This is a genomic window from Arthrobacter sp. GAS37 (genome assembly GCF_044908325.1).
GTDB lineage: Bacteria > Actinomycetota > Actinomycetes > Actinomycetales > Micrococcaceae > Arthrobacter > Arthrobacter ramosus.
This window is the reverse complement of sequence record NZ_JBIYDB010000026.1, coordinates 1-54,741: the sequence shown is the minus strand read 5'-3', so window position 1 is coordinate 54,741 and position 54,741 is coordinate 1. Positions and strand designations below refer to the sequence as shown.

At 62.4% G+C, this 54,741-nt stretch carries 47 protein-coding genes and 1 pseudogene; 23 read left to right on the top strand and 25 right to left on the bottom strand.

What is annotated here, in order from left to right; translation table 11 throughout:
* Positions 1-328 (bottom strand): acetyl-coenzyme A synthetase N-terminal domain-containing protein (locus ABH924_RS17945; protein ID WP_404500975.1); only part of this gene is annotated, 328 nt, incomplete at its 3' end.
* A gap of 425 nt (positions 329-753) precedes the next feature.
* Between ABH924_RS17945 and ABH924_RS17940 the strand changes: the two genes are divergently transcribed.
* Genes ABH924_RS17940 through ABH924_RS17930 form a run of 3 tightly spaced genes read left to right on the top strand, consistent with a single transcriptional unit; the run spans position 754 to position 3,385 of the window.
* Positions 754-1,905 carry a hypothetical protein gene (locus tag ABH924_RS17940; RefSeq protein WP_404500973.1) on the top strand — a complete coding sequence of 384 codons (1,152 nt, stop codon included), beginning with the start codon at positions 754-756 and terminating at the stop codon, positions 1,903-1,905.
* Positions 1,906-1,916: 11 nt separating this feature from the next.
* Positions 1,917-2,708 (top strand): endonuclease III, encoded by a 792-nt coding sequence (nth, locus tag ABH924_RS17935; protein ID WP_404500971.1) that lies wholly within the window; start codon positions 1,917-1,919, stop codon positions 2,706-2,708.
* Positions 2,705-3,385, top strand: coding sequence for an NUDIX hydrolase (locus ABH924_RS17930; protein WP_404500968.1), 681 nt, complete (start codon positions 2,705-2,707; stop codon positions 3,383-3,385). The genes nth and ABH924_RS17930 overlap by 4 nt, the downstream gene beginning before the upstream one ends.
* A gap of 41 nt (positions 3,386-3,426) precedes the next feature.
* Here the strand turns inward: ABH924_RS17930 and ABH924_RS17925 are convergent, their stop codons facing one another.
* The 3 genes from ABH924_RS17925 to ABH924_RS17915 all read right to left on the bottom strand — a co-directional run bounded on the left by ABH924_RS17925 (position 3,427) and on the right by ABH924_RS17915 (position 6,452).
* On the bottom strand, positions 3,427-3,627 hold the full coding sequence (locus ABH924_RS17925; protein ID WP_404500966.1) for a YegP family protein: 201 nt from the start codon (positions 3,625-3,627) through the stop codon (positions 3,427-3,429).
* 222 nt (positions 3,628-3,849) lie between these two features.
* The gene (locus tag ABH924_RS17920) at positions 3,850-4,713 is read right to left on the bottom strand and encodes a CHAD domain-containing protein (protein WP_404500964.1); all 864 of its coding nucleotides are present in this window, start codon (positions 4,711-4,713) and stop codon (positions 3,850-3,852) included.
* A 44-nt stretch (positions 4,714-4,757) separates the two neighbouring features.
* Positions 4,758-6,452 carry a bifunctional 3'-5' exonuclease/DNA polymerase gene (locus ABH924_RS17915; protein ID WP_404500962.1) on the bottom strand — a complete coding sequence of 565 codons (1,695 nt, stop codon included), beginning with the start codon at positions 6,450-6,452 and terminating at the stop codon, positions 4,758-4,760.
* Positions 6,453-6,863: 411 nt separating this feature from the next.
* Here ABH924_RS17915 and ssd point away from each other — a divergent pair, with 411 nt between their 5' ends.
* The 5 genes from ssd to ABH924_RS17890 all read left to right on the top strand — a co-directional run bounded on the left by ssd (position 6,864) and on the right by ABH924_RS17890 (position 10,988).
* Complete coding sequence (gene ssd / locus ABH924_RS17910) at positions 6,864-7,883, top strand: septum site-determining protein Ssd (protein ID WP_404500960.1); 1,020 nt, start codon at positions 6,864-6,866, stop codon at positions 7,881-7,883.
* A complete protein-coding gene (locus ABH924_RS17905) occupies positions 7,880-9,133 on the top strand; it encodes a TadA family conjugal transfer-associated ATPase (RefSeq protein WP_404500958.1) in 1,254 nt (417 codons plus the stop codon). The genes ssd and ABH924_RS17905 overlap by 4 nt, the downstream gene beginning before the upstream one ends.
* A gap of 278 nt (positions 9,134-9,411) precedes the next feature.
* Positions 9,412-9,963, top strand: coding sequence for a type II secretion system F family protein (locus ABH924_RS17900; protein ID WP_404500956.1), 552 nt, complete (start codon positions 9,412-9,414; stop codon positions 9,961-9,963).
* Positions 9,963-10,595, top strand: coding sequence for a type II secretion system F family protein (locus ABH924_RS17895; protein WP_234748731.1), 633 nt, complete (start codon positions 9,963-9,965; stop codon positions 10,593-10,595). The genes ABH924_RS17900 and ABH924_RS17895 overlap by 1 nt, the downstream gene beginning before the upstream one ends.
* 147 nt (positions 10,596-10,742) lie before the next feature.
* Complete coding sequence (locus ABH924_RS17890) at positions 10,743-10,988, top strand: hypothetical protein (protein ID WP_404500954.1); 246 nt, start codon at positions 10,743-10,745, stop codon at positions 10,986-10,988.
* A 249-nt stretch (positions 10,989-11,237) separates the two neighbouring features.
* On the opposite strand, the gene ABH924_RS17885 is transcribed toward ABH924_RS17890, so the two are convergent.
* A complete protein-coding gene (locus tag ABH924_RS17885; protein ID WP_404500952.1) occupies positions 11,238-11,660 on the bottom strand; it encodes a hypothetical protein in 423 nt (140 codons plus the stop codon).
* A 962-nt stretch (positions 11,661-12,622) separates the two neighbouring features.
* Here ABH924_RS17885 and ABH924_RS17880 point away from each other — a divergent pair.
* From ABH924_RS17880 to ABH924_RS17870, 3 genes are all read left to right on the top strand, one after another.
* Positions 12,623-13,306 (top strand): tyrosine-type recombinase/integrase, encoded by a 684-nt coding sequence (locus tag ABH924_RS17880; RefSeq protein WP_404500950.1) that lies wholly within the window; start codon positions 12,623-12,625, stop codon positions 13,304-13,306.
* 1,077 nt (positions 13,307-14,383) lie between these two features.
* Positions 14,384-15,136 (top strand): sce7726 family protein, encoded by a 753-nt coding sequence (locus tag ABH924_RS17875; RefSeq protein WP_404500948.1) that lies wholly within the window; start codon positions 14,384-14,386, stop codon positions 15,134-15,136.
* Between the two features lie 55 nt (positions 15,137-15,191).
* The gene (locus ABH924_RS17870) at positions 15,192-16,151 is read left to right on the top strand and encodes a sce7725 family protein (RefSeq protein ID WP_404500946.1); all 960 of its coding nucleotides are present in this window, start codon (positions 15,192-15,194) and stop codon (positions 16,149-16,151) included.
* Between the two features lie 515 nt (positions 16,152-16,666).
* Here ABH924_RS17870 and ABH924_RS17865 read toward each other — a convergent pair.
* The 5 genes from ABH924_RS17865 to ABH924_RS17845 all read right to left on the bottom strand — a co-directional run bounded on the left by ABH924_RS17865 (position 16,667) and on the right by ABH924_RS17845 (position 22,328).
* Positions 16,667-18,667, bottom strand: a complete 2,001-nt coding sequence (locus ABH924_RS17865) for an ATP-binding protein (RefSeq protein WP_404500944.1) — start codon at positions 18,665-18,667, stop codon at positions 16,667-16,669.
* Positions 18,654-19,967: an SIR2 family protein gene (locus ABH924_RS17860; RefSeq protein WP_404500942.1), complete on the bottom strand. Its 1,314-nt coding sequence runs from the start codon at positions 19,965-19,967 to the stop codon at positions 18,654-18,656. The genes ABH924_RS17865 and ABH924_RS17860 overlap by 14 nt, the downstream gene beginning before the upstream one ends.
* Positions 19,968-20,727: 760 nt before the next feature.
* Entirely contained in the window at positions 20,728-20,913 is a 186-nt protein-coding gene (locus ABH924_RS17855; RefSeq protein WP_404500940.1) for a hypothetical protein, read from the bottom strand.
* 124 nt (positions 20,914-21,037) lie between these two features.
* On the bottom strand, positions 21,038-21,241 hold the full coding sequence (locus ABH924_RS17850; protein WP_404500938.1) for a hypothetical protein: 204 nt from the start codon (positions 21,239-21,241) through the stop codon (positions 21,038-21,040).
* 313 nt (positions 21,242-21,554) lie between these two features.
* Positions 21,555-22,328 (bottom strand): metallophosphoesterase, encoded by a 774-nt coding sequence (locus ABH924_RS17845; protein ID WP_404500936.1) that lies wholly within the window; start codon positions 22,326-22,328, stop codon positions 21,555-21,557.
* Between the two features lie 152 nt (positions 22,329-22,480).
* Between ABH924_RS17845 and ABH924_RS17840 the strand changes: the two genes are divergently transcribed.
* Complete coding sequence (locus tag ABH924_RS17840; RefSeq protein ID WP_404500934.1) at positions 22,481-22,870, top strand: type II toxin-antitoxin system prevent-host-death family antitoxin; 390 nt, start codon at positions 22,481-22,483, stop codon at positions 22,868-22,870.
* 750 nt (positions 22,871-23,620) lie between these two features.
* Here the strand turns inward: ABH924_RS17840 and ABH924_RS17835 are convergent.
* Positions 23,621-24,028, bottom strand: a complete 408-nt coding sequence (locus ABH924_RS17835; RefSeq protein WP_404500932.1) for a hypothetical protein — start codon at positions 24,026-24,028, stop codon at positions 23,621-23,623.
* Positions 24,029-24,708: 680 nt separating this feature from the next.
* On the opposite strand from ABH924_RS17835, the gene ABH924_RS17830 reads away from it, so the two are divergent.
* Entirely contained in the window at positions 24,709-25,371 is a 663-nt protein-coding gene (locus ABH924_RS17830) for a DUF3841 domain-containing protein (protein ID WP_404500930.1), read from the top strand.
* Between the two features lie 627 nt (positions 25,372-25,998).
* Here the strand turns inward: ABH924_RS17830 and ABH924_RS17825 are convergent.
* The gene (locus ABH924_RS17825) at positions 25,999-26,898 is read right to left on the bottom strand and encodes a hypothetical protein (RefSeq protein ID WP_404500928.1); all 900 of its coding nucleotides are present in this window, start codon (positions 26,896-26,898) and stop codon (positions 25,999-26,001) included.
* A gap of 10 nt (positions 26,899-26,908) precedes the next feature.
* Positions 26,909-27,979 carry an SPFH domain-containing protein gene (locus ABH924_RS17820; RefSeq protein WP_404500926.1) on the bottom strand — a complete coding sequence of 357 codons (1,071 nt, stop codon included), beginning with the start codon at positions 27,977-27,979 and terminating at the stop codon, positions 26,909-26,911.
* A 105-nt stretch (positions 27,980-28,084) separates the two neighbouring features.
* Here ABH924_RS17820 and ABH924_RS17815 point away from each other — a divergent pair, with 105 nt between their 5' ends.
* Positions 28,085-28,819: an NUDIX hydrolase gene (locus tag ABH924_RS17815; RefSeq protein ID WP_404500924.1), complete on the top strand. Its 735-nt coding sequence runs from the start codon at positions 28,085-28,087 to the stop codon at positions 28,817-28,819.
* Between the two features lie 787 nt (positions 28,820-29,606).
* On the opposite strand, the gene ABH924_RS17810 is transcribed toward ABH924_RS17815, so the two are convergent.
* The 3 genes from ABH924_RS17810 to ABH924_RS17800 form a co-directional block, all read right to left on the bottom strand.
* Positions 29,607-30,059: a Panacea domain-containing protein gene (locus ABH924_RS17810; RefSeq protein WP_404500922.1), complete on the bottom strand. Its 453-nt coding sequence runs from the start codon at positions 30,057-30,059 to the stop codon at positions 29,607-29,609.
* Positions 30,060-30,093: 34 nt separating this feature from the next.
* Entirely contained in the window at positions 30,094-30,933 is an 840-nt protein-coding gene (locus ABH924_RS17805; RefSeq protein WP_404500920.1) for a GAF domain-containing protein, read from the bottom strand.
* Between the two features lie 307 nt (positions 30,934-31,240).
* Positions 31,241-31,588 (bottom strand): hypothetical protein, encoded by a 348-nt coding sequence (locus ABH924_RS17800; protein ID WP_404500918.1) that lies wholly within the window; start codon positions 31,586-31,588, stop codon positions 31,241-31,243.
* Positions 31,589-32,135: 547 nt separating this feature from the next.
* Between ABH924_RS17800 and ABH924_RS17795 the strand changes: the two genes are divergently transcribed.
* A complete protein-coding gene (locus tag ABH924_RS17795) occupies positions 32,136-32,705 on the top strand; it encodes a hypothetical protein (protein ID WP_404500916.1) in 570 nt (189 codons plus the stop codon).
* Positions 32,706-32,839: 134 nt separating this feature from the next.
* Here the strand turns inward: ABH924_RS17795 and ABH924_RS17790 are convergent, their stop codons facing one another.
* The 3 genes from ABH924_RS17790 to ABH924_RS17780 all read right to left on the bottom strand — a co-directional run bounded on the left by ABH924_RS17790 (position 32,840) and on the right by ABH924_RS17780 (position 35,659).
* Positions 32,840-33,454, bottom strand: a complete 615-nt coding sequence (locus ABH924_RS17790; RefSeq protein ID WP_404500914.1) for a recombinase family protein — start codon at positions 33,452-33,454, stop codon at positions 32,840-32,842.
* A gap of 178 nt (positions 33,455-33,632) precedes the next feature.
* Entirely contained in the window at positions 33,633-34,214 is a 582-nt protein-coding gene (locus ABH924_RS17785) for a hypothetical protein (RefSeq protein ID WP_404500912.1), read from the bottom strand.
* A gap of 521 nt (positions 34,215-34,735) precedes the next feature.
* Entirely contained in the window at positions 34,736-35,659 is a 924-nt protein-coding gene (locus tag ABH924_RS17780; protein WP_404500910.1) for a hypothetical protein, read from the bottom strand.
* 292 nt (positions 35,660-35,951) lie between these two features.
* Here ABH924_RS17780 and ABH924_RS17775 point away from each other — a divergent pair, with 292 nt between their 5' ends.
* Positions 35,952-36,623 (top strand): hypothetical protein, encoded by a 672-nt coding sequence (locus tag ABH924_RS17775; protein ID WP_404500908.1) that lies wholly within the window; start codon positions 35,952-35,954, stop codon positions 36,621-36,623.
* 519 nt (positions 36,624-37,142) lie between these two features.
* Positions 37,143-37,772 carry a hypothetical protein gene (locus ABH924_RS17770; RefSeq protein WP_404500906.1) on the top strand — a complete coding sequence of 210 codons (630 nt, stop codon included), beginning with the start codon at positions 37,143-37,145 and terminating at the stop codon, positions 37,770-37,772.
* A gap of 207 nt (positions 37,773-37,979) precedes the next feature.
* On the opposite strand, the gene ABH924_RS17765 is transcribed toward ABH924_RS17770, so the two are convergent.
* From ABH924_RS17765 to ABH924_RS17740, 6 genes and pseudogenes are all read right to left on the bottom strand, one after another.
* A complete protein-coding gene (locus ABH924_RS17765; RefSeq protein ID WP_404500904.1) occupies positions 37,980-39,302 on the bottom strand; it encodes a hypothetical protein in 1,323 nt (440 codons plus the stop codon).
* A 291-nt stretch (positions 39,303-39,593) separates the two neighbouring features.
* A complete protein-coding gene (locus ABH924_RS17760; protein WP_404500902.1) occupies positions 39,594-39,806 on the bottom strand; it encodes a hypothetical protein in 213 nt (70 codons plus the stop codon).
* Between the two features lie 1,022 nt (positions 39,807-40,828).
* The gene (locus ABH924_RS17755) at positions 40,829-45,403 is read right to left on the bottom strand and encodes an RHS repeat-associated core domain-containing protein (RefSeq protein WP_404500900.1); all 4,575 of its coding nucleotides are present in this window, start codon (positions 45,401-45,403) and stop codon (positions 40,829-40,831) included.
* A 119-nt stretch (positions 45,404-45,522) separates the two neighbouring features.
* Positions 45,523-45,954: pseudogene (locus tag ABH924_RS17750) on the bottom strand (DUF6531 domain-containing protein); the annotation flags it as partial.
* Positions 45,955-47,381: 1,427 nt separating this feature from the next.
* Positions 47,382-48,434: an LPXTG cell wall anchor domain-containing protein gene (locus ABH924_RS17745; protein WP_404500898.1), complete on the bottom strand. Its 1,053-nt coding sequence runs from the start codon at positions 48,432-48,434 to the stop codon at positions 47,382-47,384.
* Positions 48,435-49,223: 789 nt separating this feature from the next.
* On the bottom strand, positions 49,224-49,793 hold the full coding sequence (locus ABH924_RS17740; protein ID WP_404500896.1) for a hypothetical protein: 570 nt from the start codon (positions 49,791-49,793) through the stop codon (positions 49,224-49,226).
* Between the two features lie 539 nt (positions 49,794-50,332).
* On the opposite strand from ABH924_RS17740, the gene ABH924_RS17735 reads away from it, so the two are divergent.
* The 6 genes from ABH924_RS17735 (at position 50,333) to ABH924_RS17710 (ending at position 54,523) form a co-directional block, all read left to right on the top strand.
* Positions 50,333-51,274, top strand: a complete 942-nt coding sequence (locus tag ABH924_RS17735; RefSeq protein WP_404500894.1) for a hypothetical protein — start codon at positions 50,333-50,335, stop codon at positions 51,272-51,274.
* Positions 51,274-52,152, top strand: coding sequence for a ricin-type beta-trefoil lectin domain protein (locus tag ABH924_RS17730; RefSeq protein WP_404500892.1), 879 nt, complete (start codon positions 51,274-51,276; stop codon positions 52,150-52,152). Before ABH924_RS17735 ends, ABH924_RS17730 begins: the two co-directional genes overlap by 1 nt.
* 855 nt (positions 52,153-53,007) lie before the next feature.
* A complete protein-coding gene (locus ABH924_RS17725) occupies positions 53,008-53,322 on the top strand; it encodes a hypothetical protein (RefSeq protein WP_404500890.1) in 315 nt (104 codons plus the stop codon).
* A gap of 198 nt (positions 53,323-53,520) precedes the next feature.
* Positions 53,521-53,841 carry a hypothetical protein gene (locus ABH924_RS17720; protein ID WP_404500888.1) on the top strand — a complete coding sequence of 107 codons (321 nt, stop codon included), beginning with the start codon at positions 53,521-53,523 and terminating at the stop codon, positions 53,839-53,841.
* Entirely contained in the window at positions 53,838-54,263 is a 426-nt protein-coding gene (locus tag ABH924_RS17715; protein WP_404500886.1) for a hypothetical protein, read from the top strand. Before ABH924_RS17720 ends, ABH924_RS17715 begins: the two co-directional genes overlap by 4 nt.
* On the top strand, positions 54,260-54,523 hold the full coding sequence (locus ABH924_RS17710; protein ID WP_404500884.1) for a hypothetical protein: 264 nt from the start codon (positions 54,260-54,262) through the stop codon (positions 54,521-54,523). Before ABH924_RS17715 ends, ABH924_RS17710 begins: the two co-directional genes overlap by 4 nt.
* Positions 54,524-54,741 lie beyond the last annotated feature (218 nt).

Below are 54,741 nucleotides of genomic sequence, written 5' to 3'. Positions count from 1 at the left end.
TCTCGACGTGCCGGTCCAGGGCGTTGTACGCGGCGTTGACCCGCCCGCCGACGAACCACTTCGCGAACGGCGGCTCGGACCAGTCCAGGGCCTGGTCGAAGTCCGTGTCCCAGTCCAGCAGTTCCCGGGCCTGCCTGGCCCAGAACGCCGGACGGTCCGCATCAGCTTCCTTGTAGACGCCGGCGCCGACGACCGCGTTCGCGGCGAACTCCGGGGTCGGCGCGAACTTCCGGTTCTCATGGAGAAGATTTTCGAGGGCATCACCGTTGCCTACCCCGTCGGATCCGGTTGCAGCGGTGGTCGTCGATCCATTGGCGTCCTGGGACATGTGAACCTCATCATTCATCGATCTCTGCCGCGCGGGTGTCCCGTGAGCGGGGCCGCCCCAACCGAGCCGATCGTGCACGGCGTTGGGCTGCGGCGCCTCACGGGATTCCGCAAAGAGCTTTTCCGGAACCCACCTTAGCGTTTTGAGCCGACAACAAGTGTCTGCGGTCACAATCTGGACCGTGAGCGGCCGGTGATTCGCGCCGAACGGCGCCGAAGGCTCCCGGGCTGGCTCCCGACGCGGGGAATATTACGGTGCGGTATCCCGGCGTCCGCGCCCGCGCCAACTAGTGGACTGTCAGACGCGTGGCATAGGCTGAGAACGTCTCGAGACGCGAAAACTTGCCGCCTGACCTGGCCCGAAAACACGGAGTGCAGCCTTGGGCGGCAGCGTACCGGGCACCGCCGTACAAAGGAGATTTGCACATGAACCAGACGAGCCAAGGTCCGAAATACGGTGCACTCGCGCCCGGATCGGCCCCCGAAGCAGCAGCTGGATCCGGGGCGCCAGAGCCCGGCAGCGTGACCTCCCCGAAGTACCAGGCCGTGCTGGGTCCGTTCACTATCCGGGACCTGACCGTTTTCGGCTCCACCTTGCTGATGTTTGTGGGGTCCCTCCTGCCGATGTTTGGCGGGCGCTACAACCTGTGGAACCTTGACAACCTTTTCTTCCTGGCACTGGGCATCATTCTTCCCCTCGTAGTTGCCGCTTTGTTCGTTGCCCGTCGCCTGCAGCCGGGGAACATTGTGAGAATCGGTTCCCTCTCGACTGACCAGTTCGCTTCCGTTGTGGCGTCGTTCGCCTTGACCCTGTTCTTCCTGTCCGCAGCAGGCGCGTTTACCGTTTTCGTGCTCGTCGGTCTCATTGGCGCGATAGGTCTTCTGGCCGCGACGGTCCTGGCTCCCCACTTGCCGCTTCTCCGGGACGATTTCAAGGACCGGGCCGAACAGCCCGCTCACGTTGTGGCCCGTGAATCGGCCATTCCAACGCGCAAGCCTGCGGTGCCGAAGCCAGCGAAGCCTATGCCGGCGCCTGCCAGCCCGGCACCCGTAGAGGCCGATGCCCCAGCGCCAGCCGGGGAAGCCCCCGAACCCGCACCCGCCGTCGTCGCTCCCGCCGGGCCCGCCGCCGTCGTACCTGCCGAGTCGGCAGAGGATCCAGCAGCAGGCGGTGTCCGGGACGCGCATGCGCACACGCCTACGCCCGAGGAGCCCAAGCACCTGCCTACTGCCACCATGGCTACGCCGATCGTCGGCGGCCCGGATATGGTGGCCGGGGCCGCCACCCAGCACATCGGCACGGTCGATCAGCCCCGGATGTACGAGCCCATCGGCGCCACCGTGGATCCGGCCACGCGAAAGGACGAATCCGACCACCAGTCGGGGTACGAGGCATTCTGGTTCGCCGTGGCCCATCCCCGCGTCGTTGTCGACGAGCACACAGGAATGCCCGCCTTCACCATCGAACCGGGCGCGTGGGTCCTGGCCCTCGAAGACCGCGGCGAGGAATTCCTCGTGCAGGATACTGACGGCAAGGTGGGCGTCCTGCGCGATCTCAGCCACATCGAACGCGGCTGACCAGGCCGGCTGTGGACACCGTCGTCGAAACCCCGCTGGCTCTGAAGCGGCGTGCGCGCAAAATCAACAAGGCGCTTGCTGAGCTCTATCCCTACGCCCACGCTGAGCTTGATTTCCGGAACCCGTTCGAGCTGGTAGTGGCCACGGTGCTGTCCGCCCAGACCACAGATGTGCTGGTCAACCAGGTCACCAAGATCCTGTTCGCACGCTATCCGGATGCCAGGAGCATGGCCGAGGCAGAGATTGCCGAGGTGGAGACGATCCTGCAGCCCACCGGTTTCTTCCGTGCGAAGGCGAAGAACGTCCTGGCGTTGAGCACGCGCCTGGTGGACGAGTTCGACGGCGAGGTTCCCGGCCGGCTGGAAGATCTGGTGACGCTTCCCGGCGTCGGGCGTAAAACGGCAAATGTGGTGCTGGGCAACGCGTTCGGCGTCCCGGGAATCACTGTGGACACGCATTTTGGCAGGCTGGCGCGCAGGTTTGGCTGGACGTCGTCCGAGGACCCGGTGAAGATCGAGTTCGACGTCGCCGAGCTGTTCGAGCCCAAGGACTGGACCATGCTGTCCCACCGCGTGGTTTTCCACGGACGCAGAGTTTGCCATTCGCGCCGGCCGGCGTGTGGAGCATGTGCGGTGGCCAACTGGTGCCCGAGCTATGGCGAAGGCGAAAAGGATCCCGTCAAAGCGGCCAAGTTGCTCAAATACGAACTGGCGCCGGGCAACGAAGCGCTTCTCGCAAAGCTGCTTGCCGAAACCCATCGCGCGGCCGAGATTCGGATGGAATCACAAAGGAGACCGGCATGACCGCGCTCGAGGATCTCGTCAGTCTCATCACAAGGATTGATTCCGGGCTGCACCCCGGCCCTGATCCGCGGATTGCCGCTGCAACCGTAGATCCGGACAAGGCGCGAAAAGCGGCCGTGCTCATGCTCTTCGGCATCTTGGACGACGTCCCCGCCCAATCCGGGAAACCGGTGGCCCCGGCTGATTTGGACGTGTTGCTCCTCGAACGCGCCCACACCCTGGACGACCATCCGGGACAGGTGGCGTTCCCCGGCGGCAGTATCGATCCCGGGGATGAGTCAGCAGTAGCGGCGGCCCTCAGGGAAGCGGTGGAGGAGACCGGCCTGGACAGCGGTGGCGTGCAGGTGCTGGGTGTCATGCCGGAGCTCGGCCTGATCCGCAGCAATTTTGTGGTCACACCGGTGTTGGCGTGGTGGGCGTCACCGTCGCCAGTGATGGTGGTGGACTACGCCGAGTCCGCGCAAGTGTTCCGTGTTCCGGTGCGTGACCTCTTGGATCCCGACAACCGATACACCGGGACGCTCACGCGGCTCGGCCGGACGTTCTCAAGCCCGGTCTTCCAAGTCAACGGACTAGTGGTCTGGGGTTTCACCGGGATGGTGCTCAGCGGCCTGTTCGACGCTTTGGGGTGGACTGTTCCGTGGGACACGGAGCGCGTGCTCGAAATAGAGATTTAGCCTCGCGCTATAGGCGCGTCGCCGGCTGCTGCGCCCTCCCGCTACGCTGCGTGCGGGGTTGTTTTTGAGTGATCCACCACGATGCCCGTGGCGGCATTTTCCCGCACGGCGGTGATGCCGGCCGCCACGGCCTTCAGGTGTTTGAACCGCGGCGATTCCGCCACCAGGGTTCCATCGGCAGTCGTCAGCCGAAACCGGTAACCATCTTCGCCGTCTTTGAGAATTTCGAATCGTCCAGCCATCGTTGCTGTTCCCCCTTGGATACTGCCTCGCATACCGACTCGCACAGTTCGTGCGTCCTTGCACTGTGGCATTCCTCACTTCGGAAGCCATAACCCGAGACTATCGAGAAGAACCGGGAGGGCTGAAGTTACTTTGGGGTACATTACTTGCCTGAGTCATGCCAGGTTCGTTTCCGCCTTATGACTCGCATTCGGCCCGGTTGGGGGCTATGGTTCCGGACTTCAAAAGATCAGTGCGCGCCTCGGCGCCGGCACCGGGTATTCGGCGATCGCCGTCCGGAACTCTTCCTCCGCGTTGAGTCGCCGCCGGACCTCCATCGATTCCAGCCTCTGGGCATCTTCCGCGTCAATGCCGGGGTTTTTCGCCAGTTCCTTGATCCATTCGCCGGCCACGACGGCGTCATGTTGCTCGCCCAACAAACGCTGCAGGCCGATCGCCGGCTGGATCACCCCGGAAGCGTGATGGCTGAAGGCATCCGCGACTGCCTCCACTGAGTAGCGGAGGCACTTGACGTCTTTGCGTGCCTGGTGGAGCGCAGCGTTGCGCACCTCCGGGTCGCTGCTGCCCGCCTGCTCCGCGAGGCTGTGCTGCAACCGCTCCCACCGCGCCTGGAGACGCTCGGCAAGGTCCGCCGTCGGGTGCTTGTATTCCCTTGCGGCGGGCACTTCCAATAGCGCGGCTCTTGCAGCCCGCACCGTGTGTTTGCTGCGCTTGTGCCCGCCAAGGTCAGCAGCCAGCCGGGCGCTGGACGCTTCCAGTTCCTCCACGGCCAGGCGCACGGCTTCGGGGCTTTTCCAGGAATCCTTTGTGTCGAGGGATAGCCGGATCCTCTGCGCCAGGACGTAGGCATCCCTCGACTCGCCGAGTGAAGTTGCGAGCCAACTGACTTCCTCGCGGGCCGGCCGTGGGAGTTTCGGGATCATGCCGCGATAGCAGCTGAGCACTGAACGGAGCCGACGAAGCGCAAGCCTGGCGTTGTGTACGGCTTCCGGATCTGCCGCTGCGATCAGCGGCAATTGTCCCTCCAACTCTGTCAGTTGGAAGGCAATGTATGCAGCCAGTGGTGCCTGGCCTTTGTTTCCCACGGGGCAATCGTCCTCTGCTGTTGCGCCCGGGGCAATAGCGCCCCTTACTTCGCTTTGTCGTAGGAGTCGACGACGGCGACGCTCACCGGAAATTCCACCGGAACCCGCCCGAACAACAGTTCCTTGGCGGCGGCCGCGGCCTCTTCGATGGCGTTGATGCACGCTTCTACCGACTCGGTAGGCGCGTGGACCATGACTTCGTCGTGCAGGAAGAACACGAGTTCTCCCGCAGGCAGGCCGTCGGCTCGCGCGGTGCGCAGCCGCCGTCGAAGTTCGGCAAGCCAGCACGACGCCCAGTCCGCAGCGGAACCTTGCACCACAAAGTTCCGCGTGAAACGGCCCCGCGAGCGGGCGATGCTGTCCGCGCGCCGCTGTTCTTCCGCCGTCGTGGATTGCTGGCTGCGGATCCAGCGTTCCGACGGCGGTGGGCTGCTGCGGCCCAACCTCGAGGTCACGGTGCGGCCGCCTTCGCCGTCGCGGGCTGCCTGTTCGACGTAGCCGACCGCCCGGGGATAAGTGCGGGTCAGCTGAGGCATAAGGCGCCCGGATTCGCCCGTGGTGGCACCGTAAATTGCGCCGAGCAGGGCGATCTTGGCCTTCGAACGGTCGCCACCGAAGCCCTGTGCGGCGATGCCGGCGTACAAGTCCTTGTCGCGCGCAGCCTCGGCCATCTTCGAGTCCTGCGCCAGCGCCACCAGAACCCGGGGCTCGAGCTGGGAGGCGTCTGCGACGATCAATTTGTGCCCCGGGTCGGCATGCACCGCGCCGCGGATCTGGCGGGGGATCTGCAACGCCCCGCCGCCCCTGGACGCCCAACGGCCGGAAACCACGCCCCCCACCACGTACTCGGGACGGAAACGCCCTTCGCTGACCCACGCGTCCAGCCACGACCAGCCGTTGGCGGCGAACAAGCGGGAGAGCTTCTTGTACTCCAGTAGTGGCTCGATGGCCGGATGCTTGGATTCCTTGAGTTCCCACTGGCGGGTGGTTTTTACTTCGATCCCGTTCCGGTGCAGGGCACGCATGAGGTCCTGGGGTGAATCCGGATTCAGTTTCGGAGACTGGAGAATCCCGCGAAGCTCGTTGCAGAGAGCCTCCAGCCTGGCAGGCCGGTGGCCGGCGGGAGGCCGGGGACCCAGGTGGCCTTCCAGGATTTCTTCGTGCAACGTCTCCTGCCACGGCACGCCCGTGAACTGCATTTCGGCGGCGATCATGGCACCGGCGGATTCCGCAGCGAGCAGCAGTTTCAGGCGGTGCTGCCGGCCTTCTTCCCTGGAGGCCTGGCCGAGCGCGTGTTGCTGGGCCGCGAACTCGGCCCGGATCTCGTTCAGGCTTGGCTGGGTGCTGCGCGGGACCAGGTCGTCGAAAAGCGCGTCCTGCTCGGCGGGCGGCGGGGGAGGCTGGAGGACCCGCGGCGGAACCGGCATTGCGTCGTCTTGCGTGAGCTTTTCCGCGCTGCGGGCATAGTCCGTGTGGGCCGTGAACTCGGAATGGACCAGGATGGCGCGGCAGAGCGTGAGGTCATGGCAACGCTCCAGTTCCACCCCGGCCTGGAGCATCGCCGGGTACCAATCCTGCGTCCGGTTCCAGACCCAGCGCGGACGACTCTTCTCCAACACGCTTACGACGCCGGCCAGCTCGGCCTTTCGTACGAGGCGCGGCTCCGCCACGGCTACTCCGGCAGCATCGCTTTCCTGAATAGCTGCGCCGTCTGGATGGGCGGCGAGCAGCAGGTACATGCTGACAATTCTGCCCTGTGAATCCGTGGAACCTTGCACTTTGCGGACAGCTGCCGTCCGCGATGCTTCTGGCGCTTCCGTCCGGGGTGCTTCCGTCCGGAACGCGGACTCGTCCCCCACAGGGGTTGTTGTGGTTGCTTTTCCACATACGCCGATACGGGCCTTCAACGATCGTGGCGAAACGAAGAGAGTGGCTTCATGAGCGGGCAACATCTCGAGCGGATCCACAACAGCGGTGCAAGCGGGGTCGGCCCCAATGGCGCGGGCGGCTCGACGGCGCTTCAACGTGGCCGCCCTCGGCCCGGAAGGCCCGGTCCACGGCCCGGAAGGTCCGGTCCACGGTCCGGACCGGAGCCAGACCCGGTGTCCGGAGAGCCCTGGCTTCCTCCAAGTTCCGGGGAAGTCCTTTTGGTGACAGGAAACGTCAGGTTACAAGCCGAAGCAGAAAGGATCGCGGCCGCTGTCGGTGTCGGTCTCCGGACAGTCGTCGATTCATCCGCTGCCTTGCCCATGTGGGACACCGCAGGGATAGTGCTTCTTGGCAGCGATGTCCGCGACCTTCCGCCCCGTCGTCGTGCACCTTCCGTCTTGCTGGGCCTCAGCGGTGAAGGGGACTCTTTGTGGCAATTGGGAGCGGCGCTGGGGGCCGAACGCGTGGCTGTATTGCCGGAAGCTGCAGCCTGGCTGGCTGAGCACCTCGGTAGGTCCCGCGATCCGGACCCCGGAGGATTGCTGGTCGGCGTGACGGGAGGATGCGGCGGTGCTGGCGCGTCCACGGCTGCGGTCTGGCTGGCCCAGGAAGCGGCCGTCCACGGAGTCCGGACACTGCTGGTTGATGGGGATTCCCGGGGAGGGGGTCTTGAGCTTTGCCTGGCCGCTGAAGATGCGCCAGGGCTGCGCTGGCCCGATCTTGCGGGTGCCAGCGGCAGCATCGGCACCGGGCAGCTCAGCGACTCACTTCCCGTAGCCGGAGGATTCTCCTTCTTGTCTTGGCCGGGCAGTCGCGACCGTTCCCCGGACGTGGAGCCCGGGGCCGTCGCGGCTGTCCTTGATGCGGCGCGGCGGGGATTTGAGCTGATCATTGTCGATATCGGCCGCGGAACAGAATCGCTTGGCAGCTTCGCCTGGGACTGCGACAGGATCCTTCTTGTGGCACCGGCCCAACTCCGCGCAGCAGTCGCTACGGCCCGGCTTCTCCAGGAGCTGCCGCCCGTGGACACAGCCCTGGTGATCCGGGGGAATGCCGGTGCGGCCCTGGACGGACCGCTCATCGCCGAATCGCTGGGACTGCCCCTTCACTGCGTGCTCCCCGAACTCCGCGGTACTGCCGCGGCGGCTGAACTCGGACGCCTTCTGGAATTCGGCAAGCGCAAGGCCGTGCGTCGTTTTGCGGAATCCGTCCTTCAACTACTCGACGACGGCGCAGTATGAGCGCCTCAGCATTCCCAAGCGGCGAGCGCCGACGCAATACCCGGCTTTTGGACGCCGCGCTCCTTGAAGCCGTGCGGGAAACCGTCATGGCCGACGCCGGACCGGTCACTCCGTCGCGCGTGGCAGCGGCCGTCCACGCCACGGGCAGACTCCTCGGAACCGTTGGGGCGCTCGCCGCCGTCGAATCGATCAGCGCAGAACTGAGCGGACTTGGACCTCTCCAAGAGCTTGCACGCGATGCCTCCGTGACGGACATTTTCGTGAATGGCCCGGACTCGGTGTGGTTCGACCGCGGCAACGGGCTGGAACGGGCACGGGTGCATTTCGACGGCGAACCTCAGATCCGTGCCTTGGCCTCCCGCCTTGTGGCGGCGGGTGGGCGTCGCCTGGACGACGGTTCGCCGTGCGTCGATGTCCGTCTCGACGGCGGATACCGGGTGCACGCAGTACTGCCTCCGATTTCCACCGCCGGAACCTTGTTGTCCGTGCGGATTCGGCGCGAGGAGGTTTTCTCGATGGACGAGTTGCGTGCGGGAGGCATGTTCGGGGCGCCCGTCCAGCAGGTGCTGCAGGCCATGGTTGACTGCAGGCTGAGCTTCCTGATCAGTGGGGCCACCGGTTCCGGGAAGACCACATTGCTGTCCACGATGCTCGGCTTGAGTAGCCCGCGCGATCGGCTCGTCCTGATTGAAGACGCTTCGGAGCTGAACCCGGTGCACCCGCACGTGGTTTCCCTTGAGTCCAGGCACGGGAACCTTGAAGGCGGTGGCGCACTCGACCTTGGCGAACTCGTTCGGCAGGCGCTGCGCATGCGGCCGGACCGGTTGATCGTGGGCGAGTGCCGCGGTGCCGAAGTCCGTGAGCTGTTGACGGCACTCAATACCGGCCATGCAGGTGGCGGCGGAACAATCCATGCCAACACCGCCTCCGCAGTCCCGGCGAGGCTCCTGGCCTTGGGCGCCCTCGCAGGCTTGAGCCGGGAAGCGGTTCAACTGCAGCTTTCAACGGCATTGGATGCAGTGGTCCACGTCGAACGGACGCCTGCCGGAAGGAGAGTGTCCTGCATTGGATTGTTGGCGGAGGACGCGTCTGCCCAATCGATCGTGCCCGCTGTCGAACTGCGGGCGGGTGCCGCCGTTGCCGGCCCCGCGTGGAGTGACCTCGCAGCGCGCCTTGAGCTGGATCCTGGGCTCCTTCCTGGGCCCCTGGGACTGTTTTCCCGAGCGGATCACCATGGGGCGGTTGCGTGAGTGGATTCCTCATTCTCGTCCTGGCGGCCGCTGCGTGGGGGATCTTCCAACCGTCCCGGCGACTTGGCAAACGGGTAGTGCGCGCTCTGTCTGGTGCTCCCTCGACTCGGCCCGGGCCTGGGCCCGTGGCTGGGCCCGTGGCTGGGGCTGGGGCCATGGCGCGCATGCCGCGGAGACGCTCTCGCGCGGACGCATTGCCGCTCACCGTACTCGTACAGCAGTTGGCCGCTCTCCTCCGGGGTGGCCGTTCGACGTCGAGGCTGTGGGAGGAACTCTGGATGGTGCATGAAGCGAAGGATCACCGCATTGGTCCGGGCGACTCGGAGGTCCTCAAGGCCCGAGGAAAGGACCCGGGATTGCGCAAGCTATCATCTGGGTCTCTTCAAGTTCTCGCAGCAGCCCAGGCGGCCTCGATGATGGGGACATCGGTCGCCGAAGCCATCAGAACGTCGTCAGCGAACGATCTTCAGGGCGGGAATTCCGTGGAACGCCGAATCTGGAGAGAACTTGCCGCCTGCCTGGACGTTGCGGAGGCGAGTGGTTGTCCGTTAGCCGACGTGCTGAGCCGATTCGCCGCCCAACTTGACGCCGAGGACGACGCCGGTGATGCGCGGCAAACTGCCTTGGCCGGCCCGAAAGCCACTGTGCGCCTTCTGACCTGGCTACCGGTGTTCGGCCTGGGGCTGGGCATGATGCTTGGCGTGGACCCGCTGGAGGTCCTGCTGGCCAACGGAGTCGGATTGGCAGCGCTCGCGGCTGGCTGCGTCCTGACCGTCATCGGCAGAATCTGGTCATCTCGATTGGTGCGGGCCGCGGTGGGCGTTGACTGATGGGCCCGACCTTCCCTGCCATCGGGGTGTCCCTGGCGTTGATCTTCGCGGCAATTCTCGGGCTGGCGTATCAGGGAAGAACCCGGCGGCGCACAGCCTTGCGGATGCTTCGCGGCTCGCCCGGGAGCAACGGCCCGCTGAAGAACGCTCGCAGGGACGGGGCCGTAGACGCTCTCCCGAATCCGGAGCGGCAAGAAGGCCTACGCAATGTGCCCATGATCCTTGAGTTGGTGGCTGCCATGCTCGAGTCAGGGGCGGGGCTCGGAAGGTCCCTTGAGTTGATCGCCGGATGCGCGTCCCCGCAGCTCAGCCGTTCCCTGCGAACGGTGGTTGCAGCCCTCGACATCGGAACGGACTGGGAGACGGCATGGCGGAGTTCGGGCCAGAAGTGCATTGAAGCGCGCAGGCTCAAGGATGCGCTCGCCTTCGCTGCCCTGACCGGAGCGCCATCCTCGGCCATCCTTTATGCCCAGGCAGCACGCCTGCGGCGTGAACAGTTCAGGATGGCAGAGAAGCGCGCTGCCGCGCTCGGAGTGAAACTCGTGATTCCGCTGGGTCTGTGTTCCTTGCCTGCCTTCATCTGTCTCGGTGTCGTCCCGGTGCTGTTGGCAATGCTTCCGTCCGGGGGATAGCCGGCAGGCCCGCCCGAGTTTCCCTCCACACAAACGATCAGAAGCGAGTTTTCCACTTAGGAGACTTGGGGACTTTCGAAGCCTCGATACCGACGGAAGAGTCGAAGTACAGCCGGTAGCCACGCCGGCGCGAAGAAAGGAACTGAAATGAACACAACCGTCGACCCCGCCCATACCGCACTGGCCCTCGCCCAGGCAGCTCCTCCTCGGCGGGAGGCCGAGGTCCTCGAACTGTTCCCGGGCTCGTCGGTAAGCAGGACTGGTCGGCTGCCAACCCACCTCCATTCCAATGCTGAAACAGGCCGTGCGCGGTCCAGCGACGATTCTTCCGCTCCGAAACGGTCGAAGAAGCGGCCCAGCGGGTCCGAGCTTGGCATGGCAACGGCCGAGTAGACAGTTATCTGGAATACAGTATATGTCTACCCATGTTGCCGCCTTACGCGAGCAAACGAGCCGGAGCGAACGGTCCGTGGGGGGCTCAAGTACCTCGGAGTCCGGACTCCGCCCGACCGGTGGCGGTAAGGCGTTTTGAGCATAGGAAAGGATTCATAGACGAGGCGGGAGCCGGAAGGCGTCCAAGGATGGGGTTCCAGCGGTCGGCGAGTCCTTTGGTAGCCTTTCGGACAGCGACGATAGCCATGCCTAATGGATCGCAGAGACCTTCAGGGCGTCGTTCATTTTCTTGACACCTGCAATTCGTTTGGATTCGGCATCAATCAACCGGAATTCCAGGATGTGGATTCGCTGGTAGGCGGCATCTCTTTCGCGTTGTCTTTCCTTTATTTCTTTGTTCTTGGTGCGGATCTCCATTTGAAAGTCTGCCGAACGGCGCCGACATTCCGATTCCCAATCGACGAGCCGAGGCTCGGTGGCTAACTCCCTACGTCGTTTGAACTCAGCAACGACATCCGGATAGGCGTAAACGGTTTTGGGGACAACACCGGCGATCTTCGCTAGTCGTGTAATTGTTGGCCTTCCGTATCGGTGGCCGGCCGCCGAAAAGAGTAAGTCGAGAGCTGTCTGACGCTTCTGGGGCGTGGGCTCAGTTGTCATCGCGATGCCCATATGTTTCTATCAAGTTCACGAGCCACTGCGTCTGCCGTGTTGGCGACGTCCTCGACCTGTGCAATCTCGAGTTCGCTCAGGAGGACGTGAGACGCCAGGCCCCTTGCAGCCCGCCCGCGCTCTTGCCAAGCGTCCTTGGTGGGCGGCCGAGATCCGAGAATTGGCACAGCTGGTCGGCTGGCACAGTTCGAGTACGGGAGACCCGTCTGAGTCGCTTGACCTGCACAGGGCAGTTGCTGGGTCGAAGAAGCAGTCCGTTAGCAGGCCACGATGTAGCGTCCGTCCCATATGGGCAAGCATTCGGTCGCGCCTCCGTTCGTCAACTACGCTTCCCGGGTACGCGGGCAAGGAATCATGAACGCGCGCGAGCTCGCGGTTGATGCGGCCGCTCGCCGGTCCCGTTGACACTTCACCTGCCAGTTCGCTCTCGTAGATGTCCACGATGTCTCGCCTTTTTCGGAGGTCCTGCTCGGCTTCGACTTCTTCTGAACCCCGAGGCGCTTGTTCCTGCGTAGCCTTCGGAGATCTGTTTGCTCAGGTGCTGAAATTGGCGACCACCAGCAACAATTCCGGCTGTGGGACATTGCAGACGTTTTGGGCGTGGATGTCGTCGATTTGCTTGCGCTGAGTGTCACGAAGGCGGAGCGGACCGCTTGGGGACAAGCGCCGCGTAGGCCCTTTCTGGGCACCTCCCGCCGCTTGGGCCGTCGGGCGGCTCAGATGCGGATGCTCCGATGAGCGCAATGAGCTAGCGCTCCGCCGCCACAACTTTGGCGTCCCCAGCCTAGGGACGCGCCTATTCGCCAACTCGACGCATGGGCCCTCGTAAAAGATCCGAGATTGCCCTGAACACGCGGACAGAGGCGTTTGCCCAGTTACCCAACTCCGTGATTGTATGATCTCTGTATCACCACACCCTCCACTTGAATCGATCGCCTGAACGATCGAGGGAGGTCATTGTAATGCCCAATACTCGCTACCTGGTGAACCCAGATCGAACGATCCTTACAATCGAAGAATTCCGCCGAATCAAACGCTCAGGCTTTTCGGCCTCCGTCGGCACCAGATCAGGCCAGTCTCCTTCCGCCCGGACGCAAGACGCGGCCATGTTTGAATTGTTATTCACGACGGGAATTCGGCTAGGTGAAGCAGCGTCGCTCACGGTAAGCCAGGTTCAGAGCGTGAAAATCGAAAATGGGCAAGACGTCGGGCTCCTGTTTCTCGATCGTTACAAATGGAACCGGCCGCGGCCGGTGTGTATAGACAAGCGTGTCCTGGACGTCCTCCGAGAGCACACCACGAAAGGTCGCGCCGAGCTTGGCGGAGCACCAGACAGTGGGGCACTTTGGCTCACCGATCGAGGCCTCCCCGTACACCCTTCTCACTGGACACGGGCGTTTCGGCGAGCAGCGGTACGAAGTGATCATCCAGGGCGTCTCGAGGGTGTCAGTGCCCAAGCTCTACGACGCTCGTGGACAGTTCACATTTGTCAGTTTATGCGCGGGACGCCGGGACTACTGAATGCCACGAATGCTCGTTACGACGCGTTCGTATCGGCCGAGGAAATCCACAGGATAGGTAGGTTCTTCGGCGCTTCTGACCTTTTGCGCGGGGCGATCCACCAGCTAGCCCTGGCCTGTCGATAGCTTGTGGCCTCCAACGGGTATTGCGAGTTGAGGGGGCCAATGCAACTCTTTGCTCTAAAACTATGCCGGGTAGCGGGGTCCGGACCTAACAGTCAAGGAGCATCGGCCATGGCGGAATTATGCATTAGCCTCAGCCTGAGGGTTGGCATGACTCTGGCGGAGCTCTGGGCTTTTATGGACTTCTTCCGGCCTGCACGTGATCCGGGGCTGACATCGTCGGGCGGGACGGAAACGGTCAGGTGATTGGCCTGAGGTTCTGCTATGACGCATCGCTGCTGGGCCGGAAGCAAAGGTGGCGATCCCGTTTCGACTAGACGCGGTCTTCCTGCCTCTCACTTGGGCGGCCCGCGTTGGTTGAGCAGTGTGGGTCATCGACTCGTGGTGACGGGCGGGGCTCCACATTCCATATGACCGCGTGGCGTCTGTCCGCACCGCCGCATGAGCTGCGCAAAGTGCGCGGCCAACGGCACCTCAGCTCGCGTTACCCCGTCGAGTACGCGGGGGCGCCGAAGGAGGCCAAAGGCGTAACGCCGGAACAGGTGGTTGCGACGACGGGCTGGTCCCGGGCGAACGCGCGAGGGCCCTTGACCGCGGTCAGAAAACGCAAGGTTCCGGTCAGGGCAGTGTCTCGCAAGCTCGTCCCCGAATGCACAGCTATGACTTGCGCTCAGCGAGCAGAAATACGCGAGACACGGATATCATTTCTCGAGCGTCTTGACTCTAGGCCGTTCCGGCACGGCAGTGATCCCCTCCACCGTGGACTGATCGCTGGCGGGCCCACCGCCAGTGACAAACCGAACAGGCCGAGCTCCGCCCACCTCACGGACTTCACCGAAAGAGACCGCGTGCGTGTGAACTGCTGGGCAGCGAGGATCAGGGTGCGATGACGGGCAAACCTGTATGGTATCCATGGACCAGATCTGAAGGAGTTGCCATGCTGGTGTTCTCAAATTGAGCGAATGCATCCAACTAAGGGCGGTAGCGTCCGCCTTCTCCTCGCCCACATACCGTGCTCTCGCCCAGGCACAATGGACGCCAGCACTAACGCGGCTCGCAGTTTTACACGAAGTGGACGGCGTGACCGACAGCACCCCGCTTGGAGAGGCTCTCGAGACGGCATATGCCCAGCTGGTGCGCGACTACCGGGTGGAGTATGTATACAAGAACACCATCGCATCCACCATGGTGTTCGGCCGACACAGTCCCGACACCGCGTCGGCTGTTCTGGAACTGGCCGCGGGCGATTCCATTGCCGACATAGTCGTTCTCAACGGGGCATCAACGGCCTACGAAATCAAGACCGATCTGGACCAATTTTCTCGTCTTCCCCAGCAGGTCGCTGATTACGCCAAGTGCTTCGACAAGGTCATCGTGGTGACCTCACGGGCCAAGGCCGAGGCCGCACTTGACCTCGTCCCGTCAGCTCATGGCGTTATCGGCGTAGATCGGCGCGGACGGATGCGCACGTATCGTGAGCCAACGGTCGATGAAACGCGTCTGGACCCGGGACTGATGTTTCGAATGCTTCGGCGTGAGGAGTACCTTGGCATCCTCAAGCGCACCATCGGCTTCGGGGTGGACCCCACGGAAGGCGATGGCTGGATCGAGGCGCGTACCGCTTTTGCAGCACTTCCTCCGAACGTAGTCCGGCATGAAGTGTTGGTGGAACTACGAAGACGAGGAATGGCAATTGCCAAAGTTAATCCGTCAATTCGGCGTCTACCAAAAAGTGTCCGGGCGTTGGCCTACTCAAGCAAACTGTCTCGGGTCGGCTTCGGCCGATTGCTGACTAGGCTGAACCAGCCCGTGTCGTCTCTGGCCGGGTTGTGATTCTTCCGACATAATGATTTCGTGGGTGCCGAGATCCACGAATTTTGGGGGAGAAATGTATTTTCCGTACTTCTACGGCCGCGGAGCGGAACTGCTCGCACTGAGGGATGTCGCTGGGACGCTGGCATCGAGTCTTGGCGGCGGCCAGAAAGTTTTCCCGATCATCGAATCGCTCCAAGCCAATGCGGGGCCCCTAAAAACTGCTTTGGACGCACTTCGAGCGGCCGGCATGAAGGTTTTCGTGATCACCAATCCCTGCCACGAGGAGCTCGCAAGTACAACAAACAACGCGGCATGGATGCTGAGGCTCAGCGCCGATCTCGCTGACCCTCGTGTCGTTCGCCCGACGTTTATGGTGACTACCAACACGCAGAGTTCTGAGCTCAGGGCATTCCTCACCCAGTACCCGACTCAAGACATCGGCATCGTTGTCCGACACGACTCAATCAATCCTAACGATTTGCAGAGCGAGCTCGGATCCCGCAAGGCTCTGGTCTTCCTGCATCGCGCATGCGATCCCTCCCAATATGAAGCAGTGCTTCCCGCGTCGGCATGCGTGAGAGTCACAGAGAGTTTTGTCCCTGAGGAACGCAATGCCGACTACGGCCCTGCTGAGCTCTTCAGCGAAGAGGCTTCGACCTTTCGGACAAAGGGGCACGCAGGGTTCTCGGATTTCACTCTGCTCTCCAAAGGAATTCCGAAGCTCTCGAAAGGTGGGCTCGCGTCCGCCGTTGCCATACACCTCTCATTCATTAACCCGTCGACCAACCATATTTGGGTCCATCACTACGTTTCGAACACGACGCAGCGCTCTGCGGGCAGCATCGGAAGTAAATTCCTCGAGGCCCTCGACAAACTCGACAGCGACCTCGCACACAATCCTGGAAAATACGTTGCAACTTTCGGCATCGGTGCGTTAAGGGCATTCCATGCGATGCGGAAAGAGACGAACCTTGCCACCAGCAAGCGCCATCAGATCACTCATCACCTTGAAACTGTGCACTCCATTCTCTAGGCGAAGGGACTTCGGCACGCCGTCAGCAAGGACACGATAGCGATCAGTCGCCCCTCTGCTAAGGGGTGACCACTGCGTCGAGGAACCAGAGAATATGCGATATTGAAGCCTGCGGTGCGCTTAATGCGAGATCGCGGCGTCCGGCGCCGACGTCAGCAGCCGGGTCCGGGACTGGTTCGGCCGCAGCCTCCTCTTACACTGATCGGCCTCGGCACTCTTCGAGGGCGTTTCATGGCATTTCTGCATCCGAAGATGTCCATCCGGCGGTTACGATTGCGCGTGCAAGGTAGCGATGATGCTCGGGTTCGGGCATGCCAGATTCCTTTCCGACGTATGAGGTGGCGTGGATGAGTTCGTCGAGCAGATCCAGGTAATCAAGTTGGGGGTTCACACGCGCCGCTGTCACATACCAGGTGCTCCAGTCGAGCTGACTCGCCGGGCACCTCGCGTCAAGGGACTTGGATTCAAGGTGGAGATGATCCCGGTTGCCTCTTCTTCGTGGGAGTCGGCCTTTCCTAAAGAGGCAGACCATCCACTTCGTCTGGGGCCTTGTACCAGTAGGTACTTACATCCGAGTCATCACTATGTGGTAACGGGGAAGCAGTTCGGATCTTGCAAGTAGTAGGGATACTGACTGAAGTTCCGAACACAAGTGCATGCTGCTTCGGCAATGAGGCCAGGCGATTCAGTACCGATTCCGATATGAACGGAGTCATACGTCGTATGTGATGGAGATCTTCGGGATTCTGAATGCGATGAATCATGTAGTTCGAGCACTGCGACAAGACCGTTCCTGATAGCTCGCTTGGCCGTTGTGAGGAGAGGATAAGGAAGAGCCCGTATTTCCTTCCCTCCTTGGCCACTCTCTCGAAAATCTTCGTAGCGTCGAGAGTGCTTGCCGATGCGGGCTGGCTCGGAACGTACCGATGTGCTTCTTCGAGGACTAAGTTCACCGGATACGCGTTTCGTTTGCTGCTCCGCCTGAGGCGATCGAACACAAGCCTGGTCACGACTGAAGAAACAACCTCAACAACCTCATCATCGACTGTGCTGAGATCGAGGACGAAGACCTGCCCCCGCTTAATCGGCTGCGCTCCCTTCCTGTGAATACCTAGAATGTTGTCGACGAAATTGTCACGAGAATCGCGAATCAAGTCGTGGGCAGGATCTGCCCGCAAGAACTCGAACTCGTCGCGCGATTGCAGAGACTTGACCCGTGTGAGAAGGGTCGAGCAGTAGTCACGAACTCGGTTGTTTCCATGGCTCTCTTCGTAGAGAATCGCCATATCGAGGGCCGTCTCAAGGTCTGAGAACTTGAAAGGATGTTGCCGGTATCCCGGGATCTCCGCATCCTGCAATATGTACGTCTTCAAAAGGTTCTCAATCTCACTGATGTCGTGATCATCAAAAAGACCGAAGCGGACCTGTCTGTTGCCTAGAACTCCGCCAACCGAGATCTCGTCTGAGCCGTACACGCTCAGTAGAGAACGCATGCGGTGTTTGGCTGAGGTGTGATTCTCGGTGTCACGCAGCAAATGTTGGAGACAGGACGCCAAAATGTGGTTCTTGATATCCTTTAGGTCCTCAGCTGTGTCCTCGGCAAACAGCGACGTGAGCCCCAGAGCGTTACGCAGCACCGGACGTTGCACGCGATCACTTGTTTGAAGTAATAGCTCCCATTCCTCAGGAGTGAGAAGCCAGTGAGGAAGCTGAAAGTCCTGCGACTCCTCTGCATCGTTGGGTGGCTCAGTCGGCTCGGCGGCAGCTGCTTGTCGGTGGGAAATTCGAGCATAAGTACGGCGGATTGGAACGGGAAGCTCCGACAGTGCTCGGCGGTATTCGCCGTTGGTATCGAAAAGGATGAAAGTGCTACCACCTGCTGGAGCCAGCGTGGTCTTGCCAAGTGCGGCCTGCAGGAGACTTGCGATGGTGCACGATTTTCCGCTCCCGGTGTTGCCGAGGATGGCTGAGTGGGCACCGAAGAACTCATTGATCCGTATCTTGACCTCGTAGTCGTTGAAAACAACTGAGGTACCAATCGTGAGGCTCCTGAGTTTCGTTGCTTGAGGAGACGACTGTGGTACCGCGACTTCTTGGTTAGACACATTGAGGATTCGGTCGAGGTCCCTGTTCTCGACGTGCAAGACGTCGGCATACAAGGGAGGAAACTCCGATACACCGAAGGAAAAATTCTCGGTTTCATCGAACGGAAGGCTGCCCAGAGGCGAGAGGGAGAGCTGGCGTGAAGACACTTGTGTGATGTCTTCCATCGATTTCGAGGCACTAGAAACCGAACCATAATCGGGACGCTCTTGCAGCCCTGTAACTTCGGCGACCACGTAGACATTTGTTAGGGGGATAAGAACGAGCGAGCCGATGCGCGCCACGTAGTGCTGGTCGTCGAAGCCAACCAGGGTATATCCGTCGGCGGCCTCGGTCATCTCCACCGTGAACCGCTCGGCATTGACGTCAACGACTGTCCCAAGTCTCCTACGACGTGCATCAGATGTCGCCATCGTTGCCACTCTTTTGGAAGGAAGCGAACAGTTCCATGACGTTGCCGATTGCTTTCTCCGCAGGATCGCTATCGCCCGACGGCATAACGTCAGCGATGAAGTTACTAAAGTAGTGAGCTTTCCATGTCGAACCTGAGTCTTCTGTGCCGATTACCCAAATGCGTGGATCGTTCAAGTCCTGAAGCTTCTTTACATGTTTGTTAGTGGTTTCTTCGCCAAACTCAGGTTTGGCAAAAATTACAAGTCTGAAGGTGGGGATGGTTAGAGCCTGATAGATGATGTTGTTGACGTGCTCATCGCCGAAGCTGTAGCCAAGAGTTACCAAAGCGCTTTGCTCCTGCACCACCTTGGTCTGGAACTCTCTGAACATGTCGGAGTAGGGAGCAGCAAAGCTTGCGTTTTGCTTTGCCGGCGTTGGATAGATCAGCATTGCTTTGCCGTCTCCGCTTTCGCCCAGCGGACGTTCCTCCACGGGGAAAAGACCCTTCTCCACCGAGTGCCAGTTAAGAGAACCATGAAGCTTTAGGAAGTAGACAAGGTTGTCGAGCGACGTCCAACGCTGGGAAGTCAGATCGAGTCGCTGCGCGATCGTGTATCGAAAAGAAGCTGGGTTAAACCGTTTCTCCACCGAGCCGAGAAAACCGTTGATGTAGGGGACACCTGCGCGATCCATGGCGATCTCGTTGAAAAGGTCGTAGTTCGTCGTCGCGATGGTGGGGCGAGGCAGAGAACGGGACCTTTGCGAGAGCTTCCGGTAGAAGACTTGATAGAACGAGACGACGGTCTCTGCGGAAGGTCCTTCTTGTCCTGCCTTGCACTTATCGAAGACGTACTTTTTGATGGCGTCAATCGCCGAGTCTAGAGAGACCTTCGCATCTGACAGTGCGCGGTTGCTCGTTTTCGCCAAGGCGAACTGAAAACCGTACAGCACCTCCATGAGGCGCTCGAGATTCCAAGAGTAGTCCTCATCGTTCAGGTCTATCCCAAGGTCGTCGGACAGCTGGTCCCGGATAGCGTCAGTTAGGCCGTAGCGGGCGGCCACGTGCCTGTTGTCTTCAGCCAATATGCCCTGAGCAAGCGGGCCCATCGTGGGAATACCGTGCTCGTCATTTCGATTTGGGGTATGGGAGGAACACCCTGAGCCCAAGAGGAAGGTCAGATTCTTGGACGAGAGGACTTCGTTGAAATCATTCTTGGCAATCTCAAAGGGAGAGCGCCGTGCGGCATCATGTTCACCCGCCCTGTAGTGAATACCGCCTTTGAGGAAGGTGAGCGGACGGGCAGTCGGTTCGGCAGTCAAAGGTCCCCCGAGTCATAGTGTGACGCCGCAGAAATGGGCATCACGGCGGCGGTGGGTGGAGTAGCATCCATCGATTGCAGAGCCGCCGTGGCGCGTCCGCTCGAAGATCTTTCCTCTCGGGTGACATTCTAAGTTGCAAGGTGACGGCGGTCGTGAACCCGATTGGCATCGACGGCCATGTCGTGAAACAACGTGGCCGGGATTCCTATGCGTGCTCATAAGAGTTCGTTGTGTCGGCGGTGAAGGATCTCTTATCGGGCGCGCGATACGCAGCCCTGGCATCGGGCTGCGGGCAATCTGACAGCCGTACGATGCGGGATCACTATACGTCTCGAACCGAGCGCTAGGCGGTGGTTCTGGACACCGCGCAGCCGCTCTTCATTCACCGTCAACCAACTCTGACGCTTGAGACGGTTCAAGCTTCGGGCCTCCTCGGTCCGAATGCCAGGACACGAACGGAAGAGTGGGCTGAGTCGACCCCGGACATACCGTCGTGTTGGCGAGGGGTGGGTTACACGACCTCAGATCAAGAGGCAGCGCTTCGCTGCTTCGTCTATGACATTTTGAATCCGATCTGTTGACTTTGAGTGTGTCGGGCGGCCACGTGCCTGTTGTCACGAGTGCTCCGGGAGGCGCGGAAGCGAAAGCCTCCGCCACGAACTGACACGGGAACTTCCTGTCAAGGACTCGAAATAGTAGTACAGGTGCCGGTGCGCCGCCGGGGTGGGCGGTTCGGTCGCCGCGCGGCGCCGCGGTCTGATCACCATTGAATGCCGGCCTCGTCCGCTAGAGCGGCGATGATCGCGGCGGGTTCGTCAAGGTGGTCGACGGGGCGGCCTTGGTCCGCGAACCACGTCGTCCGAGATGTCATCCAAAAGACGACGTCCTCGCCGTCCCAGCCGTACTCGCTGGCGATCTTCTTCAAGTCCTTGAAGAGTGGGCGCACTCTCATCGACCCCTCACCGTCGGGTGAAGGTTCAAACAGGAATCCCGGATACAAGGTCTGGCCGCGGTACCGGAGCCCGAAATCAAGGACGTCCGTGTCAATCTCTGGCCCGGCCGCGAGGGCTTCACTCTGCGTACGAAGCCCGAACTCCCCACCCGATTTGCTTCCCCAAGTTGATCGTGGCTTGAACCGCCCGGGCAAGCTGCGGCGAGACATCGCCGTCCACGCTCTCCAATGCGCGGAACAACGCGTCGATCGGTTCCGCCGATCGGGCGCGCGCCCTGTCGCCGGTCTCGTGCTGGTCGGAAGGTCCTGCAGGTGGGGCCATCGTCCGTTCCCTGTCATGCAAAATGTGCCTTGCTACGCGACGATAGACCATCCGTTGGCGCCCGCAAGGCGCGGCGGGTTGCCGCAGGACAGGCCGCTGCCGGGTCGTCTTGGCCGGCCCTTTCCAAACCTGCTACGCCATCTTGTGACGCACGAACGGGCACAGGTAGCGGTCACGGATTCCCTCGCACCATTGGCGGAAAACTCCGCGCAGCCTCCGCGAGTTGCGGTGCTCCGGTTCTGCGAACATGGATCTCCCCTGTAAATGTGCTCGCCGACGATACCGTTGGGTCTTCGTGGGGTTTCGCTTAGCGTCACCGGCCGCGGACGGCGAGCGACTCGATGCGCAGCGGGGCTTTGCCTGGCCATACGAGCACGCCGTTGCCTTCGCGGGAGTTCTCCTTGTCGAGGACGTCGACTCGGGTAATGGTTCCGTCAGGGTGGGGCATTTGGTGGGTGCTTCGTTGGTGCCAGTGCCCGCAGAAGAGGTGCGGCACGGCGAGCGTGTCGACAACCTCTCCGATGAGGGTGCGGGTTCGTGCGGCCTTCGGACCCAGCTCCGACCGGAGCAGGCCATCGCCCTTGAGGGGGATTCCCGCGGGTGCGTCGTGGCTGATGAGGATGTCGAGTGGGCCGCCGTCTATGAGTCTTTTTGCTTCTTCTGGTGCGGGTTCCTCACTGGACCACCAGTCCTTGCCTTCGGTGCGGTGTTCGTAGTCCACGCTGAAGGCCCCGCCCAGGGCGCCGACGACAAGGTCCTCGACCTGTGTGCGGCCGCCCCGCGGCAACACGCGGATGTTGGATCGTAGGAACGCCGTACCGTCTTCGTCGACGGCAAGTTTGTTCAGGGTTTCCCAATTGTCGTGATTCCCGCCGGAGACGAGGAGGGTGGCGCCTAGACTGAGAAGGTATTTGTTCAGCTTGTCTTCGTAGCGTCCACGTTTCGGCCCGGGCCAGTCCAGGCCGAAGTCGCCGACGTGGAGCATCATGGCTGCACCTTCACGGGCCGCGGACCGGATCGCGGTCAGCGCCCACCCCGCGTTGCCGTGCCAGTCACCGAAAATTGCGATGGGTCTTGGATCCGACATTCAACCAGCATACGGACGCCGGTCTGGATTCCCCTCAGGCGGGCCTAGGCCAGCGACTGTTGGGAATGGGGTTGCCTGCCTGTTTCGCCGGCCCGTTGAAAGCCGGACAGGAGAGCAGCGATCCGCAAGGGGCCTGATGTCGAACCGATCCGATGGAATGCGGTCAACTGTCGACCTGGCGGACTTTCTTCCGTCCCGAGGCCCAAGGCGACCGTTTGTGGACAATGGAAGCTATGACCGATGAGAACGTCTCCATGAGCATGGATACTTCCTCCGTTTCGATCGCTTACCTACGGAATAATCTGAAGGACGTGATTGCGCGAGCAGGCAAGGGCGAGCGCATCCAAATCACGAGGAACGGCAGGGTTCTGGCGGTGCTAGTCGGGCCTGCGGATTGTGAGTTGCTTGAACAGCTGGAGGAGGCGCGAGATTTCGCACAGTACCGTGCCCCCATGAGCGTAGACGATGGGGCGGACTGGAGCAGTTGCGTTCCGACCCTGACGGGTGAACTCCTCCCGTGTCGGGTTCGCCAGTCCCGTTAGGAAATGGGGGGCGAATGATCCCGCCGACCGTGCCGGCGTCGATGCGGACGCCTTTACAGAGACCGCTCCGGGCCCCTGATGGGCTGCATGCCCCACAACGTGAAACCGGCAAGCCTCCCCGGACCTTGGTTTCCGGGTGGAATCATCGGGCGTCCTTGAGAGCGGCGGACATGCAAGCCACCCCCTGCCGGTGAAGAATCGGGGCCGGCGACAGATGAGGAGTCGAATCGCAGGCTGGCCTGATGTGCTGTGCGCGGCGCCCTCTCAGTCGGACGTCCGGGCTTGCCTGGACGGCCAGGGCTCTGTGGCGATCTTCCTTTGCCTCGCAAGGAAATCGATTCGTCTGTCCTGCGGGGGTTGTGAAACCAAGACATCATGACGGGAGCGAACCGCAACTGATCGTAGGCTTCGGCCTCGACCCGCCGGTCTGGTGAGGAAGCCCAGCCCGGATTTTCGTGGGAAGGGCCGGGAAAGCCGCCGCTGGCTAGGAACCTGTGCGGTGCTCATCCCGGCCCTGATGCCAGTAGCGCACAAAATTATTGACCACTACTGGCGTTAGTGACGCTCCACGTCCGAAGGGTCGATTGGATAGGATGACGGCCCTTCTGCATCAAATGCTAGACGGCGCGCAGCTCCCGGCCAAGGGCGGGCCTGAGTTGAAGACCTGATTTAACGCGAGTTGGCACGTTATCGTGGCCGCCGGATCGACACCCCCGACAGCGCAAAAGGAACTGATGTAAACGGGTCTCGTTACATGGTCTCCAGATCCCGGGCATGGATCCAGATGCCCAGGCGGGAGAACTCAGCGGGGGTGCCGGACTTGATTCGGGCCAGCCACCGCTCGGTGGCGTTCGGCAGGACCGTGACAACCCACTCTTCCGCCAGGGGCTTCGGTTGTGTCCATGGAGGCTTGGGGATTCCGAGCCTGTCGCATTCGCGACCAATGACCGCGGCAAGCAGTGTGTCCCACCGCAGGGATCCGGTGGAGCCTGGGGCTATCAGGAAATCCTCATAATTCGAAGGTGATGTGTGACGGAAGTCGGCGATGGCGGTGACCATGATCCGGAAGGCGAAATCAATATCCCCGTTCGCCAGCTCGCGACTGATGATCTCGGCGGTCCTTCGCGAGCTCAGCCGGTGTTCGTCGATCATGGCCATGATCACACGATAGCCCAGACTGACCGCAGGGTTGGTCCGCTTTTGCAGTTGCTGCGGTTTCCGGCGCGGGTCTGGCCGGCCAAGGTGCGGCCTGTCGGCTAGCCCCCGGCAGCCTTCGGGGTTTTGCCCGGTGTGGGCTCGGTTCCCGATGCTGGAGGGGCGATCTGAATAGGCCCCAGGTCATCTTCGTATCGTCGGTGACGTTCTTCACGTCGCGTTCATAGTCCGCGTCGACGGTGCCCCGGATGCGAAGGACGTCGGCCCTGGTCAGGTATGGGTTTTTCTCCACTGCGCTTCCCTCCCTTCAGGGGAATTCGCCTCGTCTAGGATCCCACGTCGTCCAGAGGCAAATGGGGACCATCGCTGTCCGTGGGAACGTCACGGGGACCGTGCCCTAGAAGGAATGGCTCGAAGCCCTGAAGCCGCGGCAGCAAAGTATCCGGAGCCAACTGACCGAGTATCCGGCTCATCATCGCATGGTTTCCCGGCCACCGGCGGTATCGACGACAACGTCTTCCATGGCGACTAGCCTAGACCCGATCACTGTTTTGATGAGTTGCTGCTGGCGTCCCACGATTCAGCTTTGTCCCCAGGACGCCATCGCAGCTGATAGGTCAATTGTGCAAAGACGCTTTGCACAAATAGCGGCCGCTGTCGGTGTTCTCAGCGATGATATTGCCGTGGCGAGTTTTCCGATCAGCGAAGCCGGCCCTGGGGATGCCGTCCCGCCGGGGCGGATTGGCTACGACATTTCCGCGGACCAGCTGCTTCTCCACACGATTCAGAGCGAGGAAGCTTTCGGTGCGCTCTGTTCGGCGGGCGTGCTCGTGTCGGATCCTTCCCGTATCGATCCTTTTCTTGTCGATGCCTACGACTGGCTTTACCGGCAGATGGCGGCACGGCTCACCACGGCCGGGGACGGGGCCATCTGGTTTTGGGCGCGGACCACGCGCCGGGATTTGGTGGACAGCTGCAAGGTCTCGATCGGGCAGGTTCTGCTGACCTGCAGGGTGCCGCGGGAACGGGTGCTGCTCTCCCACTATGGCGACTGGCATGCGGTCCTGAACAAGTTCCCGCATATCCCCGAGCTCCCCGGCGAAAGTGATGAAGGCTACACCGCCCGTATGAACCGCGTGGTCGACGAATTCTGGGCCAGACTCAGGGCCGCAGGAACCTGGGGCGCGGGAGTCGCGGACTGGCCGGCGGATTTGAGGGCCGAAGTCGAGCAGGGCTGGGAGAAAATCTTTGACCCCGGGAATTACGGTCGTTTCGAGTCCTGGCAGGCCACCATGCACACACTGCACGCGGAAGACATCGTGAAAGCCGTCAGAATCCGGCGCTGAACTTGCCGTCCTGTGTCAGGCCAAGACTGCCCCGCCCGGTCCATGCAGCTGGCAGAACGCGCGGCGAATAATTCCGGGGGCACCACACGAATTCTCCCGCCGTGTCCGGGTGCTCTCGCGGGTCCCGCATGCCCGGAGCCGGCTCCGGTTGGACGGTTCCGCTGCCGTCGAAACACTCGCCACGGGTAGATTCTGTGGTTGGTCCGCTGGCGAAGTCGGGTCGGCTTTGTCCCGGACGCCACCGCCGCTGAAACACCAATAGTCCAAAGCGCTTTGGACCATTGGCGACCCGCGGGCCCGGGAGAGCCAAAGCGTCCGTTCTGCTTCAGGGGAGGATCGGCAAAGAAGTTCCGATGGACGGGAATCAGAATTCAATCAGCATAAGAAAAGCGGACCGGCTCCGGGATCGGCCGCCGGGTCCTGCGATGTTGGATCCCCGATCGGGTTTGGGCGGGCGAGCCACTGGTGCCGCTGTTGGACCTTTTGTACGTCTTTATACCTTTTATATCTTTCATACTTCCCTGCCCCTGACCGGCGAATGAAAGCAACCCTTATGGCTGGTTGCCCAGGCGGAGACGATCCCAGGCAGGGCGGCAACGCCGTTCGGGTTGCCCCCGGCATGGTTTCTTACGCCACGAGCCGGAGTGGTCGCTCGCCCAGTTGGACGGTGATTTCTTGGCCCCAGGAGGCGGTGAGGCGGTCTTCTTCCATGCCGTCCCCGAACACCACGAGCTGGTCGGAGGCCACAGTGATCCGGAGTGTTTCGCCCGCCTCCAGGGCGCCTTCTGTCAGGGAGGCTCCGGTGATGGGGGAGGGCCAGGCTTCCCGGACGAACCACGCGAGCCGGGAATCCGTCGGAGTCGGCAGGGTGCGTCCTCCGCGTTCGAGGGCGATGGATGCGCACCAGCCGGTGGCCCCGGTGCCGGTGGAGACGATCAGCCCGGAGGAGGACTGGCGTTCGGTCAGCCCGTCCGGGGTCGTGAGCCGGTACCGGGCCGATTGGTGGGAGGAGTGGCCGATGAAGATCTCGTTGAGTCCGGAGAGTTCCTGGCCGTCGTCGAGCCGTGCCGTCACGGTGGACAGTTCCTCGCAGGACAGGTGCTCCGCCGCTTTGGCGGTGGTGGTGTCTTGTAGCAGTTTGGTCGCTGCGTCGGGGGTGTGCCGGACGAGGACGCCCGGATTGATGCCCGGCTCGGGGTTGATTCCGATGACGGGCTGGCCGGTGAGGTATTTGGCGGTGTTGGCCACGAGTCCGTCCTGACCGACGACGGCGATGACGTCCTCCGCCGTGAACAGGAAGCGGCTGAGGTCGAAGCGTTCGATCTCGGCGCGTCGCCATTCGGCCGGGACCGAGGCGCGGATGGTTGCCAGGGCCTCGGTGAGCCGGTCGTGGTGGTATTGGACTTCCTGGATGGTGCGGCCTCTGGTGCGGAGGAAGAATTCGGCTTGGCCGCGGGTCGCGTGCCGGTCCAGGAGTTCCTGGAGTTCCGTGCGTCGGTGGACGATGACGAGGCGGGGGTTGGCCACGGCGGCAGGCCTATTTCCCGGTCCGGCCGGTGGTTCCTGCCGCCGTCCCGGCCGCGGCGGGGACAGCATTGCCAGCTGGGTTCTGGAAGAGGCCGGCGAGGGCGCCGGTGAGCAGGTCGGGGGTGATGGTGAGGTTGCCGATGTGGGGGAGGGACCCGGCTGCCTCGCGCAGGGCCAGTGCGAGCAGGGTGGCGTGTTCCATACCTGCGTAGACCTCCATGGTGGCTGCCTCGCGTGCCGCGTTTGCCTCGCCGACGAGCCGGATCTGGTTGGCTTCGGCGGTGGCGTTGATGCCTTGGCGTTCAGCGGAGGCCTGTGCCTGGATAAGTCCTGCGGCGGCTTTTTCCTCGGCTTCGCGCCGTGCGTTGGCGCCTTCCTGGGCGACGAGGTGTTCGCGGCGGGTGGCCAGTTCGATCTGGCTGGCCATTTCGTTCTCGGAGATGGTCCGTTCACGCTCGACCGCGACGGCCCGGCGTTCGTACACTGCCCGGTCTGCTTCGGCCTGGAGCTGTTCCCGGACCGGGGTCTGTAGGGCGCGTTCGACGTCGGACTCCGGACGGATGGCCAGGACCTGCACGCCGAGGATTTCGATGCCGGTGGAGGCCAGCCGGGTGTCTGCCCGGAGGGCGTCGGTGAGGACGGTGCGGAGCTGGCTGACGCCGCGTTCGAGGGCCTGGGCGAGGGTGGTGGTGGCGATCTGGTCGATGGCGTGGCTTTGGCACAGCTGGCCGATGATCGTGGCGACCTGCTCCTTCCCGGTCGCCTGCACCGTGCCTGCCCCGGGGCCGGCGGGTTGGAGGGCGAAGTCGAGCCGCGTGGACACGGCCACGGGGTCGATGAAGCGGTAGGTCACGTTGGCCTGGACGCTCACGTCCTGGTGGTCGCGGGTGATGGCGTGGAAGAGGGTGGGCAGTTCCTGGTCGTCGACGGGGACCTCGCTGAGCACGGAGTTCACCGGCCGGTACCAGAACGCCTGCCCGACCCCCTGGTGCCTGACCGTGCCTTTCTGCAGGTGCACGACGTAGCCGGTGGGGCTGCCCAGGAAGTGGCTGATCCAGGGGTAGCGCTTGATGCTGGCCATGGGATTCTCCTAACCCTTTATATTGTCGTCAACATGACGATAATCAAACGATAGGCTCGCCTTCGATTTATTGTCAAGGTGACGATAACTACCTAGGATGGGGTAATGCCTAGGTCCTATCCGGCGCCCGCGCGTTTTCCGGTGACCGTCGACGTCGTCGCGCTCACCGTCTCCGAGGACGTCCTGAACGTCCTGCTCATCACCCGCCTCATCAAGCCCTTCCGCGGCTCACTCGCCCTGCCGGGCGGGTTCGTGCTGGCAGGTGAAGACCTGGTGACGGCGGCCGGCCGCGAACTGGCCGAGGAAACCGGCGTCAAGCAGATCCCGGGGCATCTTGAGCAACTCGGAAGTTACGGTCCGCAGGGGCGCGACCCGCGCGGGGACGTGCTCACCGTCGCCCACCTGCTGCTGGCACCCAACTTTCCGGTCCTGTCCGCGGGAAGCGACGCCGAACACGCCGCCTGGTATCCGGTCAGTCAGGTTCTGGATGGTGAATTGAAGCTGGCCTTCGACCACGAACGGATCCTTGCCGACGCCCTGGAACGAGCGAGATCAAAGCTCGAATACTCACCCCTCGGGACAGCGTTCTGCGGTGAGGAATTCACCATCGCGCAACTCCGGACCGTGTACGAGGCCGTGTGGGGCACGCGACTGGATCCACGGAATTTCCACCGCAAGGCCACCGGAACGCCCGGCTTCCTGGAGGAGACCGGAAGGATGACGACCGGTGACGCCGGTCGTCCGGCGGCGCTTTTCCGCCTAGCCGAGGCGGCCCGTCCCTCTGTGGGTCAGCCGACGAGGGCCGTACTCAGCCCGCCACTCATGCGACCTCGCGACTGACGTCCGACTGTGGTCCAGAGTTGGTTTCGGCCTCTCCTTGCGGACTCTTCCTAGGTTCGGCAATCCGGCACACGGCCTCAAAGGCACGCGAAGAGGAACCCGCTCGATGATTATTGGTCCTCAGGCGCTTTGTTGAGCCTTCGAAGGATTCCCGCTCAGCCTCAGCTGCCTCGGAAGGCCGGCCGTACATTGCCCGCATATCTGGTCTGGTTTGATAGGACGATCAAAGTCACGCCGCGACGGCACTAGTGACAGCAGGGGCGGAGTGGCATTGCTTTCAGCGAAAACCAGACGCAACTCGCGGACGGACACCGCAAGGCTATGAGCACCTCGGCGGCACTAATCTACTCTCCAGATTGCCGGAACGGGGTGTGTTGGGACGAACAGCCCTGGGTCTGATGCTCACTCGGTTCTGACTAACAGCATGAGAACAGCCGCCGAATAATGTTCCGAGAATCCGATCAGGGACCGGAGCGGCTTGGTTCCCGCTCGGCCGCCCTATACGGCTCCTTCACGTTGTGCTGACGCCTGTCGCGGCGGTTTCAGGACTCAATCCGGCACGCGACGGGTGCGCTGATATCGGCGTTTGATGCCGAGGCAGGACGTACCTAGGAGGACATCCATGCGAGGTCTTCGCGAAGCCGCATCAACCGGTGAACCAGCACCTCGGATAAGAGCAGTACCGATGGCCGACACGCCAGCAAGTAATGAGCGGACCTGAAAGCAACTCGTTCAAACTTCTCCGCACGTCTGCAAAGCTCGGGTCGTGGTGCGTAAAGGATCCCGACTAGTCTGTGTGCTCAGATCCTTCGTGCAGCGAGCGGAAATATTCCCTTAGTGTCTCAGTACTGATCTCGGCATTTCCGCGGTGCTGAGGTGGCGCCGACTCCCAAGCTTCCAGCCAGGGGCGCTCGGAATGAGTCCTATTGCCGAGGTCGAACCCAGTAAACGGTTGGTAGAAGTCCGCAACAATATCGATCGTGCTCGCGCCGCTCGGTGAAATCAGTTCTTTAGAGCCTTGCGGCCAATCGCTGACGGAAGCCTGACCTCTGTGGTACCGATAGAGTGCCGGGCACACCGGGCCCATGCGCCAAGCCTTGATCGGCTCGTCGAAAAGCCGTTCGCCGTGCCACGCCAGATGCCAGCCTTGGGCGTAATAGCAAAGCTTCTGCAGCTTCATCGTGGACAGATTACCCTCTCGAGCGAGGATATAGGCCGCGACATCGTGCACGCTTGTCATTTATCTCCCCTCAATGAAGTCGTCGTCGTATGCATCATAGCTTCCCCGCGTCTTGGGATCCCTCCGGGGCGCGACTTTCAATCGCCGAACTCGGCGATGGGTAACGTTCTTGCTTTTTCTTCTTTTCGCGCCGAAGCCCAACTGCGAGAAATTGCGCGACCACCTCGGCGAGCAGCACGTGGCTCGTTGTCAGCGAATTGGCGTGCGGAGCGTCCACAGACAGAACCCCGATCTCCGCTGTTTGAAACTTGACGGGAACATTGAGGAAGGTCCGATATCCCTTTCCAGAACAGTCCACCGCGTAATCAGTCGTTTCTATATTCTCGATCAGGCGTGGAGAGCCTCCATCGATGACGGCGAAGACGCCATCGGCCTCTGGGCTCTCATTGCGGACGAAGTTTCCTCTGGGCGCATCGAACCGGCCTACGTGCGGCGTCCGGAGCGTGAGGGCGTTGAGAACGTCATCGCTGCTGGCCTGGGTGGACTCGACCTGGTCCAAATAGTAAAGGCATGCTCGTGCGTCCGGTACCTCGATAACCCTCGTAACCAAGTCCAATGCCCTGTTAACAAGGTCACGTCCGTATGTGGCACTCTGGGACTCTGCAAGCTTTCCCATGTCATGGATTACGGGCGACAGTTGATTGAAGATCCTCTTCGTCGTGTGTGCTTTGGAGGCAGCCAACGCTGTCCGGAGCCTGGCTACCTCACTTGAACGGGCGAATCCTCCGGCAATCGCCCAGAGAGTTCCCAGAACTATCCCGACAAGGCCGGCCCAGAACCAAAAGGGATCAGTAATCCACCGGATCCAGTAAACAAGGCCGTTTCTGTCGGTGACGGAAAGAGGCAGCGCAGCGGCGCCAAGTGCGGCAATCAAGGGGCCGACCCACACGGCGGGCCAACGAAGTACCCAGACGGGTCGTTTCACGGTATGCGAAGGCTCGGACGAGCTAGCCATCTGGTTACTCCCTGTCCAACAGCCGTTGTTCTGTATCTCCTGTGTGCACAAATGACTGTAGCTCGGGCACCCATTCAACTTGAAACCATCGATTTCCGAGACAGCCAGAACCCAAAGCGAAGGGTGAACAAAATTCCGGATGGACCGACTGAGCCGATCCAGGCGCCACACCTCGAGGTCGTCGCTGGAGCGTACTCCGTGGGAGCGCCGAGCTGAGCGAATCGGCTCACTGTGAGTTGATGCCGGGGGCTGACTGCTCCGCCGTGCGTGCCAGGAACCGTCCAGCCCGCCGGAAGTCACGGACAAATAATGCAAACCCGATCACTACGGCAACAATGCCAACTGCCATTAGCCACGCGGCGGCAATGTCACCGCGAAGGGCAAAGCGCACGGCTTGGGAAATGAAGAGAAGTGGAAATATCGGCGCCAGGAGCAGCAGTTGGGTAGCCAGGCCCTTTCGCAGTTGGGCTGCCGCGCCCCGGGTGACCACAAGGTGTCCCGGATCTATGGCCGCATTCCCAGGGATCTGCCGACCGACCTGCTTTCGTTCCTCGCTCTCCAGCGAAAGCAGCACGTCGACCCTCCCGTCCGGGCGGCAGGCACCACTTTGTCCGCGTTGTAGACCAGACCCCCAATCAGAACACCGAGGACTGCGAGGAAAAACCCGAACACCAAAAAGGAAGCCCATTCCGCCAGAGCACCCCCAAAGGCAAGCATCCCGCCCACGGTCCCGGCCCTAGGAGGATGACCACTCCGGCTGGAAAATACCGCGTGTAATAAGTCTTCACGGCCTCGCCCAGGCAATTGTCCGCCAGCCCTGAGCTCTTCTGGCAGCATGGTCCCAACGGTTTGACTCTGCCATGAGATCGTCAATTCCGCTCATCGTCTTCTTCCCACGGATGCAGCTAACGCCGACAAAGACACGGGTGAAACCGTTTGCTGATGCCGATGGTCCTGTCGCTCAAATCCTGAACTATTCGAACCCGTAAGCCAAGGATGAACGGCCATGGAGCACCATTGATTTCGTTTGGCGGTTAAATCGCAGTTTGAATTGGCGGTTCTGCAGGTCCGTTCGCGGAACGACCTGACACGATCTCGGGAGTGTGGCGAAGTCTCGCCAAGTGTACTCTCAAGGCAATTGGGGGTTAGGAAAGGCGGAGTGCTTCGGTCCGAACTCCTCGATTGAAGGAGGAGCCAACAGAACGATCCGTCTTATCAAGCGTCAGTTCGTCGAGATGCCCCAGCCTGCAAAAGCCCTCTTCCGATGCTTCCTCGCGTCCGTCGCGCTCTGCTTTCTCCTTGGAGCGCCGAACGGTCCGGAATGGTTGCTGCTGCTGATTGTCTTCGTCATTGGACTTTCAATCTTCCTTTTTGGCCTCTGCATTTTCAGGGACGTCAACGGCGCGGCAACTGGCTGGTCCCTTATGTACAAAGAGAGCAAAGGAATACCGCCGGAAGGCTTCACTTTCGTAGATGTTCCGACGATAAAGTTCATGGGCTTCATGTACATGTGCATGGGTGCCCTGGCCTTTGTAGGCATGACACTCGAGGCCTCCAGGCAGGCATATTTCCCAGGCACACGTGGTGCGACCCAAAGGACGGTTGTCTGTAGGACTCAGCACAGGAACCCGCAGCGGACGGTAGCTGCCCCCAAGGCGAGAAGCCTGTCGCGGGCAGGTACTGGGATGTAGGCTCCGAACATGTCAAGGCGGACCTTCTTCAAGAGCGATTTCCCGCGCGCCTCCCTGATTACTGATGTGCGGGAGGGCGCCCACGCAACTGGTCTAATAAATGGCTTTCCAGCATCTGCTGCGCACCGGGGCGTCTACCGCGACAGCAGCAGCTTTTGACCGTCGGGACGCAGTTCCCCGGTGGGTGAAACATGCCGGTAAAGGGTCTGACGGGTGATGCCGAGTTCGGTGCAGAGTTCGCTGACCTTTGTATCCGGCTTGCCCATGGAGGCCAGAGCGAGCCGGAGTTTCGCAGGCGTCATCTTGAAGGGCCGGCCGCCGTTGCGGCCGCGTGCGCGGGCGGAAGCGAGACCCGCAATAGTTCGTTCGGAGATGAGTTCGCGTTCAAATTCGGCCAGGGCGGCAAAGATCCCGAAGACCAGCTTCCCGGAGGCAGTGGTTGTGTCAATGGCCGCGCCCTGCCCGGTGAGAACCTTCAGCCCGATGCCGCGCTCGGTCAGGTCGTGGACGATGTTCACCAGATGGCGCAGGTCCCGGCCAAGCCGGTCCAGCTTCCAGACGATCAGAGTGTCGCCGTGGCGCAGGGCTTTGAGGCAGGCTGACAGATGGGGCCGGTCGTCCTTCTTCCCGGAGGCCCTGTCCTCGTAGAGGGAGTCCGCGTCGACGCCAACTGACAGGAGCGCGTCGCGCTGCAGGTCCGTGGACTGGGATCCGTCCGCCTTCGAGACGCGCATGTATCCGACCAACACGGCAGTTGCCCTTCGTCATTTATACGTTCGTTTACGTGACACCGTGATTCCAAATCGGAGCAGAATCGAAATGTGTCACTTAACCCGTTACTTATTCTAAGTCATGCAAAGGATCGTTAATCCTCTATATGTGACAGAAGGTTGCCGCGAACTAAACGGTCAACGTCGACATCCCCAGCTACATCTCGAGGTCAATGTCCCGGCTCCTGATGTCGTCACGCGCCCTTTGCTCGAGGGCGTCCGCTTTCTGTGCAAGATCGTCGGCCTCTTGCCTGACTCGTTGGGCGTATTCGCTTCCTTCTTCCCCGAAGGGGTTGCGCACACTGCGGAGGTAGGTGTCGAACGCGATGTAAGCGTCGCCGGCAGCTCGCAAAACGCCTTCAGAGCCGTCTTCGAGGATCGCGGCGCCTTGGACCTCAACGACCCGGTTCATGGCCGTCCTGAGGATCTCGTCGTGACGCTGGTCGCGCGTCTCCTCAGTCTCGCCCGCGTAGATGAAAGCCTTCTGCGTCATGACCTGCCTGACCACGATGGAGAAGTCGACATACGGCACATATAGGCTCCGCAGACGCGCGAGCTTGTCATCTCTCCGGCGTCGCCTTTCGGTAAGGACGTTTCGGTTGTTCTCATGGCGCTGCGTGAGGAGGACTCCAACGATGGCGGCCGCCCCGCCGAGGACAGCGCCGATGGCGCCGCTGAGGAAGGACCAGAGTGGATCTGGGCCGCCGGGATAGTTCACGATGACGGACGTAGACAGCATGGCCTCAATCTAGCGTCCAGAACGACCCGCGCTGGTACCGCCTCGGGTAGGCGACGTGCGTCGTTGGCCTGCTCAAGCATCCGGCTTTCGCGGATTGTCGGGACGGGGTTTGCCGAGTTCAATGAGATTCATGACATGGCCGAGGATCTCGAGGCGCTTGATGACCACGATCTTGACGTCGGGCGTGCCTCGTCCGGGGTTCTGTCATCGCGTTTTGAGCCGCGGTTTTACACGCATCGCGGCCGTTGCGCCTTGGCTCTCTTGATCCCCAAAAAACGTACCGGAGACACCGTTGTCTAAGAGATGACTTGCTGAGACACGGGGTCTTGGTGGAAAACCGCGGATTTGCGGGGGAATGGGCGGCATGTTCCGGGACCGCTTCGGGTGTCTTGGAAATCAATAGTTTTTTGCGACAGCCCGGACCCGCGGAGAGGAACAATCTTGACGGTTGGGCGGTCCGGGGGTCTGAATGTGGAGTCTCCATGGATGTTGTCTAGCAGCCCGTTAGGATTCTCGCCAGGTCAGCTTCTGGCGTGCTGCTGCTGGACCGATCCTGAGGTGAACCAGCGGACGAGGGGAACCGCGAGCATTACTGCCGATTCTGCGGCCTCCGGGCTGATGGTTTCTTTGGCGCCTAATTCATGATTGCCGCCGTGGCGATCGACTTGCCCTGCCCAAAGGGTTTTCAGCATCGCGATGATGGTTTGCCCGTTGGAGTAGTGCTCGTCTTCGCGCTGGAAGGGCAGCGTCCAGTCCGCTGCGTCGAAGTTCGTGCCGTTTATCTTTTGGATGACCTTGCCGAGTGTCGGCTTCTCACGAGGGCCGAATCCCAGCAAAGGAATGGCGGCGTCTTCGACTGCTTCAATGGCGAGTCGGTAGGCTTCCTTGGGGTTCGGGTCCATGCCGAAGGCTGCACCCCACGCTTGGGCGAGCGTTTTTCCTGCGTGCCCGGAGGCGCGCGTGACCTGCTCCGTGGCGGTCTGTACGCCCTCAGGTACGCGGCGGATCAGGCCCAGAGTTCCCGGGCGCCTGATTCCGATCGTCCACTTGGATCCGGAATCGGCAAGCATCGTGTTCAGTGTTCCGAAGAGCCCGGCCTGGTTATCCGTGGCGAGGTCTTCGATGACGTCTTCTGCCGGTGCCAGCGACAGGATGTAGTCGGTCAAGGTCAGCTCGGAGCCAAGGGCCTGGAAGTGTTTGATCACTGCATTCACAAGACCCGCTGTACTGCCGGGGTACTGCACATAGATTTCGCAACGCAGCTGCTGCTCGATTCGGTGCAGGAAATCCTCGGGCGCGCTGCCCGAAAACAGCAAGCCTAGAAATTCGTACTGCCAGCCGGTGTGGGCTTTTCGCATCCAGGGCGGGACACCGTCATGGAGTGCATCGTAAAGCCGTTCGGATTCCTTGTCGTGACCGAACGGCCGCCATTCACCAGAAGTCATTGAACAAGGATCTCTCAGTTTCTGGCACCCCTGCGTGACCGCCCACGTGTCGTGTGACTTCCGACGGAAATCTATACGTGCCGGGGAGCGCGGTCGCGCCAGGACCCAGGAGCGCCCACCAATACCAAGACTGTGCGCTGCTCGTCCTTTGCTGCGGCAACATCCTGTGTGACCGGATGGCCATCAACGGAGGCAAGCTGTCGATGCGCTGGCGTAAAGTCGTAGAGATACTTTTCGCCTTGCACGAGACCCCGGGGGACCATTGAGCGCACACCAGCAAGGTCAGCTCAGCATGGACGCCCAATTGCAGATCAGAAAGCTCGAATCCGCATACAAAACAAATGCCGACCGGCCCGTGGCCTACCTTGATGAGACGTCAATGCCGACCGGAGTATACGAGGGGTCCGACCCGTTTTACGCGGTTACCGTCGTCGTGGTTCCCCGATCCGACCATGAAGCCATCAGAAAAGAGCTGCTGGAGATCATCGGTGCACCGTATTGGCACTCAACGAAGGCGAACGAGACCGAGGAAGGTCGGGCAACGTTGGATGAACTTGCCCGCTATATCGGTGACGGCACGGAGCCGGTGATCATTTCAGCGCAGGCCCTTGTTGACCCCGAGGACAAGAGCCAGGAGAAGGCCCGTGCCGCCTGCTTGACCCACTTGCTGGGCTCTCTGCATGGAGGCTCGCTTTGCGAGCCGGTGAATCTCTTTGTGTTGGAACGGCGCCAGGACCAGAAGCGCAGGAACATCGACGATTTCACGTTCAAAGCGGCTAGGAAGAGCGGAGCCATTCCGTTGACGGCGGAGACATTGCAGGTCTCACCCACGCATGAGAACTTGCTTTGGCTTCCGGACATCGTCTCTTACGCGTACTACCGGAAAATGGCCGTCAAGCAACCTGGTCTCTTCGACCATCTAGCACACATGGTCACGCACATTTCGCCTGTACCGGCCCGTTAAATGGAGCAGCCCCGGGCGGCCGTAGCAATCAAACCCGGGGCCAGGCCGGACCTCGAACTTCCTTACGGAAGACAAGTTCCAACACCTTGCTCTCGTACAGACTAACCCAGAAGGAACTCCAGGGAACACCATTTGTGAGAAAACTAACGCGATCTACCCACGCCGCGAACCACTAACCGCACTGCGGGACCGCATTGCTCCGACGCGGCCTGGGGCCAAGAGCCAGACCGATATGCTGGCTTGGCGCAGCGTGGCTACCCGTTAGCCGGCAGCGTTTTCCCATGAAGAGTCGCCCTGGGCTCGTGAGTCAAGGAGGGTCGGAACGTGGCCGATAAGTCTTGGGTTGATTTTGCCCAGTTCGCCCTTAACCTTTTCCTGGCAATAGTCACCGTCTCCTTGTTCATCCAGGGAACGAGAGACCGGCGACGGATAGCTGAGGATCGTAGACGCGAACAAGCGTCCAAGATTAGCGTCCACCGGTTTGACCGAACGGAGCAGACAAGGCCTGATTCCTATCGCGTGCTCGGCACGCGTGTAGAGATCCGCAACGACTCGGATGCTTCCATTTCGAGAGTCCACGCCCTCCACCTGACCTTGCCTTGGTGGCACGACTATGTGAACGCCCGCGGCAGGACAGCCGTCGACCCTTACCGAAAGCAAACCATACGCTTTGCTGGCCATGCCGAGCCCGGAGTCAACGACATTTCGATCCCTCCAGGGCAGAACGTCTATTACGACGATGCCCCACTTCCCGGCCAAACCATCCTGCTGTACTTCACTGACGGGGCAGGTATTCAGTGGGTCAAGCGAGACGGGCAACTCTGGAGATATGCCGCGGATACACACTGGCTAAGTCGTCTGTACTGGTGGATGTATTCCAGACGGGGAACGCGAAGGCTTGTTGGCTGGCTACTCGACTACGCGCGCCGGCGGTTCAACAAGGTGGCACCGAGCGTCCCGCTATCGGCCCGGGTTGCCACGTTTCTTCTCGGCGTGCCGCCTGTCCCAGGCGGTGCGAGTGAGCCGTGGCTGATGCCCCGCAATGCCCCGAAGAAGGACTGGCTGTACCAAGAGTGGATCAACGGAATTTACCTCGACCGGGCAGCCGCTACCGAACACGCCGATGCTGGCGAAACGCCTCAACCTTGAGGCGGAGTCACATCACCGACGGGAAGCTCAGGCCTGCACCTGAGGAATCGCAAGCTATGCCGAAACGAGTTGCCTGACCAAGCCACATCGGCAGAAACTTCAACAACAACAGGCTCTACCAGTGTGAGATGCACACTCCGCCTTTCCCTGGCGAACCTGTTCAGCGTGGATTCACCGATGACTTCCGGCCAAGGATGCCGGGACAAGCTAGACGGGTGCTTCCTCGCGCCACTCGCTGCGGACACTAGCGAGGTAGCTACTCCAACCACCTTTCTCTGAAGGAAAGCCGCCCGCGGCGTGATCACCGTCGTAGTACCACTGTTCGTTTGGGCCGCCGACAGCCCCAATACCGAAGTAGTAGCCGGACACGGTTTGGCGGTAAGCGAACCACGATTGCCCACCGTGCCCTACTTTCATGACAATTCCATGAGGGTTCGGCAGCCCCTGACGGTCAAAGTTGCCGATTAGCGTAAGGACATTTGGGTCGAATCTATTATTGTTCCGGTAGTGACCCGAATGACACACATAGAGCCACTCCAGTGCGCTCTTGGTTGCTCGAAATTCTCGCCGATCAAGCCACATGCCGTCTTCGTCAACACCAGTAGCACCTGAGAAGTTAACGAGTCTTTGGCGAGCGGACTCGCGCCTAGCTCTGTCTGCCTCGACCTCGGCGAAGTAGATTTCAACTTCATGGCGGGCGCTACGAAAGGTTCTGGTGGCAACTGCTTGCCGCCCTCGTTGTCCGGCGAACCGGTCAATTGCCCTCAGATCTGTACCTAATGCGCTTATGAGCCCCAGTCGAACCCTGAGTGGTATCGCGCGCCGATCCGAAAACCGCGCAAGTCGCACCATCATGGACTCGAAGCCGGCGATCACCGCCGCAGCATACGCGAATGGGGCCGCGGCAGCTGCGAGCCAGATAGGCAAGAAAAGCTCCCTGACCACGTCACCCAAGACAAAGGTTCCGGGTGCTTGCACGAAGCTCACTATGGTGGTGCCGATCAACGCCAAGGAAACTATCCCCAACAGGCTTGCAAACATACGCCCCACAGCGCGGTACTCGTCTGTCGTTTCCGCTGCAGCTTGCAGCATGACAAGGCAGGTTAGGACAGGAAAGAGTATAAGTTCGGCCCACCAAGCTAGCGTCTGCACATTGACCATGAACTCGAAAAAGGCAGCCAAGCGAATGGTGTCCCGGAGGTGGCGCCTGAAGTAACCGTCAGTCTTTGATGCTTTGGTGATTGCGTTGACGTAGAGAACCAGCCCGCTAGCGATGAACCAAATTACAGTCGCGCCAAGAAGCTTCGGCGTCCAGACGTCGAGCTTCCATGAACACCAGACGACGCCCGACAGGAATACCGCGTAGGTTGCCAAGGACGTGAGAACCTTCCAGTTCCCAAGGCTCTTGACCGCGGACATTGCCGCTTCCCTCGTTTTGGACCAGCCAAATACGAATGCGATGAACACGGCAAGCCAAACTCCCATCGCGATTTCTCTTGTGTTGGCGTAATCCCCCAGCGACCAGTTCATGGCCACAGGTTATGCCATTCGTGTGTCAGTTCTAGTAGGGATCTGACGGGCTGTGCCCATTGTGGGCAGGTGGAGCCCGGAAGGTAGAGCTCAAAGCTGTCGACACTGGTTGCCAGCCCTACGTGGAAGTTGCGCGGACGGAGGCCCGGGTGTTTCAGCTGGCCCTGGGTGCGTGGTTGTTGATGTAGTCAAGGACCGCTGAGCGTAGCGCGTCGGGAAATTTTCTTCCTTCGGCGGCCGCCAGTGCCCTGAATGAGGCGTTCAGGGATCCGGGAACCCGGATGCGCCAGGTTAAAGAGTCCCGCCTTCCGGATCGAGCCGGGGCCGGCCTCCCATCGCTTTGATCTCTTCCCGCTCGGGCGGGGTGTCCGCGGCGTCCAGAAGCATTTTCAGGGCCTCTGCGCGGCTCTCTTCGGTGCCGCGGTGGATGACCGCGTTGGGGCTGATCGAGGGTTCCTCGGATTCCGCCCAGCGGGCCCGTGCGTCGAAGTCGATGTCTGTCATGATTCCTCCTTCAAAAGAGATAGATACTTTTCCCGGGCCAGGCCACCATCGCGTGGAAGATGACGACCCTCCGGGGAGGGATCCCCAGCACCATGACTTCCACGTTGCCGTTTTCATTGACGGCTGCTTTTGGCACGGTTGCCCGGACCACTACCGGGCCCCGGCATCCAACGTCTCCTATTGGGAAGCGAAAGTCACCCGAAACCGCAATCGCGACACCGAGACGTCAGCAAGCCTCGTATCTGCCGGGTGGACCGTCCTTCGGTTCTGGGGCCATGAGGACCCCGCGGCCATATCTCATCAGATCCTGATCGCTCTCGAGCGGGTATGAACAGCCTTCAACACGGCTGACACCGTCATGCTCTCAGCCGCTCCTGTCAAACCGATGGCCGTGGATCTTCCAGTGTCCGGATCGCCTTTTCGTTTGCCTTGCTCCCCGCTGGTCGTAGTCCAAATAACCCTAGAGATTGGATCCGCCACGTCAGTGATCGGTCCGGGCCTTGATTGAGCAAAGTGGTCTCGAGTTGATAACTTGTCATGCCGAGGTGTCGGCGTTGCAGTAACGTCGTCTGTCCGACCGACCCACGAGGTACTGAAGCCACTTCGACGGGAGCTATGACACCCTTCCAGATAGAGATTCGGTTTGCTGAGATCAAAATGACCGGGTTGGCGAGGGCGATCGAAACGGGCTCCCCGTTTGTCGAATAGGGCGTAAGTGCACGCAGAAACGTCGGGTCTACTCGCGCGATGAAAACAGTTCCTTTGTGAGCCGTCGGCAGCCGCATGACGAGGCGTCGGGCGCGCATCTTCATGAGTGAGTATGTCCACTTCGCGAGGACCATGAGGCAAACCGTCGAGAGGACAACTGTCGAGACGATGAGTAGGTTTTGATCCGCCCGATCAGGCTTTGCGACAGTCTGCGCGAGAATCCTGAGGGCTGCAATGAGCGTCAGGAAGAAGCCGAGCGGTGAAAGGTGCAGCCACGACCGGCGTTCTCCTCGTTGTCGAGTTTCACTCATCTGCTATCCCCTTCCCCAATTGCGGCGGTTCAGCCAGTCGTTGAATGAGGTCGCCCATGCCACCTTGTCTGCTGCAAACCCTAGCGCGCCGGCAATCTGAGGAAGCAATTTCACGTGCTTTGCGGCGCTTCGGATGTCCACTCCAATTGGACCAGTCACCGCGGCAATCACGCCTAGCCCGCAGGAAAGGGATGTCAACTCGCCGGCGCAATCAATCACGGCGCTTGCGTCGCCGAATGCCATGCTGGCTAGCTCCCCGATCATGCCCCCAACTGCCGCACCGTACTCCCCAGCGATCCATCCCCCGAATAATGCTCCCGCCTCGGGTGCTAGCAAGGCGGCTGTACTCAGCAGAAGGCTCACATTCTGGCCGTCGTTGCTCTTCGCCCAGTTGTGGAATTGCTCGAAGATGTTGTCCTCGTGCCGTTCCTGCGGTTGGGCGGGGTTGGTCTGGGCGGGTGTCCAGGTGGGTAGTGGCCTGTACGGGGCGGTGTAGGTGCTGGTGTAGTCGGGCAGTGGTGTGTATGGCGTTGGTGCGATCGCGAAGGGGTCTGGGGTGTAGTTGGTTTCTGGTCCGTTGCTGGCGGCGGCTTCTTGGGTGGGGGATTGGTCGATGGGGGTTTCGGGGACGGCGTCTGCGCCGTGCCAGGAGGAGCCGTCGCCGTCGGTGATTTCGACCATGGGCATGTAGCCGTTGAAGTCTTTGAGCGTGGCGGGGTTGTTGAGGGTGTAGGCGTAGTGGTTCAGGGTCTGGGGTGCCCGGAGGAGGCCACCCCAGGTGTCGTGGCCTGTGAAGGTCGCGGTGGCGGGGTCGTAGTTGCGGGCGTGGAAGGTGGTGAGGCCTGCGGTGGGGTCGGTTCCCTGCCCGGTGTAGCCGCCGGTGGTGTATCCGGTTGTGGCGTATTGGGGGGTGCCGGTGTCGGTGTAGTCGGCGAGCTGGGCCAGGGTCGCGTCCGCTGCCGGTCCTGTGGGGGTGCCGGTTTGGGGGTTGGTGGTGGCGATGGTGGAGCCGAGGCGGTCCTGGACGTCCCAGGTGCTGGTGGTGGTGCCGGCGGTGACGGTGGTTGTGGTGGCGGTGTTGCCGTGGTTGTCCGGGGCGAAGGTGCTGGTTGCCCCGTTCTGGGTGGTTTGGATGGGTGTGAGGCCGTTGTAGAGGGTGTCGGTGTGCTGGGTCCCGGTTTTGCTGGTCTGGTCCAGGCCCGTGGCGCGGCCGAGCCCGTCATAGCTCCGGGTGGTCGAATAGCCGGGCTGGGTGGTGGTTTCGGGCTGGTTGGTCGGCGTGTACGTGTTGGTGGTGTCGGGCAGGCCGGGGGTGGCGCGCTTGACCCTGTTCCCGTTGCCGTCGTAACTGTAGGCGGCCGTGGACGGTGCTTGTCCGGGGGTGGTGGAGGTTTCGGTGGTGAGCTGGTTCGCCGTATTGTACGCGGCCGTCACGGTGAGGGAGTCCCCGGGTGCGGTGGTTTCGGGGTTGTCGGTGGTGCTGTAGGCCGTGCGGTTCCCGGCCGGGTCGTACCCGTAGCTTGCGGTGGCCCCGGTGGCGGAGGCGGACTTCACGAGCCGGTTCAGCGGGTCGTAGCTGTAGGTGCGGTTGTCGGTGGTGCCGGGGGTGGTTCCCGGCACGACCGGTGGCTGCTCGGGTGTGCCCGTGGAAGGCACTGCCGTGCCGGTGGTGGTGCGGGTCCGGTTGGTGACGTTCCCTGCCGGGTCGTAGGCGTAACCGAAGGAGATGGATGCCCCTGCCGGGAGCCCCCCGCCGGGGGCGGGGAGGGTGCGGCTGTCCAGGTACGCGGTGACCGTAGTGCAGGAGACCGCATCCGTCCCTGCCGGTGCCGTCGGGGCACCCGCGGCCGTCGTGGTGCCGGCAGCGGGTGCGGCGGTGGTGTGGGTGATGCCAGTGGTCCGCCCGTCCGGGTCGTGGGTGTAGGTAGTGGTGATCCCGGACGAGCGCGTGGTGCTCGTGGGGAGCCCGGCGGGGGTGTAGGCGTAGGCCAGGGTCCCGGCCGGGGTGGCCTCCGTGGCCGGACGGCCCGCTGGGTCGTAGCTGTAGCTGATGGTCTGGTTTTGCGGCAGCGCCAGCTTCGTGAGCTCCCCGGCCGCATCGTAGCTGTAGGCGAGGTTCTTGCCACGGGTGTCGGTCTGGCTGGCCAGCTGCCCGCGCTGCGTGTAGGTGAACCCGGTGGCTCCGGTGGGGTCGTCCATGGTGGTCAGGGCCCCTGCCGGGTCGTACCCGTACTTGATGGACTGCCCGTTGGCGTAGGTGGTGGTGGCGAGCTGCCCGGTGGGGGTGTACCCGTAGCTGGTCGTCTGGGCGTTGCCGTCCGTGGACTTGGCGAGCAGGCCGCGGGGGTCGTATTCGTAGGTCTTGGTGGTCCCGAGCGGGTTGGTTTCCTTGGCCAGGAGCCCGCGGGGATCGTATTCGTCTGTGGTGGTGTGCCCGTTCGCGTCCGTCATCGAGGCCAGGTGCCCGGCCCGGGTGTAGGCGTATTTCGTGGTGACATTCGTGTCCGCGGTGGAGGCCTGCCCGGCCTTCGCGTTCTCGATCACGGACGTGAGCCGCCCGGCCGGGTCATACGAGTATTCGGTGGCGACCTTGTCGGGGTTGACCATGCCGGTGCGGTGCCCGGCCGGATCGTAGGCGTAGTTGGTGGTGGCGCCGGTGGGGTCGGTGACGGTGGCGAGCTGCCCCCTCGGGGTCCAGGCCTGCTTGGCCGTGTTCCCGTCCGGGTTGGTGGTGGCCAGGACCCGCCCGACGGGGTCATACACCGTCTTAGTGACAGCCCCGGTCGGGTCCGTGACCGCGACCGGCCGGTTCAGGGCGTCATACGCGGTGGCGGTCTTGCGCCCGAGGGGGTCCGTGACCGTGGTCCGGTTCCCGTCGGCGTCGTACGCGAGGGCGGTTTTGGCGCCTGTCGGGTCGGTGAAGGCGACGGGCCGGTTGTCCTTGTCGTAGGAGGTCAGCCAGGGCTGCCCGCGCCGGTCGGTGACTTTCACCGGGTTCCCCGCGGCGTCATACGTGTAGGTGGTTTTCGTACCGGTCTGGTTGGTGAGGGTGACAGGGCGGTCCATCGCGTCATACGCGACGGCCTGGACGCCTCCGGTCGGGTCGGTCGTGGCGAGGATCTTCCCGACGGGGTCGTAGCTGGTTTTCGTCACTGCCCCGGTGGGGCCGGTGACGGTAACGGGGTGTCCGGCGGCGTCGTATCCGTAGCTGGTTTTCGCGCCGGTCGGGTCGGTGGTGGTGGCGAGGGTGCCGGTGGGGTTCCAGCTGCTGGTCCAGTTTCCGCCGTTGGGGTCGGTGGTTTTCACGACCCGGCCCAGGGCGTCGACCTCGTGCGCGGTGACCGCCCCGAGCGGGTCGGTGGTGGCCGTGAGTTTGTCTTCCCGGTTGTAGGAGTACTTCGTGGTGGCTCCGGTGGGGTCCGCGACCGTGGTGAGCCGGAACAACGCGTCCCAGGCGTATTTGGTGGTGGCGCCGGTGGGGTCGGTCATGGCGGTGAGGTGCCCGTTGCCGTCATAGGCCAGGGCGGTGACCCCGCCTGCCGGGTCGGTGCGTTTCACCGGGTGGTCAAGGGCATCCCAGGCATACCGGGTCACGTTGCCATTGGGGTCCGTCATCGAGACGACGTGGTTGCCGGCGTCGTAGGTGTAGCTGGTCTTCGCACCCGTGGGGTCGGTGACGGTGACGAGGTTCCCCCGCCCGTCGTAGGCGTAGCTGGTGGTGTTCCCGTTGCCGTCCGTGGAGCTGGTGAGTCTGCCGCCGGCGTCGTAGGCCCGGGTCGGCACCGTGCCGTCGGGCTGGTGCACCGCCGTCGGGAGCCCCTGGGCACCGATGTCGAAGCTGGTCGTCCTGCTGGCACCGCCGGGCCCGCCGAGGTCGGTGACCGTGGCGAGGTCCCCGGCCGGGGTGTAGGTGTAGGAGCGGATGTCCCCGGCGGGGCCGGTGGAGCGGGTGAGCCGGCCGGAGCCGTCGTACGCGTAGCTGGTGGTGTTGCCTGACGGGTCGGTGGAGGAAGTGACATGGTCGGCGCCGTCGTAGGCGAACTTCCGGACACCCCCGGCCGCATCGCGCATCGCGGTCACGTGCCCGGCCCCGTCATGCGTGTAGACGGTCACGTGGCCTTCGTTGTCCGTGTACGCGGTCGTGCCGGCCACGTCGTCGTACGCGAAACCGCGCACGTTGTTCTGCGCGTCCAGCTGCTTCACCACCCTGCCGGAGGCGTCGTACGTGTTGCGCAGGTACTTGACGCCCAGGGGGTCGGTCGCGGTCAACAGCCGGTGCGCGCCGTCATAGCTGAACGCGCGGACGCCGCCGGCGGCGTCGGTGATGGAGGCGAGGTTCCCTGCCCCGTCGTAGGCCAGGGCCCAGACCCGGCCGTCGGGGAGGGTGAAGGACGTGACCCGGCCCAGAGTGTCGGAGCCGGTCCGGATGGTTTGCCCGGCGGCGTCGGTGATGGACGCGAGCGGCCGGAACTGGGCCGATGCCCCGGCAGGGGAGTAGGTGAGGGTGGTGGTGTTCCCGGCCCGGTCGGTGTAGGAGACCAGGTCTCCGATGCCTTCGATGCCGGCGGCGTCGAACACCCATTTCTCACCCTGCGGGGAGGCAGGGCCAGTTTCCCGGCCCCTGCTTCGGTGAGGGTGTCGGGGTCCCCGGGGTCCGGGGTGTAGCCGCCGGCACCGTTGCCCGTGAACACATAGGAAGCCCCGTCACCCTGGACAACCAGGACGCTGCCGTCGGAAAAGCGTTGGGCGCGGGCACCCAGCCCGAAACTCACCCCGGCACCGGTGCGGGAGAGCCGCCCGTCCTGGGAGTTATACACCAACGACATGTCGGTTCCCTGCCCGGGACCGGTCAGGGTGAAGAGTTTGTATTGTTCGATGAGGTTGCCGGTGGCGAAGGAGACGGGTTCGGCGCCGTAGGCCTGGTAGTTGTGGAACCCGAGGTTCCGCCACTTGGCCAGTTCCGCAGCGGAGGGTTTGGTGGGCCAGCCCCCGGTGACCGGGTTGGTGCAGTTGAAGCCCTTGGTCTGGAGGTATTTGCCGAGTCCGGTGAACACGCCGTTGGTGATGGAGTCGAAGCCGTTGTCGATCACGGGACGGTCGTAGTTGTGGTCAAGGTAGAGCGTTTCCATGTGCACGAGGGCGCCGGGGAGCCCGGCGAAGTCCGTGTACGGGAGGGTCGTTCCGGTCCCGGACATGGACGCGGTGTTTGCTGGGCGCCCGGTGTAGCCGGGCATCTGCCCGATGAGGGAACCGGTCACCGCGTTATCGTCCGCGTTCCCGCGGGAATACACCCGGGTCCCGCCGTCGGTGGAGACACCCCACGGGTGCCCGTACAGCGCATCGAAGGCCAGGGTCACGGTCAGGTCCGGGTTCGCAGCGGCCGCGATCGCGTCCCGTGTCTGGCGCGAGAGGTACGCGGGGGAGCCGGTGGTGCGGGTGACGACGACGTTGGCTTTGCACGTGGTCGTCATCATCGCGGCCAGGGCGTTGGCGAGTTTCACGCTCTCGGGGAGTTCGGTCATGGGCCCGTTCGGGCCGGTCGTGTTCGCCACGTCATCGTCCGGGTCCAGGACCACGGTGGGCCCGGCCGGGGGGACGAACGGGGTGCCGATCACCGCGAACTGGGACAGGTGCTGGGACTCGGCCTTCACCGTGCCGGTCTTCGGGTCGAAGTAGGAGGGCAACGCCACCCATGGATCGCCCGGGTTTTCCCGGGTCATGACTTTAACTGTGGCCGGGTCGATTTGTCCGGGTTCTTTGCCGAGCTTGGATGCGTCAACACCGAGCTGAAGGGTGACACCGGGGGTGACGGTCGTGACCGTGGCCGGGGCATTCTCGTGCATGGCGATGACCGGGTCTGCGGGGAACGATGTCATGCCCTTGCCCGAGGGATCGGTCGCGTTCACCTGGACCGGGGTCCCCAGCACGGTGCCGCCGGTTTCGGCCGCGGCCGTGCGGGAGGCGCCGTCCGCGAGTTCCTTTACCGCCACGTTCAGATCGGAGGAGACCTGGTGGCCGGAGAACCCGATCGAGGCCTGGGCTTTGTCGGCTTTGACCGTGATTTCCTGTCCCGGGCGGATTGTTCCGGTCCCGAGTGGATCCTGGCCCTTCTTCGCTCCCTGGTCATCTTGCACCTCTGCCCGCACCTCGGCCACGGGGAGGGTGTTGGCCGCCGCGGCGTCCCGGGCCGCGGACAAGGTCCGGGCTTTCAAGGCCTGCAAAGCCGCCGCGGCGTTGGCCGGGGCGACGTCCACCGGGGCAAGCGCCGCGGCCGTGAGCACACACGCGACCACCAGACCCGTGACCCGGTGTGGCAGGTGCCGTCCGGCTGCCCGGGGTCCGGACGCCCTAAACCCGAGGGATCCCGGCACGGCAGCGCACACCGCAAACACCCATTGAGCCCAGGTTTTCAGCGCTGAAGTCTGCGGCTGTCCCGCGGTCCCGGCCCGCCTGGAACCTTCCGCGCGGCGTGCCCGTGTACCGGCGCGGCGGCGCCCCGAGACCGGTGCCGGTGGCAGGTGCTTGCCCGCGGGGTGTTCCTGTCGCTCGTCGGTCCTCATATCTGGACCCCTTCGCCGCTGTGGTTCGCTTCGCCGTCGTACTTGTCTTCGTGGTCCTTGCCGCCGAGCAGGCCGGCGAGCCCCGCAGGTGCGGCTTCGGTACCCTCGCCGTCGTGGGTCGCGTCATCGCTGCCGTTCCCGTCAGGGGAATCATCATCTGGATCCTCATCGTCCGGGTCCTCGTCCTTGCGGCGTCGTCGGCGCCACAAGATCAGGAACAGCAGCCCGGCCAGGGCCAGCCCGATCGCCACCAGCCACGCCCATCCGGCAACCTCGCCCGCGGAAGCATCCTGAGGGACCCCGCCGCCGGCTGTGAAAACGTCGAACCAGTACACGGTGCCCCGGGTGAAGACGCCCACCGGGTCGGACACCAGGTCCGCCGTTGCTCCGGCCCGCGTTCCGGAGGCTGTTCCGGACGACGCAGGGCCGCCTTGGGTGGGTTCTTTCAGGCAGGCGGCGAGTTCTTTCCAGTCCGGTACCCCGTTGTGGTTGTAGTCCTCTTTGCCGGTGGAGCATCCAGGTTTGCCGCAGATCACGATCTCGGTCCAGTCCGGGATGCCGTTCCCGTCGGCGTCTTCGTGCCCGGTCGCACAGGTCGTGGACCCGCACAGGACCTGTTCGACCCAGTCCGGGATCCCGTTGCCGTTCGCGTCCGCCCCGGGATCCGTCACGCACGTCGTGGTGCCGCAGGCCTCGACCTCGAGCCAGTCAGGGATTTTGTTGTGGTTCGTATCCTCCAGGCCGGTCGTGCAGGTCGCAGTGCCGCAGACCTTGAGCTCCACCCAGTCCGGGATCCCGTCACCGTCGGCGTCGCACTTGGACGGATCCGCCTGGGCCGGACACGCACCAGCGGTGGTGGCGGGGGAAAGCCGCGGCGCCGCCTGCACGGTGGCGAGGGCGTGCACGGTTGCGACGGTGCGCGTCGGGCCCGCGTACGCTGTCTCGGCCCGTGCTGGGCCCCCAATACCCAGCACGAACACACCCGCCACCAACATGCCAAGCACCACAGCACCGGCACTGCGGAAGAACCCCGGAACAGATACAGCCACGACAACCCCAATGTGTTGGAACAAGGACAAGCCCTGCCGCGCCCCCGGCCGGGACACCCCCTAGACCACCCGGCCACTGAAAACATGACGCAGGAGCTGAAAACCCTGAACCTTCAGGGATCCCGCCGGCCGCGCGGGAGGCGTGCGGCCAGGGGTCTCATTTCCCGCCCGCACGCCCGGTGCCGCGTCTTGCGTCGGCGAAGCGTGACCCGGTTGGACTGGGGGTGTCTCCGCCCAGGTCACGGCCTGACACACGGTCCGGGGACCGGTATTCCGGGATAGTCCCCCCAAAGGACACCCCCGGGAAACAGCCACCGCATGCCAGACACTTATTTAGTGCCCGCGGGTCGCAGCTCGTGTCACAAAATAGCCAAACAATTCCCGGGAAGTTCCGGGTCGGTCGCATCAACGACCGGGCCTGCGGGCAATCCGACCGGGGATTGCGGTGTTCGTGCTGCCGGTGGAATCGGCTTTGATTCGTGGCGGGGTTGGGCGCTGTGGGGTGTTGAATCCGTGACCGGTACGGCCAAATCGAACGCATTGTTGCCGTCCCGGGAGGAAGCCGACCGGCCTGGACCGACGGGGGACGGGTGGGTCCCGGTGCCCGCGCGGGATGGGAGTACCTGAGCAAACGACATCCTTACCGGACGTCCGGCTGCGGCGGGGCCGGCCTGCCGGGTTCCTCCCGACGCGGGCCGAGCAACCGGCAGGCCCACTTGCCCCCATATGCGCGGGTTTGCGCCCCGCAGGTCGCGGAACCCCTTCCTTGGTGATGGGTCGGCGGGTGCCCTAAGTGGCCCGCTTGAGGACGCCCGACTGATCGCGGACCCAGGGTGCCGAGGTGGAGTCCTGGAACATCAGGAGCGCCATGTATTTCGGATTCTTGACGATCGGTTTAAGGTTTTCCCGGTTAAAGACCGGCTCGGGGAAAGGCTCCCTTTTGGAAAAGAAATAGACACCGGGTGGAAGAACGCTCACGGTGGCACTGATCGCCTCGATGGGCGTTCCTTTGGATTGTGAGACCCCTGCGGGGCGCTGAACCGTCAGTCCGAACACGGGTGCATCGGAGTTGTTCTCAATAACGACTCCCCAATGCCTTGCGGCGCCGTCCGTGAGCATGGCTGGCCAGGAAAATACCTGGCTGGCCTGGGATCGACGTTCCGTTTCCTTGGCTTGTGCGTGACGCTCCCGTTCCTCCTCCAAACCGGTCCTGGCACTGTCTGCCATCGTTCTCGAATGAGTGGTTGACTGCACAATAAAGAACAGGGCCACGAACGTGCCGATGCTCCCTGCCGCCTGAATGACACCGACAATGACAACCCAATCCATGAAGACCCCCGTTTTTCGTTCCTGGTTCACGTGCCGGTTCCACCGGTCCGCGCAGGACGGAGAAACCCACCTCTACTTCTTTAGTAGGGAGGTACCGGTTATTGTGTTGCCGATGCCGCGAATGTCTTCCGCCCGGCAGGTGGTCCGGATTGTCTTGGCAGGGCCTGACCTTGGCCACCAGATGCTGGGATGGCCCTCCATGCGCGCAATGCACACTCCGGCCGGGACGTCCCCGACCTCCTTCGTGGGTGAATCATTCCGGTCGGATGTCTCCTCCTTGTTGGTTACAGGACACTTCATCCGGAAACCCCGCCATGAACTGAGGCCAGGGAGCACTTAATCCATGGCGCCCTTTGTTGAAGGGCTTGAACCAAGCGCGCCGATGCGGTGGGCCCATCCCGGGAGCGGCCGCGGGTAAGCATCATGAGCCTGGCCAGGCTGTCGATCTGGTGGGCCGATCCATTGACGCGATCCTTGTCCCAAGCTAAGGTCACGGATTGACATCATGTGATCGTTTCGCAAGCAACATAATCATGTTTGATCAATGAGGATTGGTGTTCAGTAAAAGATTGACAGCATCCGGTGTTGTCGGATTGATCACCCTGGGTCTGATTGTTCCCCTCGCCGCGACGGCGTCAGCTGACTCCGTCGCGCAAAACACAAATGCTGCCGTCGGCACGCGCCCGATGATGGGATTCAACAACTGGGCCAGCTTTCAATGCGGAGCCCAATCCCGCCTGGACGGCACGAATGCCGGCTATTCGTTCCAGCAGTTCATGGAAGACCAGGGCGCAGCCATGAAGAGCCTGGGCCTGGTGGACGCCGGATACACCAATGTGACCGTCGACGACTGCTGGATGGCCCCGCGTAACTCAGCAGGATACCTTCACGGCGCCACTAACTGGGGCTCCTCGTCACAACCGGGTTTCGACTACGAACTGAACAACTACTCCAACTACCTTCACGGGCTGGGAGAACTCGCCGGACTCTACAACACATCCGGGGAAACCACCTGCCAGGGCGTTGCCTCCGGTTCCCAAGGACACCAGCAAGCCGACGCAAACTCCTACGCATACTGGGGAATCGACTCTCTCAAGCTCGACAACTGCGGGGCGGTCAACGGGGCCACCCCCCGACAACTCTTCACCTCCATGGCCCAGGCCTTGAACACGGCGACCACCAGCAATCCCCGCAAGGTCCTGTTCAACGAGTCAGCACCTGCGGGGTTGTCCAATGCCAGCCCTGCAAAGTACTCCACGATGGACTGGGTCAGGACCCTGGGACAGACCTGGAGGATCGGTCCGGACATTTCCCTGTCTGCGGCCTCCGGAAACGGCTGGAACTTCCGGCCCGCGTACTACGAGGAAGGGGCATACCAGTCGTTTATCGACACGGTTCAGCTCGCCCGGTACATGGCGCCCGGAACTACCAACGACCCGGACCAGCTGCTGATCGGAGACAACGGACTGACCGTTCAGGAGGAGCGCAGCCAGTTCGCGCTGTGGCGGTAATGGGCGCCCCGCTGGTGGTCAGCACGGATCTACGAAAGCTCGCCGCGAATCCCACGGACCCGCATTTCGCCCAGAGCATCGCGACCCTGAAGAATAATGACATCATCTCGGTCGATCAGGACACTCTGGGTGCCGGTGGCTACCTGGCCAGCAGCAACAGCTCCGACGCGGCTTCGGGAATAGACGTGGTCGTGAAACCCCTCGCAAACGGGGACAGGGCCGTAGTTGTCCTGAACAAGAACTCAACCACCTCCACCTACAACCTCGACCTCGGACGCGTCGGTTACGGTAACCTTCAATGCGCCCGGACGGTGAAAGACCTCTGGTCCCACGCATCATCCACGGCAACGACACAGATCCCCTTGACGATCGGTGCCCATGACAATGCCATGCTGACCATCAGCCCCGCTAACTGCGGTGCCGCTGTTCCTACAGGACAGATCGCGGCAACACAATCGGCCACGTGCCTGCCTCCGCTGTGCCTGGACGCGTGGCAGGGAGGAACCACCGCAGGGACGCCAATCGGGACCTATAACTGCACGGGAAACACCAATCAGCAATGGGTCAGGAACCAGGACCGCACGGTGAGACTGTACGGCACGGCCCAATGCATCAGCCGAACCGCACCGGGATCGACGAGCACGATAGGTGGTCAAACAGGCACCTTCGCAGTCCTCGAACCATGCAACGCCGCCGACACGAAACAGCAGATCGGCTACAATCGCAACGGGCAGATGACAACCGCGGACGGCCAATGCCTGGACATCTACGGCGGGAATCAAGGAACCAGCGGATTGCCCGTCGATTGGTACGGCTGCGGCACAAGCCAGACGAATCAACTATTCGCCACGTCCTTTGCAGCCCCGCCGGCACCATGACACAAAACCGATTCCAGTAACTCCAGAAGGCAGCCCGGCTGCCGGGAAGTGACGGAACTCATGGGTCTTTGTCCGGTCCGGATTGGCATCGAACGGGCTGCTGTCGCCGGGTGCAAGGAGTTCCGCCTGTGCCTTTGCTTCTACGTTCATCAGAACGCCAGCGATCAGGTGCCTGGAGGCGGGGTACCCAGCGGTGCCGGCTCCCATTTCCACGACAGATAGCCTGACCCCGGACCAATGGACTTGCCGCTGCGGCCGAAGGCCCGTCGGTGAATCGGCCACTGAAACCGAGATCGTGCTTCCGGAGGAAAGCGGTGCAACTTGCGTGCCATTCATGTCTTCCCGGGTAACTAACGTCGTGACCGCGGGCAGGGCATACAAGATGCGATAAACCGGCTGGTGGACGATTGGGCTGGTATCCGGTTCGTGGAACGGTCACCAGTCGGTGCTGACGTCGAGGCCCTCGTCAGTTCAGCCACGATCAGGCCGCGAATTGAGACCCTTGCGCCAGCCCTTCGTCTCGCGTCGATTATCGCCCGTGACGGCGGTTGATTGGCCGTAGCTAGTCACGGATTCATCACCCACAGGGCGCAACCCCACCGCGAAGCAACGCGGATTCTACGGGCCGCGCGAACATGACAATCCCCGGTCGGTTTGTCCGTAGGCCAGGTCGTTGGTGCGATCGCCCCGGAAATTCCCGGGAATCGTTTGGCCGTTTAATGACACGCGCTCAAAGCTGTGGGCACTAAGTAAGTGTCCGGCATCCGGAGGCTGTTTTCCCGGGGGTGACTCCGATTACTGTTCCTCGGCGGGACGCATGCAACTACGACAGCTCTTGGTGAAAGGCCGGATCGAATGACCAACCTCAGAATCATCCCGAGAAGCGAGTGGCGAACCCTGCCGGTTCAGCCACCTTCGGGGCACTGGTACTTCGTCGTGCGCCCATTCGTGATCGGCGCACTTGTTGCAGTTGGGCCAATGGCGCTCACGGCATACGCAGTCGGCGGGGACCTCTCACTGAGGTGGCTCGTTTACATTCCGGGGACTCTCTTGATAGCTCAGGCGTTATTCATCGTCATCATCGGATTGCTTGCGATCCGGCCATATAGAGCCGAAATAAAGCTCGGTTACACTACGTGGCCAGCTCAACAGCGCGACGAGCGGGACTGACCGGCGAACCCGGACCACCACCACACCACCACCCCGGCACCGGCCGGCGGCTCTTCATCCTTGGAAGGATTCATGCCCATGACCGACCGTCACGACGAATACCGGCAAATCCAGCCGCCCGGACCAGGGCCGTGGCCTCCCTTGAGGTCGGCGGATACGCTGGCCCCAAGAGGCGGAACCACCAGGAAAGGGTCTGAGATGAAAGTGCTGAACGACCCGCCATTGCCCCCGGCACTGGTGGATCCGTGGACCAGAATAGGGTTCCCCCCGCTGATCACCGCCATAGCGAGCCTCCTCGCCCTCGTAGTCGTCGCGCTGGCCATCAGACGGTCCAACAGAAGATCGCTCGAAAAACACCTGGAAGAGCTCAAGGAAGTACCGCAGAAGAGCCAGGACGAGACACCGCTGTCCTTCGAAGAAGAACACCGGGACTTTGCCGTCCACGAGGAGAAATCCGGGGCGGGCAGCCGGGCGTCTGAACCGCGATCCCACTGGAATGAACAAGGACCAAAGTCATGACACATGCAGACGAGCTCCGTACCTGGGCCAAAGGCTCCTACACCGATGAAGCAGCCACGGAACTGCTGATCCGGGGTTTCCGCGGCCGTTTCGCAGCCCCGGGCAATCCCTGGGTAGGGAAAGACGACTTCAACGGCAAACCCTGGATCGACTTCGCCTCGATCCCCGAACACGCCGGCGGGGTTTCCGGCCGTGAATGGCGGTTCCTGATGTTCACCGCCTCCCTGGCCGGCAACGTCCCCGTGACCCTGGGCGACGTCGTGCCCGGCGTTGACCGCGACACTGTCAAGCTGATGCTCGCCGCGGTCTCCCACGCCGCCGGCAGCCACGAACACTCCGGCCTGAACCAGCACGAGGACGGCACGACCTCGTTCACCCGGCTGTTCGCCCTGTACCCGTGGCCGGAGACGCTCGGGAAATGACCACCGGCAAGGACGGTTCACGCCTGTCCCAGACGTTCTCCAAGGACGAAGCAGAGCGGATCCGCGCAACCTTCAAGGCCGCGGGCGGTCTCGAGGGATACGCCTCCCTCGAAGACCTCGCGAAAGCCGGGATCCTACGGGAAGTACGGCGCCTGGAACGCAAACACAACGGCGGCAAAAAATGGCCCGGGATCCCCGCCGGCCAGATCAGGCCAGGGCAGCGGACCCGGGACGAAACCGCCCACCGCAAAGAACCCTGACCGGACAACTCCCCACGGAACACGACCGGCCGGGCGTAGACCCGCGGTCGGCAGCGAGGTCCTGATACGACCTGGGAGCGATGGGCCGCGGATGTGGCCGAATCACACAGCACCTACCTCACGTTGGTGTGGTTCCGTTCACCTTCACCGCAATCGAACTGGCTCAACTCACTCCTCAGCGTCATGGACGCGGCCGCGTTGCAGCTTTCCTTGAGTCC

Bases quoted from the DNA above. Each gene is read 5' to 3' on its own strand.
- ABH924_RS17890 (WP_404500954.1), top strand. From the start codon at position 10,743: ATGAACACAACCGTCGACCCCGCCCATACCGCACTGGCCCTCGCCCAG.
- ABH924_RS17815 (WP_404500924.1), top strand. From the start codon at position 28,085: ATGCCTAGGTCCTATCCGGCGCCCGCGCGTTTTCCGGTGACCGTCGAC.
- ABH924_RS17835 (WP_404500932.1), bottom strand. From the start codon at position 24,028: ATGGCCATGATCGACGAACACCGGCTGAGCTCGCGAAGGACCGCCGAG.
- ABH924_RS17940 (WP_404500973.1), top strand. From the start codon at position 754: ATGAACCAGACGAGCCAAGGTCCGAAATACGGTGCACTCGCGCCCGGA.
- ABH924_RS17870 (WP_404500946.1), top strand. From the start codon at position 15,192: ATGTATTTTCCGTACTTCTACGGCCGCGGAGCGGAACTGCTCGCACTG.
- ABH924_RS17840 (WP_404500934.1), top strand. From the start codon at position 22,481: ATGGAATGCGGTCAACTGTCGACCTGGCGGACTTTCTTCCGTCCCGAG.
- ABH924_RS17820 (WP_404500926.1), bottom strand. From the start codon at position 27,979: ATGGCCAGCATCAAGCGCTACCCCTGGATCAGCCACTTCCTGGGCAGC.
- ABH924_RS17775 (WP_404500908.1), top strand. From the start codon at position 35,952: ATGGACGCCCAATTGCAGATCAGAAAGCTCGAATCCGCATACAAAACA.
- ABH924_RS17730 (WP_404500892.1), top strand. From the start codon at position 51,274: ATGGGCGCCCCGCTGGTGGTCAGCACGGATCTACGAAAGCTCGCCGCG.
- ABH924_RS17900 (WP_404500956.1), top strand. From the start codon at position 9,412: ATGGTGCATGAAGCGAAGGATCACCGCATTGGTCCGGGCGACTCGGAG.
- ABH924_RS17720 (WP_404500888.1), top strand. From the start codon at position 53,521: ATGAAAGTGCTGAACGACCCGCCATTGCCCCCGGCACTGGTGGATCCG.
- ABH924_RS17895 (WP_234748731.1), top strand. From the start codon at position 9,963: ATGGGCCCGACCTTCCCTGCCATCGGGGTGTCCCTGGCGTTGATCTTC.
- ABH924_RS17865 (WP_404500944.1), bottom strand. From the start codon at position 18,667: ATGGCGACATCTGATGCACGTCGTAGGAGACTTGGGACAGTCGTTGAC.
- ABH924_RS17715 (WP_404500886.1), top strand. From the start codon at position 53,838: ATGACACATGCAGACGAGCTCCGTACCTGGGCCAAAGGCTCCTACACC.
- ABH924_RS17930 (WP_404500968.1), top strand. From the start codon at position 2,705: ATGACCGCGCTCGAGGATCTCGTCAGTCTCATCACAAGGATTGATTCC.
- ABH924_RS17760 (WP_404500902.1), bottom strand. From the start codon at position 39,806: ATGACAGACATCGACTTCGACGCACGGGCCCGCTGGGCGGAATCCGAG.
- ABH924_RS17925 (WP_404500966.1), bottom strand. From the start codon at position 3,627: ATGGCTGGACGATTCGAAATTCTCAAAGACGGCGAAGATGGTTACCGG.
- ABH924_RS17880 (WP_404500950.1), top strand. From the start codon at position 12,623: ATGCCCAATACTCGCTACCTGGTGAACCCAGATCGAACGATCCTTACA.
- ABH924_RS17765 (WP_404500904.1), bottom strand. From the start codon at position 39,302: ATGAACTGGTCGCTGGGGGATTACGCCAACACAAGAGAAATCGCGATG.
- ABH924_RS17915 (WP_404500962.1), bottom strand. From the start codon at position 6,452: ATGTACCTGCTGCTCGCCGCCCATCCAGACGGCGCAGCTATTCAGGAA.
- ABH924_RS17785 (WP_404500912.1), bottom strand. From the start codon at position 34,214: ATGCTGTCTACGTCCGTCATCGTGAACTATCCCGGCGGCCCAGATCCA.
- ABH924_RS17780 (WP_404500910.1), bottom strand. From the start codon at position 35,659: ATGACTTCTGGTGAATGGCGGCCGTTCGGTCACGACAAGGAATCCGAA.
- ABH924_RS17885 (WP_404500952.1), bottom strand. From the start codon at position 11,660: ATGGGCATCGCGATGACAACTGAGCCCACGCCCCAGAAGCGTCAGACA.
- ABH924_RS17850 (WP_404500938.1), bottom strand. From the start codon at position 21,241: ATGGCCCCACCTGCAGGACCTTCCGACCAGCACGAGACCGGCGACAGG.
- ABH924_RS17810 (WP_404500922.1), bottom strand. From the start codon at position 30,059: ATGACAAGCGTGCACGATGTCGCGGCCTATATCCTCGCTCGAGAGGGT.
- ABH924_RS17845 (WP_404500936.1), bottom strand. From the start codon at position 22,328: ATGTCGGATCCAAGACCCATCGCAATTTTCGGTGACTGGCACGGCAAC.
- ABH924_RS17725 (WP_404500890.1), top strand. From the start codon at position 53,008: ATGACCAACCTCAGAATCATCCCGAGAAGCGAGTGGCGAACCCTGCCG.
- ABH924_RS17710 (WP_404500884.1), top strand. From the start codon at position 54,260: ATGACCACCGGCAAGGACGGTTCACGCCTGTCCCAGACGTTCTCCAAG.
- ABH924_RS17905 (WP_404500958.1), top strand. From the start codon at position 7,880: ATGAGCGCCTCAGCATTCCCAAGCGGCGAGCGCCGACGCAATACCCGG.